Below are 55,786 nucleotides of genomic sequence, written 5' to 3'. Positions count from 1 at the left end.
TTTGGGAAGTAATGGTTACATCTACTTGGCCCAAAGATTGTGGATTTAGAATCAGCCTTGCCTCATGTACGCCATTATGTTGCGTCAATTGCATCTTGGACACGAAAAGTTGTGTGACTTGCTGTGTCAGCTGATTGGCGTTCACATGATGTGTTGGAACCGACTGTTGCTGAAAGGTCTGTACCGATTGTGTCTGCGTATTAGATGAAGCAATAATCGGTGTCTGACCATTTCCATTCAACATGCCCTCTTGCGCATCGCCCTCTTGATTCAAAAGGCCGCCTTGCAGGGTAGGCTGTACAGTTTGAGACTGAATCCCTGCCTCTAGCTTGTAAGCCGAGAGACCTTGATTCAACCGTAGTGGCGAAATCGTCTTAAACGTGTCTTGCTGGGTTGTGTTCATGTTTGCCATCACATCGGATCGCAAGTTCAGGCCACTTCTTTTCGACTCTTCCGTATTTCCTTTTTGATTCTTCAGGGATTCGAGAAGAGCTGCCAGCTTGTCCAGTTCATTTGGAGTTGCTTCCCCTTTTTTCAGGTTAGCTAGAATCTGCTTCAAATCCTCACTCACTTGACCAGCATTTCCTTGCGCTTTCCCCAAAAGTTGTTCAATTGCAGTTGCAAATTTTTCTTGGGCATCAGGCGGTAATTCGTCTTGCGTAGTTTGACCAGAGCCAAGCAGTTGGGCAAATAATGCCATGAGCTCAGCTAATGCTAGCATTTCCTCTTCACTTAAACCCTCTGGCGCAACCATTGTCTCTTCTGCGTTTCCCACTTGATCCAACATCTGCATCAATTGCATGGAAAACATTTGACCTAAACCAGTTCCTCCCGCATTTGCCACAGGTGTCGCTGTAACAGATCCTGCTGATCCTACGGCAGGAGTCAAATTGGCCACATTCATCTCGTTCACCTCCTCTTTTTGAATTGTTGCTTATAGGAACGAAAACAGATGATTGCTCAATCTATTTTCGAAGCAACTCTGTCGTGATGCGAGCCGCCAGATTGTCTTTTTCTTTCTTGTCGTCATTGGCGATCGCTGAGAGAGTTTGTGCCCGTTTATTCGCAGGCAAATCTTTCATTAAAGCAATGGCTTGGGCCTTGTTAGTATTCATGAGTGAACGAATGATGGCAGCAGCATCCGCTGGCGGCAATTGAGTAAATGTATTGTTTAGATCCTCATTCGATTCAGACCCATCACGCGTATTGCTAAGCGCCTTTGTAAGAACATCTACACGTTGTTGTAGAGCAGCAATGTCATCATCTTTGTTCACTACTGAATCTTTTAACAAGATCGAAATATCGGCAGCTTTCTTCGGTTCCATCTTCGCCAAAATGTCAGCTTGTTGGGCAGGTTTCATTTTGGTCATAACCGTCACTGACTCTTCCAGCTTGAGATTTTCAATAATGGCTGCCGCATTTTTGGGTGACATGGTTGTATACACTTTAGCCAAATCTGCAAACTGCTTCTGACGTTCTTCCTCAGTAGCACGTTTATCTTCCATTGCCTTGTTTAAATCATCAATCTGCTTTTCCAGCGCCACAATAGTGGCGTCTTTCTTTGTTGACTCTTCTTGTAAAGCGGTAATCTGCTGCTGGTTTTTTGCATGATCTTGCTGTAGGGTTGCCACTTGTTTGTCCATGTCAGGTTGTTCTTCTGAGTCGGGAGTTGCCGCATATTCGTCCGGGACTAATTTTTCCACGTACGGTATGGAGTTAGCCCAGTGGAGAACAGTCCCTAACACGTTTACTCCGAGCAAGCTCAGGAGCACACCGCCAAGGAGGCTGGCAAACAGTGCAGGAATGACAATCATATAAAAGAACCATTCCCACCTGCCGTATTCCCGTTCTTCTTGGATTTCTTCCATTTGGAACCTCCCTCAGTAGCTTCGGCGAAGATAGAGCTGCGTACCGATCTCATCCAACTCTTTTTGCTCTTTTTGCTTCTGGTCGTCCAGAAATTGGTGGAGCGACTTTTCCCGAAGGCGTTGCCATAGTTGGGACTCTTTCATACGTTCCGTCAATCGTGACTGACAGCGTTCCACATCCTGTTCACAACCGTGCAAGGTATGTTGCTGATTCTGGATGGATCTCGCAACAGATTGCTGATATTGGGTAATGGAAATGAGCTGTGCAGCACTGCATGTCTGCATCTGTACTTCCTGAAGCTTCACCGTCATCTCGTCATGATGTTCGGTTAGTTGAGTAAGCTTCCACTCTTCTTCGTTTTTACGCTGGATCGACTTTCCGAAAGCCCACTCTGCTTGTTCTTTTTCTTTTTCCTTTAAATCAAGAACCTTTTGGAGATGAAACTGAAACACACGCACGTTAGTTCACTCCTCCGAAATGAGCTGTCAACGCTTGGATAGCGCCCTGCAAAGTAGATGGCTCATGCGTTCCTTGTGCCGTAAATCCAGAAATGATATCACGGTAGCGAATAGCCGCATCGATTTCCCGGTTGCTTCCCGGCTTGTACGCCCCAATATTAATGAGGTCCTCCGCTTCACGAAACGTAGCCAAATGCTTTTTCAGCTGACGAGCAGCATCCAAATGGTTACTATCGACGATTTCATTCATGACACGACTTACACTCGCCATCACATCAATGGCAGGAAAGTGACCTTTGTGAGCGATCTTCCGGTCAAGAACGATGTGACCGTCCAAAATCCCCCGCGCCGCATCCGCAATCGGATCGTTCATGTCGTCAGAATCAACCAGTACGGTATAAAAGGCTGTAATACTTCCCTTATCCGCTGTTCCTGCGCGCTCCATGAGCTTTGGCAACATCGCAAAAACCGATGGCGTATAACCACGCGTAGCCGGCGGTTCTCCGATTGCCAAGCCCACCTCACGTTGTGCCATGGCAAAGCGCGTGACGGAATCCATCATGAGCATGACATTCATTCCACGATCGCGGAAATATTCCGCTATGGATGTCGCAATCATTGCTCCCTTGATTCGAATCATGGCAGGTTGATCGGAAGTAGCTACGACAACAACAGACCGCTTTAGTCCTTCTTCCCCAAGATCGCGCTCGATAAACTCCATGACTTCACGGCCGCGTTCTCCAATAAGACCAATGACATTGATGTCTGCCGTAGTATTTCGGGCGATCATTCCCATCAACGTACTTTTTCCTACCCCTGATCCAGCGAAGATGCCGACCCGTTGACCTTTCCCAATGGTAAGCAGACCATCTATCGCTCTCACACCTACACTCAATGGTTCTTGAATGCGCGGTCGAAGGATCGGATTTGGCGGCATGTTGTTCGTAGGATAAGACGTCAGCCCAAATGGCAGTGAACCTTGATAGGGTCGACCCAATCCATCTAGGATCGAACCCAATATTTCTGGTCCAACTTTTACATCTAGTGAACGTCCTGTCGCGACCACATCACAACCTGGACCAATTTCGGTCAATTCGCCTAATGGCATTAACAGCACTTTGTTTTCGCGAAAGCCAACGACTTCTGCAATGATCGGTTCCTTTGTGTTAGCCGGATATAGATGGCATATCTCGCCTAATTTCACTTCTGGCCCTTGCGACTCAATAGTGAGTCCAACAACCTGTGTCACTTTACCATTCACGCGCATCGGATCTAATCCATGCAGCATGTACTTGTACTTCGAGAGATCTAGGATGCTCATGGAGCCTCACTTCCTCGGGCAATCGTAAGCAGCGCCTGCTTAATCTCCTCCATTTGTGTATCAATGCGGGCATCGACACTTCCCAAAGCAGTACGGATGACACATCCACCATCTTGTACGGTATAGTCAGGGTAAATGGAGAGCTCTGCTTGTCCATCTAACAATTCCAGAAAACCAGCACGATGTTCGAGCACATAATCGAAGTACTTATGGTTGACACATACCGTAATCTCGCCATAAACACGTGAGCGTCGGAGTGCCTTTTTCGTTATTTCCAGGACCTGCTCGGGATGCTGTTGCAATTCCTGTCCAATGATTTTTTTAGCGATTTCCATGCTGAGTTCCACTAGAAAAGGCTCCGCCTCAGCTATAATCTGTTTTTTTTCGGCAAACGCCTGTTCCAGAATGGTTTTTGCTTGGCTGAGTGTAGCTGTTTGCTCCTCGTATGCCTCACGTTTACCCGCTTCGAAACCTGCCTCCTGCCCTTCCGTCATAGCCTGTTCTTGTACTTGTTGAAACAACTGCGCAGCTTCCTGACGCTTTTGTTCCCACCATTCTTCCATCTGAGCAAGCGTCTCTTGTCTTAATTGCTCTGCTTGATCCGAAGCTTGCTGCAAGATGCTTTGCGCGGTTTCTTCTGCATCTGAGATGATCGTTTTCGCCTCGATCTCAGCTTGATTAAAAATTTCCTGATTTTCTTGCAACCTTTCAGCAACTTCTTCCGTCTTAAGTGGTACAGGCGTTACCGAGAGGAGAAAAGATTCCTCAGAAGGCCGATAATTGGCGCTTTTGATGATCCTAGACAATGATATCATCTCCTCCACCGCGGGCGATGATGATCTCACCAGCCTCCTCTAAGCGACGGATAATTGCAACGATACGAGATTGTGCCTCTTCGACGTCGCGAAGGCGAACTGGGCCCATAAACTCCATTTCTTCTTTGAAGGTATCCGCCATCCGTTTGGACATGTTCCGGAAAATAACTTCCCGAACCTCTTCGCTGGATACTTTGAGAGAAAGTTGCAGATCGGCATTTTCCACATCGCGGATAACGCGCTGAATCGAACGGTTGTCGAGAGTAGCAATATCCTCGAAGACGAACATACGCTTCTTGATTTCTTCTGCCAGCTCTGGATCTTGAATTTCGAGGGAATCCAGAATCGTGCGTTCGGTTCCACGATCGACACCGTTGAGTACAGCCACGATCGCTTCGATCCCGCCTGCCTGCGTGTAATCTTGGGTAACAGTGGCAGAGAGCTTTTGCTCCAATACCTGTTCAACTTGAGCGATTACTTCCGGTGAAGTGCTGTCCATAGTCGCAATACGTTTCGCAACCTCTGCTTGACGCTCTTGCGGAAGAGCGGACAAGATCATGGCTGCTTGTTGAGCTTCCAGATAAGAAAGCACCAAAGCTATCGTTTGCGGATGCTCATTTTGAATAAAGTTAAGGATTTGACCTGGGTCAGCCTTTCTAGCAAAGTCAAACGGTCGAACTTGAAGGTTTGCCGTCAAGCGATTGATAATATCCATCGCTTTGGTCTCACCCAAAGCTTTTTGCAAAATTTCTTTGGCGTACGTAATCCCGCCTTGTGCAATTACCTCTTTGGCAACTGCTATCTGGTGAAATTCAGATAAAATTTTATCTTTTTCATCCGTATCCACTTTTCGCACATTGGCGATTTCTAATGTCAGTTGCTCGATCTCATCCTCACGTAAATGCTTGAACACCTGGGCAGAAACTTCCGGCCCGAGTGAGATGAGGAGGATAGCTGCCTTTTGTCGTCCTGACAACTCTTTAGCGCCGCGAGCCATACCATTCACTCCTTAATCTTCTGCTAACCAAGTACGAAGCAGAACAACAAACTCATCTGGTTTGCTTCGCGCCAATTTTTCAAGTTGCTTTCTGACCACTACCTGGTCTCCATCTTCTTGGTAAATCAAGTCTGGTATTTCGGCCGCGTTTAACGGTGTCAGCAAGTCTGGCAATTCGTCTTCTTCTTGTTGTTGCTTCGCTTGACTGCGTCTGCGATAAACGAGGAAGGCAACAGCAGCAAGTGCCAAGACTGCAATACCACCAACTGTCCAAAGAACAGCAGGACTTAGTGCACTGGAATCCTCAATCTCAGCTTTTCCTGAGAACTGACGAGGGAGTACAGAAATATGCTTGTCCAACTCAGCATCCGTTAAATCAGAAACCTGATCACTCAAAGTGACACGAACAACATTGCGCAACACTTGTTTGATGCTTTCGAGCGTAGCAGCATCCATCGTTCCACCAGCTGGCGGTTCTACCCCAACGTTGATTGTGATGTCTTCGATCTTGTACGGGCTTGATGTAACATTTCGTGTGATGCGATTTACTTCACGGTTAATCGTATCATTCAACTCTTCATATTGACTGTTACTTCCTTGTGGGGTAGCTCCCGGGTAGTTCGTAACTGCATTGTTATTGGTTCCTGCAATTCCCCCTGGAGGTTGACCTTGTCCAGAGAAGGCTTTTGATAATTTTTGAGAAGAAATGATAAGTCCTTCGTTATTCTCTTTGTCAGGTGCCTCAACTATGTTCTCTACGCGATTTTCTTTGTCAAAGTTCATTTTGATGAACGTATGGACGATGACTTTATCGCGTCCCATGATTGTACCCAACAAGTTGTACAGGTTTTGTTGAATTTTCTTTTCAACATCCGCTTTGATTGTTTCCTGTTGCTTAAAGCTACTCAATGTGCCTTCGCTTTCATTGCCTTCGGAACGTTCTAGTGGATTGGAATACTGGTCTGTAATCGCAATCGCTTCCATTGGCAATTTCGGAACGCTTCGGGAAACAAGCAGATATAGCGAGTTAATTTGCTTTTGATCAAGCGTTGTTCCAGGTTCAACATCGACGATAACGGAAGCCGTCGCTGTATCCGGAGTCTCCGTCACCCAAACGCTTTCCTGCGGCAATGTAATCATCACTTGTGCGGAGCGTACACCTTTTACACGTTCCAGCATTTTGCGCAGCTCTTGTTGCAAAGCCTCTTTCTTCATGACATCAAATTGGCGATCTGTAACTCCAAGGGTACTGGAGAAAATTTCTGCATTAATTCCTGCTTGACTCGGAATACCTTGTGCAGCCAAATCGACAATGACATCTTGTGCCATTTTTTCTGGAACCTCGATACTTGTACCATTCCCCGTGATTCGATATGGAATTTGTGAAGCTTCCAACTCTTGCTTGATAGTCCCGATTTCTTGTTCACTCAATTTTTGGTTGTAGAGTGGTTTGTACACCGGCTGAGAAGCGATGTATATGTATAGACCAAGAGAAATCAAGAGGAAGAGCGAAATACCGAGAATCATCCATTTTTGTTTCTTGGAAAATTGGTTCCATTTTGACGTAATCTGGTCTTTGTATACTGCTAAACGTTCGTTCATGTTTCACCTCTCAAAGGATACCAACAACGATCAAATCGACATGCGCATGATTTCTTGATAAGACTCAATCATCTTGTTCCTGACCTGCATAGTCATCTGTAGCATCACGGAAGCTTTTTGACCTGCAACAGTCAATTGGTGCAAGTCGGTAATTTCTCCCGCTGCAAACTTGTCGGCAAGATTCGACGATTCTACTTGCGCCTGATTCACTTTATTCATGGCATCCGATAGAAACGATGAGAATTCTTGGGAAACTTCAGCTGGGGTTGGCTTGTTCACGCTCGGTGTACGAATTGGCGTTAGTTGGGAGATTGCACTCATTTCCATTCCTTACTGTCACCCGCTTTACTTGATTTCCAATGCTTTTAGCATCATCGATTTGGAAGCGTTCAGTGCTGTCACGTTGGCTTCGTATGATCTTGATGCGGAGATCATGTCCACCATCTCTTTCATCGGGTCGACATTCGGCATCAAGAGATATCCGTCTTGATCTGCATCTGGGTGAGATGGATCAAATACTCGCTTAAACGGAGTATTGTCTTCTTGAATCGCTGTAACCTTTACACCTTGTCCACCCCGACTTCCTGAGACCGTCCCCACGGCTGCTTGCAGGAAGTTATCAAACGTTCCATTTGTTTGAGGTGACAACTCCACCATTTTCCTCCGATATGGCTGCCAAGCGCCATCTACGAAGTTTGCTCGAGTGGTTTCCGCATTCGCAATATTGGAAGAAATCGTATCCAATCGCAAGCGGTTAGCTGTTAAGGCAGAAGCACTTGTGTTAATTCCCTGAAACAAGCTCATCTTTATTTACCTCCACCCTCAATTACACTGCGTAGCTTTTGAAAATGTCCTGCTGTCAATTGCGTTAAACCACTGTACCAAATTTGGTTTTTGGCCAATTCTGTTGTTTCAGTTTCCAAGTCAACATCATTGCCACTGTTCTGAATGAAGTTATTCGGATTGGACACAACCTGTGGTACTGCAACGCCCCCCACATTTCCAAACGGTAGGTGTCGTTGATTGGTCCGATACGCTTCTAACTTGCCATTTCCCGCTCTTGCGTTCAACTCATCTTGCAAAAAGCTCTCGAAGATGACTTGTTGACTTTTGAATTGAGGGGTGTCTATGTTGGCAAGGTTGTTTGCGATCGTTCTATGTCGCAATGTTGCAGCATCGAGTGATCTCTCCAGGACCTGCAGATGGTAACTATCCAGCATTTTTTCCTTCTCCCCCAATATGAGTCAATTACTTTCCCTAAATCCACCTATATTTCCTGTATTTTCGACACCCTAATACGATTCAATCATAGCAAAATCAATTTGGACAAAAAAGCCCCTTTTCATGACGTTTTTCAAAATGATTCAATGGGACTAAATCCCTTATCTTTCCTGTTTTTTTACTGCATTTTACAAGGAAACCATATTCAAACCATTGCAATCGTCGAGGTATGCATTAAAAATCATCATATAATTTATGGTAATAATGTGTCGTTTTTTGCTTTAATTAGGACTAAAGTCCCATGAGAAAAGGTGCAGCAACTTGAGTTGCTACACCTTTTGTTTACTTTCTTGTAACTTTTCGCAAGGTATATTACGAGGTTTTGAGCTTCTCCAGTTCAGGCAACAGCTTTTCATTCAGCACTTTAATGAAGGTACCTTTCATCCCCAAAGAACGGGATTCGATAACGCCCGCACTCTCCAACTTGCGCAGTGCGTTTACAATTACGGAGCGAGTAATCCCTACGCGATCCGCGATTTTGGAGGCTACGAGCAAGCCTTCTTTGCCTTCGAGTTCTTCAAAAATATGTTCAACAGCTTCCAACTCACTATAAGAGAGGGAACCAATCGCCATTTGTACAACCGCTTTGCTGCGTGCTTCTTCTTCGATTGCTTCAGAACGCTCGCGTAAGATTTCCATACCTACTACAGTTGCCCCTACTTCTGCAAGAATCAGGTCGTCATCGACAAATTGATCGTTAATACGACCCAAAATCAGCGTACCCAGACGATCTCCTCCACCCATAATTGGAACAAGCGTCGTCCAACCTGTGCGGAATACTTCTTTCATTTCAACTGGGAAAATGGTGTATGGGCTATCTACATCCAGGTTCGCAGATGTTTCATCTACTTTCAGTAACCCCATGCTGTACTCTTCTGGAAAACGGCGCTCTTCCAGCATTTTACGCATACGGCTGTTATCCATCTCTTGATGAATCGCAAAGCCGAGAAGTTTTCCTTTGCGGCTTACAACATAAGTATTTGCTTCGATAACGTCACTCAAAACTTGGGACATTTCATTGAAGTTCACGGCATGACCCGCGGATTTTTGCAACATGCGGTTAATTCTTCTTGTTTTTGACAGTAGATCCATCTGTATTTCCTCCTAATTATATGTGCTGCCTATCCAATGTTTATAAAATATATTGACTCAAGTCTTTGTTCCCCACGATTTTACCTAATTTCTGTTTGACATAATCGGGGGTAATCTGTACAACTTCTAGGTGGATTTCTGGGGCTTCAAAAGAGAGATCCTCCAGTAGCTTCTCCAATATGGTGTGCAATCGTCTAGCACCAATGTTATCTGTGCTCTGATTGACCTCAGCAGCGAGACGAGCGAGTTCCTGAATGGCTTCCGGTGTAAATTCAATACGCACCCCTTCTGTTTCCAAGAGGGCCACGTACTGCTTAAGCAACGCGTTTTTAGGCTCAGTCAAAATTCGGACAAAATCTTCAACGCGCAAGCTAGTCAGCTCCACCCGAATCGGAAAACGACCTTGCAATTCAGGAATTAAATCGGATGGTTTTGCCATGTGAAAAGCACCAGCTGCGATAAACAGAACATAATCTGTTTTGACAGGACCGTACTTAGTCATGACAGTTGAGCCTTCCACAATCGGTAAAATATCACGCTGGACCCCTTCACGGGATACATCTGGGCCACGCCCATCCTTACCCGCAATCTTGTCAATTTCGTCAATGAAGATAATACCGTGTTGTTCAGCTCGACGAATTGACTCCTGCGTAACTTCGTCCATATCCACCAGTTTTTGCGCTTCCTGCTGAATTAATACCTTTCGCGCATCTTTTATTCGCAATTTTCGTTTCTTCATCCGCTTAGGCATCAGGCTACCGAGCATATCCTGCATTTGCATCCCCATTTGTTCTGTACCCGGAACCTGGAACATGTCAAACATCGAAGGTGATTGATCTTCGACTTCAATCTCAATCATTTGCTCTTCTAACTGGCCATTCGTCAATTGCCACATGACTTGTCTGCGTTGCTGCTGGATCGACACTTCTTCTTGATCAGAGGTATCCTGCTGCTGTTGCTGCTGTCCACCGAAGAACATCTCCAACGGATTTTTGAACGAGTTCGACTGCTTGCGAGATGGAACGAGTACGTCCACAATCGCTTCATTCGCAAGCTTCTCGGCTTTCTCTTTCACCGACTCTACTTTTTCCTGTTTGACCGTACGGATAGAAGCTTCCACCAGATCACGGACCATCGATTCTACATCGCGTCCTACATAACCGACTTCCGTAAACTTGGTTGCTTCTACTTTAATAAAAGGAGCACCTGTCAGTTTTGCAATCCGACGTGCAATTTCCGTTTTTCCAACACCAGTAGGTCCGATCATCAAGATGTTTTTTGGAACAACCTCTTCAATCATTTGCTCTGGCAAACGACTGCGACGATAGCGGTTGCGAAGCGCTACAGCAATAGCTTTCTTGGCTTGTGCCTGCCCGACAATGTATTTATCCAAATGCTCTACGATCTTACGCGGGGTTAATTGCTCAAGATTCAGCACAGTAGGTTCCTCCCTTTCGCTCAATTCAACTCATCCACAACAAGATTGTTGTTTGTGAACACGCAAATTTCAGCAGCGGTACGAAGCGATGCTTCCGCAATTTCACGTGCGCCGAGATCCGGCGCATATGTTTTCAATGCACGACCTGCTGCAAGGGCAAAGCTACCGCCAGAACCAATTGCAAGAATCCCATCATCAGGCTCAATGATTTCGCCATTTCCGGAAATAAGCAACAAATGCTCCTTATTGGCAACAATCATCATGGCTTCCAAACGACGCAAAATTTTATCCATGCGCCACTCTTTCGCCAGCTCTACAGCAGCACGCTGCAGATTGCCGTGATACTCCTCCAGCTTTCCTTCAAACTTCTCAAAAAGCGTAATGGCATCAGCAACAGAGCCAGCGAATCCTGCTAAAACTTCGCCGCGATATAGACGTCTTACTTTTTTGGCACCGTGCTTCATTACCATGCTGTTGCCAAAAGTAACCTGACCATCTCCGGCCATCGCTACAGACCCATTATGCTGTACAGCAAATATGGTTGTTGCGTGAAACTGTTCCATCACTGATTCCTCCCGTTATGTCCGATTGGCGGAACCTGTATTGCCCGGGTTTGCTCGTGGGTGAGCGGTGTCATATACATGCCGAAGTCGCTCTTTGGTCACATGGGTGTACACCTGTGTCGTCGAAACATTGACGTGTCCCAGTAATTCTTGCACGGTACGCAGATCAGCGCCGCCGTTCAACATATGGGTTGCAAACGTATGACGAAAGGTATGTGGTGAAACCCGCAATTGAAGAGCGTACGTATCTACGTATTTGTCTACAATCCGCCGAACACTGCGGTCGGATAACGGTTCTCCCCGATAGTTAACCAGCAAATTGCCGTGTTCTACTTTTCCAGCCAACAGTTTTTCTCTTCCATATTCTAGGTATTGCCGAAGAACGTCGCAGGCATAACTTCCAACCGGCACATATCGTTCTTTCGCTCCTTTTCCATAAACCAAGGCGACTCCCATACTCGGATTCACATCACTCACAGATAGAGTGGTGAGCTCCGTAACACGCATGCCGCTTGCATACAACAGTTCAAAAATCAGCCGATCACGAATTCCCAATGGAGTGGTTGTATCAGGCAGATCGAAAAAAGCTTGAACTTCTTGCGGATATAAAAAGGAAGGAAGTTTCTTCTCCATTTTGGGAGTGGAGACTAGTTGAAATGGATTCTGTTCCAGTTGACCTTCACGCAACAGAAATCGGTACAAGCTACGCAAACTGGATAGCTTGCGGGCAATACTTCGTCGGGAAAGCCCCCTGCCAGCCAACTGCGCGAGAAAGGAGCGACCATGCAAATAAGAAACAGCAGCAAATACGGTGATTTGGTGCTGTTCCATAAAGGAGACAAATTCGCTGATATCTGCCACATACTGCTTCACCGTATGAGGAGAGGCGTTTTTTTCAACTCGCAAATAGCGGGTAAACATCTCAATATCCGCAGAATTTTGTTGCGAAATGTCCATACGGGATGCACCCTCCTCGAAGCACCTATATAGTAACACAGACGAAAAACGGATATCAATGTTAATTGTGTCGTTCTTGTGTAAAATTCTGAATTGTATCTAGCGCCCGCTCAGCGAGCTTTTCATTTTTCAAACGCTTGTCGCGGATTCTTTCTGGCCATTCCGGTACCAATCCGAAGTTTGCGTTCATTGGTTGGAAATGCTTTGGATCTGCCGTTGTAATATAACGAGCCATGCTGCCCATAATTGTTTCTGGCGGAAGCTCGATCAATTCTTCCCCTTTTGCGAGTCGTGCTGCATTTATCCCCGCAAGCAAGCCTGATGCTGCTGACTCTACATATCCTTCTACACCAGTCATTTGACCAGCAAAGAAAAGTGTTTCGCGATCTTTATACTGATACGTAGGCTTCAACAGTTTTGGCGAGTTGATAAAGGTGTTGCGGTGCATGACACCATAACGAACGATTTCGCAGTTTTCCAACCCAGGAATGAGTGAAAAGACTCTTTTTTGATCCGGCCATTTTAGATGGGTCTGGAAGCCTACGATGTTATACAATGTCGCAGCACTATTGTCCTGACGAAGCTGTACAACCGCGTAAGACTTTTTGCCTGTCCGTGGATCAACCAGCCCCACTGGCTTCATGGGACCAAATGTCATGGTTTTGTGCCCACGCTTTGCCAATACTTCAATCGGCATGCAGCCTTCGAAGAAGATTTCCTTTTCAAATTCCTTCAATGGAACTGTTTCCGCAGAGATCAGCGCATCATAAAAGCGATTGAACTCCTCTTCAGTCATCGGGCAGTTCAGGTAGGCTGCTTCACCTTTATCATATCTGGAAGCAACGAATACCTTGTTCATATCAATCGAGTCTTTCTCAATAATGGGTGCAGCTGCATCATAGAAGTACAGGTATTCTTCACCCGTCAGCTCTTTTAACTTTGTAGACAAAGCTGGAGAAGTAAGTGGCCCCGTCGCAATTACGACAATCCCATCAGGAATTTCGGTAATCTCATCCGAAATGACCTCAACTAAAGGATGATTACGAACGGCATCTGTAACATGAGCTGCGAACTCGTGTCTGTCTACGGCAAGCGCTCCTCCTGCTGGAACCGCGCAACGATCTGCCGCATCGATAATGACAGAGTTCAATCGACGCATTTCTTCTTTTAATACACCCACTGCATTCGTCAAAGTGTTAGCACGCAATGAATTACTGCATACCAACTCTGCAAATTTATCGGTATGGTGTGCAGGCGTTTGCGTCTTCGGTCTCATTTCATAGAGCTTTACTTTTACACCCGCCTGCGCGATTTGCCATGCTGCCTCACTACCAGCGAGACCAGCGCCCACTACTGTAATTGTTGGTTGTGACATGCTGTTAATCCTCCAAACTACAAAATCGAATCAGGCTGCTTAGGAGTCTGCCTCTTCTTGATAATCACACTTGGTGCAAATAATGCTAACTCCTTGCTTCTTGCGCTTTTTCTCCACGAGCATGCTGGAGCATTTTGGACAAGGTCTGGCAATCGGTTTGTCCCACGATACAAAATCGCATTCCGGGTATTGATTGCAGCCATAAAAAATACGACTCTTCTTAGATTTACGTTCGATAATCTCTCCGGTTTCACACTGCGGACACTTTACGCCGATTTCTTTTACAATCGGCTTCGTATTACGGCAATCCGGGAATCCGGAACAAGCTAAAAACTTGCCAAATCGACCAAGCTTATATACCATCACACGACCGCAAAGCTCGCATGATTCATCCGACTCTTCGACTTTCAGCTCTACTTCTTTCATCTCTTCTTCTGCAACAACTACGCGCTTTGCAAAGTCGTGATAAAAATCGTCCAGCACCTGCACCCAATTGGTGGTCCCTGCTTCGATATTATCCAAACCCGATTCCATATGCGCAGTGAATTCTACGTTGAGAATCTCCGGGAAAAACTCTTCAACAAGCGTGATCACAATCTCGCCTAATTCAGTCGGAACAAATCGTTTCTCCTCTAACGCCACATAGCCCCGCTTTTGAATGGTCTCTAATGTAGGCGCATAGGTAGATGGACGTCCAATCCCCATCTCTTCCAATGATTTAAGCATGCGCGCTTCAGAGAATCGAGGTGGTGGCTGTGTAAAGTGCTGACTCGGCTCGATTTCTTTTTGTTCGAGGATTTGTCCTTCTTCAATCGGCGGAAGGAAGCTTTCTTCTTCTGCACCATCATCGTTTCCTTCAATATATACCTTCATAAATCCAGGAAACTTCACTTTGGATCCTGTTGCTCTGAAGGTAACTCCACCTGCGTCAATATCTACGCTCATCGTATCAAGAACAGCAGATGACATTTGACTGGCAAGGAAACGCTCCCAGATCAATCGATACAAGCGAAGCTGATCTCTCGACAAGTATTCCTTGATTTCATCCGGTGTACGCATTACACCTGTTGGACGAATCGCTTCGTGAGCATCTTGAGCATTTTCGTTTTTCGCCTGATTGCGTGGCTCAGTTAACACATAGTCTGAACCATATTTCTCAAGTATGTATTCTCTTGCTTCGTTCTGTGCAGTCGCAGATAGGCGAGTAGAGTCTGTACGCATATAGGTAATCAAACCAACTGCGCCTTCTTTATTGCCAACGTCGATCCCCTCATAGAGCTCTTGAGCAATTCGCATGGTCTTAGAAGTGCGGAAGTTTAGCTTACGAGCTGCCTCTTGCTGCAAAGAACTCGTGATAAAAGGAGGTGCAGGATTGCGCTTACGCTCTCGCTTGGTTACCTTTTGTACCACGTATGGTTTGTTCTTCATTCGTTTCAATACCGCTGCTACATCATCTTCCGAATGAAGCTCCACCTTTTCATCGCCATAACCATAGAACTTAGCGTTAATTTCTTTTCCGCCGCTGATCAATGTACTCGCAATCGTCCAATACTCTTCTGGAATAAACTCTTGGATCTCCCGTTCACGATCCATGATAAGCTTTACCGCAACCGATTGAACACGTCCGGCACTCAAGCCTTTTCGAACCTTTTTCCATAGAATTGGACTGATATTGTAGCCCACGAGTCTGTCGAGAATGCGACGTGCCTGTTGAGCATTTACCAAGTCCATGTTTATGTGTCGTGGATGCTTGAACGCTTCTTTGATGGCATCTTTGGTAATCTCATTAAATACCACACGAAGCGGTTGATTCAAATCGAGCCCAAGGTATTGTGCCAAATGCCAAGCAATTGCCTCCCCTTCGCGATCCGGGTCGGCTGCGAGATATACTTTTTTTACTTTTTTAGCGGCATCTTTTAAGCCCTTCAATACATCGCCTTTGCCGCGAATGGTTATGTATTTGGGTTCAAAATTACGCGTAACGTCTACACCCATTTGACTTTTCGGCAAATCACGTACATGCCCGATAGACGCTTTCACGATATATTTACTACCCAGGTATTTTCCAATGGTCTTGGCCTTCGTAGGGGATTCTACGATTACTAGCGTATCAGCCATTTTTTTCCTCCCCTTTTAGTAAGGAATCTTCCCTATTATTAAATACCCTTATCCGGTTTGTCAAACACTTGTACGTCTAGACATTACCAAATATCTGGAAAAAATGCTATCGACGAGCAAAATAACCGCCCGGAAGTGCGACGATGGCCCCTTTTGCTTCCAAACGAATCACCAGCTGATGTAGCATCCTGCGCTGATCTTTTTCTAAACTGCTCATTAACTCATCCAAATGAATGCCATCATATGTTACGGCTTCTACAATCGCTTTTTCTTCATTAGATAAGGGAATAACCTCGGTTGCCTTTCTGTTTTCGGCCTGCTGCTTCCGTACAGCTTCTGGAAGATGATGCTTGATTTCCTCCCAAATATCGTTACTGCACGTTACTAGCTTTGCACCTTGTTTGATCAAGTTATGCGGCCCCGCACTCATCAATGAAAAAATCGGGCCAGGAATTGCAAAAACTTCCTTGCCCTGCTCAAGTGCACAGTCTGCCGTAATCAAGGATCCACTTTTTTCTGCTGCTTCCACCACTAATATACCGATAGAAAGTCCACTTATGATACGATTTCGCTCTGGAAATAATCCAGATATAGGTGGAATATGTGGAGGATATTCACTGAGGAGTAGGCCAAAAGATTCAATTTCGCGATAAAGTTCTCGATGCCGAGAAGGATAAACGTGATTCATTCCACACCCGAGCACACCAATGGTCTTACCGCCTGCTTTCAACGTAGCTTGGTGAGCTTCCGCATCAATTCCATACGCTACCCCTGAGACAATGACAAGACCTGCATGTACCAGCTCTCGGACAAAAAAGCTACAGCTCGCTCTTCCATATGGTGTCGGTTTGCGCGAACCAACGACGCCAATCGACAATTTCTCCAATAATGTGTGATCACCACGATAAAACAGTGTCCATGGAGAATCCGGGATATTGCGGAGCGAAACAGGATAAGCATCGTCAAAAGGACATAAGAAGCGTGTTCTCTCTTCTTCACGCCTTTCCAATAGTGCCATAGCTGAAGCTTCATTGCTTTGCTTGTCAACCTGCCCAGTGATCAAGGAAGTCAATCTGAGCTCATGTGCCAGTTCGTGCCAATTTTCGATGGCCACCTGAAAAGAACCAGTGATTTCAAAGATTTCTCGGATTTTCTTTCTTCCCAAACCCGCTATCATCGTTAACACATACAGCCAGTCTCTCTCGTCGAGCTTCGCCTTTCCCATTCCGAAATCCTCCTTCATCCCGATCGCTATTGTCACAGTTGACGGTTTTGAAAGTTATTCTATCGAAAGAAAGAGGCTGCTTCAAAAATAAAAAAGTGGACAAGCCTAAGCCTGTCCACTTCTGTCTTCTATGCTTACTTGCCCATTACTTTCTCGAGCATACCGCGCTCTTTCAGCAATTCAACAAGTGTTTCACCGATAACTGCAGGTGTTTTCGCTACGCGAATACCACATTCTTCGAGCTTCGCGATTTTCTCAGCAGCTGTACCTTTACCACCGGAGATGATCGCACCAGCGTGGCCCATACGTTTTCCTTCAGGAGCAGTTTGTCCGCCGATGAAGCCTACAACTGGTTTTTTCATGTTAGCAGCGATCCACTCAGCTGCTTCTTCTTCTGCAGTACCACCGATTTCACCCAGCATGATAACTGCTTCGGTACCTGGATCTTCGTTGAACATTTTCAGTACATCGATGAACTCCATACCTTTTACTGGGTCTCCACCGATACCTACAGCTGTGGATTGACCCAGGCCGCGAGTAGAAGTTTGGTGAACTGCTTCATAAGTCAAGGTACCAGAGCGAGATACGATACCTACTTTACCTGGAACGTGGATGTAACCAGGCATGATACCGATTTTGCACTCACCTGGAGTGATTACGCCAGGGCAGTTAGGACCTACGAGAAGGGTTTTCTTACCTTCCATGTAGCGCTTAACTTTTACCATGTCCAGAACTGGGATACCTTCTGTGATGCAGATTACCAGATCCAGTTCAGCGTCAACTGCTTCCATGATCGCATCAGCAGCGAAAGGAGGAGCAACGTAGATAACGGATGCAGTAGCACCAGTTGCTTCAACTGCTTCTTTCACTGTGTTGAAAATTGGAATACCGTCAACTTCGGTTCCACCTTTACCAGGTGTTACACCGCCCACCATTTGTGTACCGTATTCAACGGCTCCGCGAGTGTGGAACAGACCAGTTGCACCCGTAATCCCTTGCGTAATTACTTTTGTATTTTTATTAACGAGAATACTCATCGCGTAATTTTCCCACCTTTTTTAACGTATCTACTCGAGATAACTTACTTTACCAAGGATACGATTTTCTCAGCACCATCAGCCATAGATTCTGCAGCTACGATGTTCAAACCGGACTCATTGAGGATTTTCTTACCCAAATCTACGTTTGTACCTTCGAGACGTACAACGAGAGGTTTGTCCAATTTGATTTGTTTTGCTGCATTTACTACGCCGTTTGCGATAACGTCGCATTTCATGATGCCGCCGAAGATGTTGACGAAAATACCTTTTACTTTTTCGTCACGGAGAATAATTTTAAACGCTTCTGTTACTTTCTCTTCAGTAGCTCCGCCACCAACGTCAAGGAAGTTAGCAGGATCTCCACCGTAGAATTTCACGATGTCCATTGTTGCCATCGCCAGACCTGCACCGTTTACCATGCAACCGATGTTACCATCAAGTGCGATGTAGGACAGATCGAACTTGGAAGCTTCGATTTCTTTCTCATCTTCTTCATCCAGATCGCGCAGAGCTACGATGTCAGGGTGACGATAGAGAGCGTTGCTGTCGAAGTTCAGTTTCGCATCCAGTGCCATTACTTCACCGTCGCCAGTTACAACCAGTGGGTTGATTTCAGCGATAGAAGCATCTTTATCAACAAAAGCTTGGTACAAGCTCATCATGAACTTGGCAGCTTTGTTAATCAATTCTTTTGGAATGTTGATTGCGTAAGCCAGGCGACGAGCTTGGAAGCCATTCAGACCTGTTACTGGATCAACTACTTCTTTGAAGATTTTTTCTGGATTGTTTGCTGCTACTTCCTCGATGTCCATACCGCCCTCTTCGGAAGCCATCATTACAACGCTTCCAGTAGCACGGTCAACAACTACACCAACGTAGTATTCTTTCTTGATGTCGCAGCCTTGCTCGATCAGAAGGCGCTTAACTTCTTTACCTTCTGGTCCTGTTTGATGAGTAACCAGTACTTTGCCAAGAATTTCGCTGGCATATGTACGAACTTCATCAAGATTTTTTGCAACCTTTACACCGCCAGCCTTACCACGGCCACCAGCGTGAATTTGCGCTTTTACTACGTTTACTTGGGTGCCCAGTTCTTTCGCTGCTTCAACAGCTTCTTCCACTGTGAAAGCTACGCGTCCTTCAGGAACTTTTACACCGTACTGCTTAAGTATCTCTTTACCTTGATACTCATGAATGTTCATTCTCCATCCTCCTATGGCAGATAAAGATCGGCAGGCTTTTAGACCGGTTCAAAGACGTCTGTCTTTTTCCGGTCATAACCTCCACTATCAGTGCAACGTAACTATTCTACGACAAAAACTGCAAAAGTGGTAGTAATATGTTCTTTTTTATCGTGACCAGAAGTGCGAAACTTCATGAGGATATTCCTCATTTTCGTAGAGATTGAAACAATTTCCACTCGTTTTCAGCGAGTTCATCGTGATTGTACCAAGTTTGGTCGTACTTAAAGTAACCTGGATATAGTTCAATTCTCAGTTCTGTATCATTCACAAAAAAATGAAGTTCGTATTGTTTTGAGCCCGGATCTTTCGGTGGAACATTTAGTGGATCTCCATTTTTTAGCAATCGGACGGATTGATGAGCAATTCCTTGCTCGATCGTCGTTTGGGTGACATCCAACTCTGTGTCTTGGACGTTCATTTCGCCATTTGCTGTGATGCGAATCTGTGTAGATTTAAATAACTGGTCGATCCTGTCTTCCTTACGATTGCTTGGCGGCATCCATTCCGTTAACCGCGAAAAGAGGCTACCCTCTACGCGAAAGAAAAACGTTTCTCTCCCAAAGGGAACCGCAATCAGCGTCGGCGTCAAAATGGCCACTTCGACAGGTTTGTCAGCAGAATTTATTCTCATCCGATAGTTCGGATAGAGTGGATACTGCTTGCTACGACTGTCCAGCTCTGGTATAGCCGATTCCATTACTTTCCTGATGTATCCTGCTTCTGATTCGTTCAACACGCGAGCTTGACCAAGGTCCTCTGCCGCTAAACGCACACTTTGAATTTTTTGTGAGAGCACGCCTTTGCCAGTTAACTTGTTTACCCACTGATAAAAATAGCTGGCACCCGCTCCACGATACGTGTGTCCTCCAAACTCACTTGCCGACTCCCCCACTGTTACGACAAGTGGAGCCTGCTGTGTTCGGTAGAGGACAAGTGTAAAACGTACATCCTCTTGCTTTAAAGGCTCGGATGATATTTGTAAATCTTGACCCTGTCCGGACAGCTCTTGCAAAAACAAGCGCGAGTCCAATAATACTTCCTGTCCATCCGTTGACATCACCGTTACTTTTTCAACCGTACCAAGCTCTGTCTCGATATGATCTTTCATGTCATCAGATACCTTACCAGACTGTGCACAGCCAGTGACAAACAAGGTACTCACCATCATAACCAGTAGACACGTACGTAAAGACGATATCACGCAGTAACCCCCCTCGTGTATTCCTGTAAGATAACGCTACAGAAGTCCCAATCGACGGCTGATCTCACTGCCAAGCTTTCGTTTCACGTAAATTTCACCAATTTGGTGCGGATCTTTCACGATAACGGAGCGATTGTTCGTACGAATCACCACGTACTTTTCATTGTTTTTGTCCAAACCACAAATCAAATCAGATGAGGCTTCAACAAAGATAGCTACCACTGTTTTCCCATCTATTTTTTTCAACGAAATTTTTGGGAATGGGGTCACAAACGGTGACGTCTTATCTTGGATGTATTGCGTAATGGCAAGAATGTATTTGTCCGGGTCTCCATACTGCTCGATCTCATGATCAATCCCACACACTGTTCCCTCATCGGTAATGCCTAAAAATAAATTCCCGTTGTTTGAATTCGCAAACGCCACAATAGACTTAATAATTCCCGTCTTCGAATAAAGAAAGTCGCGTTTGAATTCAATCATGTCGTTCTCACCAAGTTTTGTTGCTGTTACGGGATCATCGATTCGGCCTAAATAGCGAAAGCGACTGATTGCCCCTAAGCGATAGACGTATTCTTCAAATATATCAGCAGGCAGAGAAAGGTCTTCTATGCTTGCATCTGTGTTTTGCCACAATTTATATATTTGCGGAGCAAAGCACATGTCAAACAATACGTTCCCACCGAGCGAGCGTATGTTCATACCGATGGAAGCAGGCATGATCTTCCCCGGCTGATAAGGGGCATCTGTTTCTACATCCAATACTCCTGAATGAATTAAATAATCGAAATAATGACGCGGTAATTGTGCATGATGCTTTAATAACTGACGTTCTGGCTTGGGTCGTCTGATTTCTTGATAAAAATCAAAACGCACAGATTGTTCTTCCAGTTGGCTTACACTCGCAATCAATGAACAAATATGGCGCATGTTTCCCCTCGTTTTGTGTTAGAGTAGGTGTCATTGTTTGGTCATATTTTAACGCAACGTTTAAAGTATTGACTAGTTTTTTCGTTATTTTTGTGTTTGATAGTGATGTAAGATTGTTTGCAATTTAAATGAAAGTCCCATTTCTCCACTTATTTTCAGCTTACCCGTTACAAAAGCAACAGTGGGATTCAAGCGTCCCTCTATGAGCTTAATAAAATCTTTGTCAGATAACTCCAGCTTGCAGCCTGCTTCCCTGGTCACCCCCAGCTTGTAGTCCGCCTGATTATCGGTAAAAACAATCTCGTAGGTGCCCCCCTCTTCTCCACTTAGGACAAAATGATAAACCGCATGTAATCCAGTGATCCCTTGTGGTTGGTCATTTATTCTATTCGATAAATCCTGAAGAGTTTTTTGTACTTGCATGCTCACTTCTCCTTGCTCGCTATGTATTACGACCGCTTTCGGTAAAAAAAGAAAGCCGGGTGTTTACCGGCTTACTTCACACGGACAGCTGTGCCTGTGGCAATAACCATCATCATACCTTCTCGCAATGTTTCGAAGTCGAGATCAACCCCAATCACTGCATTTGCACCTAATACCCGTGCTTTTTCTTTCATTTCACGCAAGGCCAGTTCACGACCTTCTGCGAGCTTGCTCTCATACGAGCCACTTCTGCCTCCGATGATGTCCGTAATCCCTGCGAGAAAGTCACGGACTACGTTTGCACCCATGATTACCTCTCCACTGACGATATCCAGATACTCTTCCACTTCTTTTCCTTGGATCATGCTGGTAGTAGTTACAATCATGTCATTGCCTCCTCATATCGATCTATTCACACTATATATTACGTACCATAAAATAATTGGTTGCAATGAAAGATCTTAGCCTGTCCAAAAGTGTATGCGCATTGTTGGTAAACTATACTTTTCCTATCCGACCGTGGAAGAAAGTGATTTGGATAATTTGGCAGCTGAAGAGCCTAAACTTGCTTCAGCGATTAATTCCCGCCAGGATCTGGCGAAGAAGTCTGGTGTATTGTACCCGTTCACATGACCAACAGCTGCAGATACGAAGACATCCAGAACGTTGGTTGGACGTGTAATAAGCGTAATGTATTCCTGAATCTGTTCATCGGAAATCGTAGAGATCAAAACAAACTCGTCCCCTGCATAACGACATAAGTAATCACCCTGTTCTTCAGCCAAAGAAGAGAGGACCGAAGAATAGGTGCGAATGACATCATCTCCGAAGGGATGTCCATGCAGCTTATTAATTCGGCCAAAGTCGTTCAAATCGATAAAAAGCAAATGGAAAGGTTTTCGCTCCTTTAAAAAATTTTCCCCAATAAACTGGATGTATGGAGCGCGATACAAACCCGATAATGGGTCTCGATATTCTGCTATTTTCATCTCTACGATTTCTTTTGTGATGAGTCCGATCAGTTGATCCTCTTGTTTGACCAAAGCAAGCCCATTTTGTTCTTGATGAAGCGCGTGATAAGCCTCCCATACATTGTGATTGGCTGACAGATAGAACGGCTGACTACTCATGGCATCGGCAACGATTCGGTTTGGATGAGCTGACAAAACATCTCTCGTCGTAACCATTCCCAGTACCTCTCCGTGATCCATGACAACTAACGAATCAACATGAGATTCGTTCATTCGCTCCGCCGCATAAGAGACACTTTTGTCAGAGGTGATGGTACAAATCATCGTCGTCATGATGTCGGAGATGTTCATAAGAGATCCACCTCTCGTTGAACAGACAATGCTATTTTCAACTCAGATCGCAGAACCATAGAGTCGCTAATCATACGCTCTGCTTCTTCCAGAATGATTTTCATCAGCAATTTTTCATCTATCATTTGCAAAAGGGTATTTCTTAACAAAACCGCCTCAATCTTTGGATGATTCATTTTCAGTAAAGTAAACTGCTCTGGTGAAAGTGCATCCGCCATTCTCCTTACAGCCTCAGGACCAATTGGCGCTTTCCGCCCGATGATCAACAGATCCTGCATCGGAGGGACTTCAAACTCGGATATTTTTAAGGAAAGCGTTGCTTTCCGAGAATATACGTTGTTATCACTAGCCATAAAAATTCCTCCAATTCTGCATTGCCCTCTTATTCGTCCGGCAAACTGCCTGGTTTACCAAACAAGTATCCCTGGCCGATTGCAACGCCCAATAAAGAAGCACAAGCAAAATCCTCTTCTTCCTCAACTCCTTCGAGAATGAGTTGAGGTGCATCTTTACAAAATTCGACAAACAATTTTACAGTCTTTTGCTTTTCTAATGAACTCGAGAGCTCTTGCGAAAAAAAACGATCAATCTTGATGTAATCAGGTGAAATATCTTCGATTTTACTGAATATATTCGCGCCATCTCCTACATCATCCAACGCAATTAAGAACCCCATCTTTTTCAATTCAGCTATGCGTCGTGTAAAAATGGGTTCGCTCCAACATTCTCCTTCCATAATCGATTCGTTGATTTCCAAAACGATTTGGTTCAAAAAGGGACGAAAGGAACGAGCGATCTTTTGAATGAAGCTAGGAAATGTGTCTTCTATGATGGTAGAAGGAAAAATGTTCACAAATAAAAGCTCGTTTTTGTGTTCGATCGACGAATGAAAAAAAGTCGAGAGCGCATAATGCAAGGAATGGGCGTCGAGTTCTGGCAGCTTTTTGTTTTCCTTTGCCAAAGAAAACAATGCCTCTGGATAGGTCCCCGCTTTACTGCGAAGTAATACTTCATACCCTATTCTACTTCTCTCAGGAAGTTGACATATGGGCTGAAATGCGTGATAGTACTCTTTTTTCTTAAATAAATCTGGAATGCTCTCCATCAATTTTCCTTTCCCTTTCCTAGCAAGTATGAACACAAAGAAAAAGCTTCTTCCAAGCGAGAGAAATTCTGCGCAACTTGGAAGTGCTGGGAAATGTACCTACATGCACGCGAGCAAAAGAGATTCCACTCTCTTTAGGATACTTCTAGTCATAACAATATCTAGGTAATAAAGATTACAAATATCATCAGGCATTTCGACAATATATGTCTTTGTCCCTACTTATTCGCCAACATCTTGCATATTCCTTTCCAGATCATACTAATTGTTTCAAATTAATTAGGAACATTGTACGTATAATAGCTATTTTCTATCGTTATATATTCGCAAAATGATAGATGTATCAGGTAATTCCACAACTTGTAAGAGAACTGAATTTCATACAATTAATGAAATTAAATTTTTTACTGCTTGTTTCGTCGTTAGCAGCTAGAAAGCTTTTTTCATATGGTATGGGAAATGGGGATCGACTTCATTCAAAGGGAGGAAGACCAGTGGTCAAGACCTCAACGAATACATTACAAGTGCAGGAAGGCCACTTGTTCACGATTACGCTAGTGGCAAATCCCTCAACCGGCTACCAGTGGGACTTGTCTAATCCGGTGGATGCTCGCTTTTTATCGTTGTATGCGAATCATTTTGTTCCTCCACCATCGCCAGCTCGTATTGGGCAAGAGGGGCATCAGGTGATGTCCTTTCAGGCTTTGCGACGGGGAATGACGTCGATTTCTTTGAAGTATTGTCGGCCTTGGGATAGTGGGGATTGCGGGGAGTTTGTGTTTTATGTTGTTACGATTGTATAGGGGTTATGTTTAAAAAGTGCTTACTGTTACTTAATTGGTAGTGGAGTGGTTAGTCTGTATGTGCTGTGTTCATTTATTAGGCACATGCAGACTAACCGATTTTTCTCGAACATTTGACTATTTGACATTTGGACAAGCGATGTCATCTATGCAGACGTGACCATGCAGAAAAGCAAACTGTGCATCGGAGCAACAAAAGTCGGGGAACAAAGGAGGAGCATGATCAGCATACTGATTCAAACTGCGCATATTGATAATCATCCAGAAAGATATGGTGTAATTTGGATGAGGTGAACAATATGGTATTCATTGCTTTATCTGCATTGTACCTTAATCCTATTCTAGCTATTTTGTTCTTTGTTAACTTTACATTTATTATGAAGAAAATTGTCAACAATAAGGATTATAGGCGAAATGCAGTTTTTGGGTCATTGCTGATCGTATGGATCTTGTTTTCCTATGGATTGCTTATTATGGCAAGGTAGTTGATTCACTGCTGAAAGAATTGATTTTTCCATTCTATCTAGCATTTTGTAATCTCATAAGTTTAAAAAAGTAGCCCTCGGTCCAAGGCTCTGTAGCGAATTGCTTCTGCTACATGTGCAGCATCTACACGGCCGGCCCCATCTAAATCTGCAATTGTCCTCGCCACTTTTACAATTCTATCGTATGCTCTTGCACTCAAATCTAATGTCTCGAAGGCAAGCTGCAGCATCTCCTGTCCTTCCTTATCCAGTTGAGCAAATTGGCGCAACTCTTCTCCATTCATCACACTGTTAAAAGGACATCCTGGACGATAGTGGTATCTTTCGCATTGGACAGCCCTCGCTTGCTCTACTCGTTGCTGTATGTCTTTTGAGGATTCCTCTGCTTTTCTGTTGTGAAGAAGTTGAACTGGTACTCTCGGCACCTCGATGTGCAGATCGATGCGGTCTAGCAAGGGACCTGAGAGCTTTGAGCGGTATTTGTAGATTTGTTGGGGAGAGCATGAGCAGGTTTGCTTCTCTCGAGTACCGAAGAATCCACAAGGGCAAGGTTGAAGATAATACCCTTGGAATATTATTTAAAAAGGAAACACCCTTTTCCCCATTTATAGACATGATAGATGATAGTCCTGGTGGCCGTCTTAGAGCAGCACGTACAGCAAAACAGATGTACTTGGTTGATCTTGCCGCTGCCACAGGATTGTGTACAAGAACAATCGGATTAGCAGAAGCTAATAAATTGAAAGTATCGCCTCCTAGCCTAAGACGACTTTCCAAAGTGCTTTGTGTATCAGTTGCTTTTCTCGGTTGTTTTGAGAAACTGCCGGAATCAACTTTAGGGGAGCGTATTATTAAAGCGCGCTTCTACTATGGGTACACAAAGAGAGAGTTTGCTGCGCTTTTAGGAATAAGTGAACGTACTCTATACGAATGGGAACATGACCGAAAGATTCCACCTCCGACTCCCTTAAATGACCTATCGAAGTATTTGGCTGTATTAATGAAGGAATAGAATAAAGCGGCCCCTTCTGAAATTTAAAGGGCCGCTTTATTTTTGCCAGTAAATCTTTTTACCTTTCTGAACTAGAATGGTACTAAACGAAAAACCGGCTTAGTAAAATCAACACGAGTTCCAGTAAACAATATTCACTGTGCCTATATAATGTTTATGTTGCTCGAATGCGTAAACAATTTAAGAAAAATATATGGTACAATCTTCCTGTCATGCTCTTTAGGAGGGAAGTCTTAAAATGTCTATGAAACTCAAACGAAGCTTATTTTTGGGAACAATTCTCTTGGTTTGCTTGTTCATATGGATAGTAGTATTTCAGACCATTACAGGTTCTGATATATTTTCAAAGTCCAGTACAAACAAACCAAAGTCTGCAGCAGAAAAAGAAGTTACTTCTCTTCCCAAACAAACTAAATCAACATCTGCTATTAATGTGAGTCAGACTGTCTCAACAAATCAGAATCCTACATCTAATCCTATCTCTGAACAAATTGACACTTCACCGAAACCAGAACAAAACTCAATCCCTGCACAGGCTCCATCCGATCCAGTCGATTCAATGAGTCCTATACAAGCTAGACAAGAGATTGGGAAGTTATCTGCTAAATTTGATTCAAAAGACTTTGTACAAGCAGCAAGAAATAAAGATATTTACTTAATGAAGTTGTTTCTTAAAGCAGGTATGGACCCAAATGTGTCTTATTATGATCCAGATCAGAATCTTACAATTCCTCTGGCCTATGCAGTATATAACGAACATATGGAAGGAGTCCGACTTCTCCTTAAACACGGAGCTGATCCTAATGCGATAGAGAGAGATGGTGGATTAACGATGCTCATGATTGCAACCGGTGAATTAGAAATAATAAAAGAATTAATAAATTCTGGAGCACAGCCTGACTTGAATTATGACAAATTTAATTCACCACTTTATCAGGCAGTAAGTTTGGGACGTACAGAGGTTGCTAAACTACTGTTAGCACACGGAGCGGACCCAAACCTCACTACTGTTGATACAGAAGATATAAATGGTGAGAGTACATTGATTCGCTTAACTCCATTAGAAAAAGCAGTTAAGATGAGGAATAAAGAGATGATCCAATTGCTGTCCAAGAATTAATTTTAGATTATTAAAGTCTCTAGGATAGCAGACTACATCTACTACAACAATAACCTGGAAGATGCTCAATGAAATGACATTCATGTTCAATATGTATATTAAGAACTAATCATTTACTACTTCAAAAGATTATGTAGCATTCTTCAAGATTCTATCCTTTGAAGTGATGGAATATACCAAATAACATGTCGAGGCACCTCCTTTAAACCAGGAAGGTGCCTCTTTTTTATAGATTAGCAATCTCTTCGATACATTCTGGTATGTCGTTTTTCGGACTGCCAACCATTGCTGGAACAGGGTAGGCTTTCATCTCTTCGTGATCATATGGTACTAGCAACGATTGTAACAAATCAGCATCGAACTTTTCACGATCAAGCCAGATTGCTTCGTCCTGTTCATTCAAGATAACAGGCATCCGGTCATGAATATCAGCCACAACTTCATTAGGCTTGGTCGTGATAATCGTACAGGAGTGCAGCTTATCTCCTTCTGGACTTGTCCAGGTATCGTATAAGCCAGCGAATGCAAACGGTTCGCCTGTCTTCATCATGATACGCATCGGCCGCTTTTCCTTACCGACCTTCTTCCATTCGTAAAAGCCATCCGCCGGGATGATGCAGCGCTTTCGGGCAAAAAGATTTTTAAATGCGGGTTTCTCCCGTAATGTCTCCGATTTCGCATTGATCATCTTGTATCCAACTTTTTCGTCTTTGGACCAGAATGGAACCAATCCCCATTTTAGCTGACCGATCCGCCGCTTACCTTGATCGGAAATAATAGCAGGGATTAATTGACCCGGTGCGATATTGTATCGTGGCTGCATATCAAAAGGTATAACCTCAATTTGAAACCTTGCATTCCACAGCTCCAAGTTTGTCACCAGCGTAAAACGTCCGCACATACGCTCACCTCTTAGTACAATCATAGCCGAATGACTACTTGGTAAACCAGCTCTAAGCAGTAGAATGAAATCAACAAATACTGGTGATCGCAGCATGCCGCTCTTTGTCCATTTCCGCATTTTGAGGCTGAATGTAAACCTAATCGCGATTCTCGCCAGTGACAATTGATTTTGATACGCCATAGAATACCTCTCAAATGAGAAGGCTTAAATCTTACTTTTCACAAGCAACTCCGTCTTTGTCACGATCTAACTTCTCTCTGTACCCAGGCTCACCTCTGTAAAGAGGAGCTGCGCCTGCTGCTTTTGCCTCACTGCAGTTAGCATAATACACTTCCTGTACTGGCTGAGGAGTTGGTTGGGGATTAGGCTGCTGCTTCGGTGAAGTTTGGGTAGCCACGGTGTTTTTACTGGGCTCCGGTTCGTTCTTTTTTACAACATCCGAATGGTACCCATCCTCTTGGGCGTAGTTCTCAATTGACCATATTCCAACTCCGGCTTTTTGGGCTTTTTCTTGAATTTTACGGTACTGTTCAACATATTTCACGTTTGGTACGTACACATACGCGACGCGTGCCAACCCCTTTTCCAGCAATTGCTCTTGAACCGATTTACCATCTACATAAATGTAGTAGAGAAGTCGTCCATATTTGTCAGGACCATTATTTACATCCTGTTCAAGCTCCACAGTCTTTTCAGTAAGGAGTTGCTTCGTGAAGTCGCTCGCTTCTTTACCAAATGGTTGTACCCCGTATTTAGGGTGCTTCGTTTCAGGAGTATCGACTAGAAGAAAACGTACAGTCTCTTCTTTGTCGTTTATTTTTACTTTGATAGTATCTCCATCCACCACTTCCAGGACCTTTGCTTGAATCCGTTGTGCATTCTGAGTAGTATTTACATCGGTAGCCGAAGCCGAAACTCCCTGCTGATCTGTGGTTGCAGTGTGAGAGGAACTAACGGCCTCTGTTTTCGGTGAATTTACTGCTGCAGATGTTACATTGGCCGATTCAGTCGTATTACTTGGACTTGGTTTATTATTGGTATCTCTACCAGCTATCCCAATGATTAATGCTAATATGGCCCATGCTACTCCTACACGCTTACCAACTTTCCCTAGTCGTTTCCAATCAACAAATACCATTATGTAAGGTAAAAAAATCCAGCCCAATATCTTTATAAGTTTCAAAATAAGTCCCCCTAATATCCAGACGTATTAGATTTTACCGAGCTACTTTAATGTTTCTGCATTTCGGATACCCTTTACAGCCATAGAATTCACCTTTTGCCCCTTTTCGCATGACCATCTGGTTACCGCATTTGTCGCAGATTTGTGTTTTCGATTGGAATTGTGCGATCACCTTTTTAGGGTCTGGTTTTGCTGTAGGATTCATCAGGAGAATCATTTCAATGAGTGCTTCGCGATTGATCAATTTTACCCCGTTAGAGGCAGCCAGCTTATAAGCAGCATCTGTGAAGTCTCTATTAGTTACTACCCACGAACCCGATGCACCATAATGTTTCATTGCCCCAACGACTTGCTGAATTGCTTCGATCCCAACGTTTTTAGAGTAGCGCTTAGCTTGGACAACTGTTTTAGTGCCATTCTTTTGCAATATCAAATCAGCTCCGAAATCTCCTGAAGCACGTGTTACTTCTGCTTTATACCCCTGCGAACGAAAAAGCAGTCCAAGGTATTGTTCGAATTGTAGGCCATCCATTTTGTCTATTTCGCGTATTCCTGATTTCCTTAATCGCTCTTCTCTCTTTGCGCTCTGAGCAATAGAAATCCAAAGAGCAGCACCCATTACAGCAGCAAAAGCAATTCCACCGATGATAAATGAATTTGTATAGTAATATGCCCCACCAAATGCAAATAAAGAAAGCAGTCCGACCAACTGGCTAATCGGGTCATCTCCCTTTTTCCTTCTTCGTGCCAAAAGTACAGTCCCCTTTCAAAAATAGTTCTTTCAGCATATTTAATTCCCTATTTTCTAACAAATGAAACAATTATACACAAATATACAAAATAACAAAAACCCACCCTTCTTTTCGAATAGGCGGGGAGGTTCGCTGCTGTAATCCTTCGGTAGATACTATGCACGCCCATTTGCCTGCTGCTTGGCGTCGTATAGATAATTGTTAAGGCGAACTTGACATTCAGCTTTTAAATGCGACACGTTATAGAGGCATTCTTCTTGTTGGCCACGGACAGTCACAACTACAGAGTATAGAAAACCATCAGTTGTCCTTTGGATATGAATTTTCCCACCCATCCTCCCAAACTGGCTCCGATATTCGTGGTGTTTTCGCTCAGCCCACATCGATACGGTATCGCGCATGGGGCGGTATGACATTTTGAGCTGATCCTGATTAAGACTTTTAGCATCAAGCGCGATCGCCTTAAAAAGCATGCCATACAAGATTGTTTCATGAAGTATATCTCGCCATTGATCTGGTTGTATCATGGTCAACTACACCCGCTCTACCTGCAGCATTTTTTCAATGGGCACCCACCATACACCATCGTCCCGAACAAGCTTGATCTTGTGCTCAATACGGTCGATATCCTTGACCACTCCCCATTCTCGACGGATGCAGTCCTCAAGCCAGCTGACGTTGATCGCAAAGTCTTTTCGAACTGAGTCGTAAATAATGACATTCATTTCAGCCAAGGCATATGAATCAACCAGTGGAAATGAGGTCATGACTTCCTCGTAGTGATGTTCATACAATAAGGTCATTTGAAGTCTCCTCCACCAATCCTGCCTCGATCAGGTCCCGAAGTATGTCAGGAGCGTATCCTGGTCTTGCCCCTGTTCGGATCTTGCTCATTATGACGAGATGACTGTTGGTTAAAACGGGAACAGCTTGGAGTTGACCATCAATCACTGCGTTGATTGTCTCCATCTTAATCATCCTTTCGCGAACGTTTGTTCCTATTTTAAACTGGTAATTAAAAAAAGAAAAGCCCCACTTTTTTTAGTGGAGCAGTAGCTGTTTCAATTTATTTACAGTTGGAATATCCGCTGGTGCCCAGTTTAATTGATCTAGATCTAACACAGAAACCCACGCAATCTTTTCATGTTCAAGGGCTATTGGGTCCCCATTAAATATTGTCGATAAAAAAGTTCTTAGGTGGACAGTAACGGTATCATACTCAAAAACCGTCTCTTCGATCATTTCACCTACTTTTATTTCACATGATAACTCTTCTTTGATTTCTCGATACAACGCCTTTTTTGGATCTTCACCTTGCTCAATCTTTCCCCCTGGAAACTCCCAGAAACCAGCTAGATTCATATTTTGAGACCGTAGCGCGCATAAAATTTGTTTGCTTTCATCCACTATAACAGCCCCTACGACTTCAATGTGTTTCATAACTGATTTCCTCCAAAGCCTTTCTCTTAAGCTTTTCTACATCATTGGCTAGATCTAGGATATGCATCTTCTTATGACAATTGGGACAAAGGGCAACTGTATTACCTGTGCTATCTTCCCCGCCTCTTGCTAGCCATTCAACATGATGTGTTTCAAGATAAGGTTCTCCATGTTTATTATTAAAGGGTGCAGGCTTTTCACATAGTTGACAGATGCCTTCGGCTCGTCTTCTTGCAAATTCAGCAACATATGGATCTCGATCGTATGTAGTTACAGTACCACTTCTTTTTGAAGATGTCTTTCTCGCATTTTTCGCTCTTTTCTTGAGATCATTAAAAGACATACGACGAGCTTTTTTTTCATGAATTTCATTGGCATGTCTGATAGTATCCTCAGAGGGTTGAAATATTTTCTCTGGACCAACCAAAGTCACAGGAAATACCCATACTTTGCGCATATTTCCTTCGTCATCTGGTTGGTTTTCCTGATAAGGATCACCTACTAGCTGAACTCGTCCGCGAAAGGTGTACTCTTTATCTTTAAACACTTCACAAAGGTATACTTCGACCCCGTTAGTATTAGACTCATTTAGGGTTTTGTTCTGCGTATGTGTTAGGCTTTGATCGCCTCGCCTACCCATTCCCGTATAGTGCAGCACGTCATCTATCCATCGATCGTCATAGAGGGATTCAATGTGATTTGAGACGATAATTAATGAGTTCGTTCGTAGTGCTCTTCTCATTCCACCTTGTGGAGCGCATTTAAATATTTCACATAACACCTCATTATTTATTACGTCTCCAGGATTTAGTCTATGCCAATTTGTCAATTTGTTCCCCCCAATGCTATATGTAGGTCTTCTCTGAAATTAGAACATGAATGGCTAGAATTACATAAACCAAAATTACACATTTATGAAAATTGTATCATCTCATAAAAAAAATTAAAGCCCTTCCCCAGATTTCTTCTCCCAAGGAGGGCTATTGATTCAACACTTAGAACGGAGAACATTGCTCATTACCTAATACACCTGTTATGAATATAAAAAAAAGTGAAGTAACCCGAAGGGCAACTTCACTTTTTTTGATTATTATTCAATTTCTCGGAAGTAGTCATAAAATCCAGCCACAATCGCGAATGCTGCACGCTCAACTTCCTCATCGTCATCATACCAGGATTGGTTGATCTTTCCGGTTTCGATTAGTGCTTTTGCTCCAGCAACCTTTGTATCTCTCAATATTGCAAGGTCAGCTTCCCCATACCCTGTGTTAGCCATAAAGGTTCCATACTTTCTTGCAAGATTTTGAGCCAAAATCTTAGATGCTTTTCCTTTCTCGGGATAAAGCACACCAACTCGACTGACCAACCGATCAGTATTTACATGAATACTAAGCAATACATCAATACCCTTACCGGCGTATTTCTTATTGATGTATTTTACTCGCTCATTGACATCTTCGTCCCGACTCTCACCACCAAAATCCTTATCACGAGTACGCGTCATATAAACTGTTGCGCCTTCTTCTTCAAGAAGGTTTTCAAGAACTTTACTAATCTTCAGAGTAACATCTTTTTCTTGTCGATCTTTATGTGTCTTACCTGGATGAGCGCCGCCATGTCCTGGGTCAAGAAGAATCTTTTTACCTTTTAAATCCATTGTGATTCCACCTTTAAATTTGGTAAGGTATTCTGGCCAGAATTTCCTTTCAATATAGAAAGTGAAAATACTGATCAAAAATACAACCCTAGTAGAACAAAATATTAGAATAAAAAAACATCCCATATCACATAATTGCGAATTGGGATGTACATTTTTAATGAAGGTATTGTATTTTCAAAAACTGGGGTAGGCAAACATAAGTATTACATTCACGATTTTTTGTTAATTTGATTATAATACTCAGTTATTTTCTTTTGAAGTGCTTCAACCTTACTGAAGTCTTTAATATTTAATTCAGCCGATCCGCCTTCATCGTTACTTTTATCATAGTAAGTTTGATAAATGACATCAATTAATTCTTTCATCATGCTCTTTATTTCAACTAACTCTTGAATTTGCTCTTTACTAAGCTCCATTTTTGTGTGGCTCTTTTCAAGATGGGCAAAGATATCTTGGAATCTGCTTGTGATTGTTTGTAGATAATCGTTACCCACCATACTATCAGCAACTATCGAATATGCCTTTACTTCTACAAGTTTATCTTCAATATAACTTACACTTTCCCTGTTAAATGTTTCATTGCTAAACTTACTTTCAATTTCCTGGTAAGTAGTTACGAGGAGAAACAAATTATGTCCTGCTAGAGATTTTACCCTTAACTCTATCCTCTCCTTTTCAAGCTGAGCACTATATGCATATCCAGCCAAGAATAAAATAATTAAAGTAATTAATCCTATCGCAATTTTTTTTATCATGGGATGCTCCTTATAGTTTTTATAAAGTATACATCCTTTGTATTATACCAAAATTTGTATAAAATTTGAAAGGACTTTTGGCCTCTCCTTCGCATAGCCAAATTTTCTTATTTTTATAAATCCTAAGGGGTCCAGGATTACCAATAAATCAGTTACTTTTTTTCGGAAGATTATATGATTTAACAGCTTTTATCATTCGAAATATTATCTCTTGATGTATGTCTTCACGTACACATATATCAGTGAATTTCAACGACTTCCGAATCTTTGGCTCAAATCTTTCTATGATCTCTACCATTGCACTCTCATCATTATTTTGTGCTCGCTTTACCAGTGTTAACAGGGTCATTTATTCCGCCTCCCTCTAGCTGTTTTCTGAGCTTCAGTAACGCTCGTTTCTTTGCTTTAGAAACCGCTTGTTGGCTTACGCCTGACAGCCTCGCAACCTCTACCTCTTTGAGATTCCTCAAATATAGAAGTTTAAGTATCTCCTGTTCCTTTTCTGTGAGACTTTGAACAGCATCCAAAATTCGTTTGTCAGCTAATACATCTACCCACTCAGACTTGTCCTCCTGCTCACTTTTTTCAGTGTCGCTAACAAGGCTATCTACCACCCTTTCAATTTCGTCTGTAGGCTGACATGCGTTGCCTATCTTTTGATTACGTACAGCCAACTCGATAGCTGTAAAACGGATGAGTGAGGAAATAAACTTAGTAAATTGGACTTCAGCGTAGAATTCCTGAAATCTACTATTTAATTCATCGCTCCTCTGCGTATCGCCTAGTGAAGCATGCACTCGTTGGTATAGTTGTTGATTGTCTGCTTGAGCTAGAAATGCATCCAGCAACTTCTGATTAGCTACGTCTGTAAGTTTGATCACAAAATGCCTCCTCACCAACAAGATCATACGTTCGTATTTCAAACAAAAAAAATAGACATGCCATTTTCACACTGACACGTCCCGAACCACTCTATCCATTTTACCAAACAACCCGTTTTTCCCACTTAATATTCCTATAGTGTAAACTTCTGTAAGTATATGTAATTTCGGATACTCATGCCTTACAATCCAAAAAGTAAAAAAGCCCCCTACCCTATTAAGGGCGAGGGGATGACAATAGTTGATCAAAGATACTAACGATTTGGAGTTGCAGGTCTTCACTTAATCCAATGGCAGCTCCTATAATGCCAAGGAATCCAGTCAGAATAAACAGCATGCTTTTTTTGTTGTTTTTCAGCCAGTCTTTCATTATGTAACACAACCTCTCAATTTCACGGTTTGGGTTTTTCCATCCCACTCAGCTTGCAGACAAAGCGCGGCAGCCATCTCACGAGCAGGAGCATATGCAGATCCCTCTACTATCTTCTCGTTTAAATCTTTGCCGTTTACACGCACATCTTGGGTAGCCGCGATCCACTCTACTTTTCCACCTGCAGCATTTGCTACTGCTCGGACTGGAAGCATCGAAATACCTTCCTGCAAGAACCCAGTCACTGATAACAGAGAATCATTCAGGCTGATTGCAACCGGGACTTGCTTTGGTTTGTCCACTTTACCCAGCGTCTTTTGTAAGAACTGTGAGTAATTTGTACGGAACGTGCCCATCAGGAATGCAGGGCAGTTCTTCCACGCATAACCGGGGTACTCATAGTGACCAAGCACTTGCTTCATGGTTGGAATCTGTACCTGTAGATGCTGGATCAAGCGATTTGCGGCTTCAATTTGGGAAGGCGTCGGTTTCTGTTTCCGGAAGTCCCCGACAAGGCAAATTCCCAACGCATGACGATTGCTGTTGCCTACGTGGTAGGAGATTACCTCTGGATCGTTACACCAGTAAATCGTGCCGTCTTTCTGCACAACGAAATGATAGGCAATGCCTGGCCAACCGTTTGTGCCGACGTGATAACGTGCGAATGCCTCCGGCGATCCGCTCAACGTTGCGGAATGGTGGAGGGCTGCCGATCTGATGTCAGTCAGCTTGCGGCGGCCATACTTTAGTGTTTTGTGGCGTGGTAAAGAGGCACGAACGTCCTTCACGACTGCGCCTGGTATTGTCATATTCATTTTTATTTTTGCTCCTTTCTTGCGGCTCTCTCAGCCTTGGCTTTTATCTCTGATCCGACTAAGTTAACAATCGATTTCGGTACAGGCCAACCAGCTCGGTGAGCATTTGCTGTAAGGCTGTTCCATGTGTGATAGAGTAGACCGAATGTGACTCCATAAAACAGAAATCCGGGCGTGCCCATAACCCGATCCAACATGTTAGCAACAGCCGGCAATGCTAAAAGAAAAAGCGACCTCGGGATTCGGGACAAACCATATTCAGACGAGTAGGACTGGTCTTTTTTCGCTGCGGAAATGCCTGTGATCCAATCCAGGACAATCATGAAAAAGAGCACAATCAGGATGTCTTGGCGGTTCGTACCGTATAGATAGTGAAAGGCGGGCGCCATGACGGCACCTGCTGTTGTCGCCCAAGCGTTTGCTGGGGTTGCTACATTTTCTAGGCTAAGAAACTTCATCTGCTCGTTTTCCTCCTCACCCCCTCGGGGCAATAAAAATAGCACCCAAACGCTGGGTGCCTTCTTCCCTATTCCACTTTTCTGCTATACCATCATCTTTCTGTCGTAACGTTTGACCGATTATGCTTCTTTGCTACCTTCCGTAACCATTAAAATTGCGTTCCGTTCCTCTCGTGTGAGGATGCCTTTTTGATAGGCCGCTTCTATATCCGAAGCATGCCGAAGCTTCCGGTCAAAAAGGTATTTCCATATATAGTGATTGAAACTCATTCTGGAGCACCCCCTATTTGAATTTGGGATATGGCAAGTGCCAACTGATCGGTCAGTGCTTGTTGTTCAGCAAGCCTCAATTGTGTATCTGTTAGAGCCAGCAATAGTAGTTCTTCTTGAGTAAGAGTTGGTGGCGTGTTGGCATTTTGGTCCAGCTCGGCAATCTCTTCTTTTGTCATGTCTAATTCTACTGTTTCACCAGTATCGCAGTCGAATGTGACCTTTTTCATGCAGACTCCCTCCTATTTAATACCATATAGTACAACTCGCGAATCCGCAGTAAATCCACCACTTGTAGAAAACGTAATGGCCGTTACAGCATCATTCTTATCGAAAGTTCCTCCAGTAAAGGATGAGCTTCCGGCTACAGCCTTTTGACGTTTCGAAATCTGAGACACTTGGACACTCTTTGTTATGTTTGTATTTGCGTAATCAAATACGAGTAATTCTCCTGTCGAGTAAAATCCAGCATCTGCGCTGGCAGCCGGGATTCTCGCAAAGGCAAACGAATTTTGAGCGTTCGACGCATTATACGCCCAATAATCACGGGATGTAACGCCATTAAATTGGATAGTAAAATACGAATCAACTTCGTTGGCCACACTTCGCGCAACGATATAAGCCTTCAGATGACGGTACGTTTGTGGGATGTTCGCAATAGTCGTTTGACCTGACATTTGGACATCAGCGATTTTTACTATGTCGGCCGATCCTTCTATAAGTGCAATTACCTCAGGCGACAGCTTCTCTTTTGTTACAGAGCCGTCTGGGTGGTCTAATGTATCTGCGCAACGATGTTTGTTCAACCCTGTATTAATGCTATCAAAAGCAGAATCTATCGCATCAAAGCTCCTATTAATTTTAGCAGCTCCCGATGACAAGCTATCTGGGAGATTCGGATCCGTCGATATACGTGCATTTGTTACTGACATCTGAATCACCGTCCTTATGAGGTATGCACCATTAGAGCCCGCGACTTCGGCGTCAATGTTGCTACGGTTGTACTTTGTTTAATCCTTATACGTAGTTTTGTAGAAGTAGCTACCGTCCGCTCGAACTTCAATCGGGTAAACTCTTCATCGATTGGTGTTTGTTCGGTTGCTGATCCCATAGTTGCCCACGATTTACCACCATCGATGGAATATTCAACAGTTTGTGATGTACCACTTGGTGTGCTCAGCTCTACATAAACAGTGACTTTCGTAAATGGCGCTGTTACTGAAATTTCACGACTCAAATAGATACCATTCTTTTTATACGCCATCGGAATAAGACTCACACTTGACTGGACCACTGGTGACGACCCGGTTGTCTTAAATAGAGCCCGGACATGTACTTTGTTTGTCGGCTGCGTTAACCAGGTCACATCTAGATCATCTAGTGCATACCAATTTCGCTCATCTATGGAATACTGCCATAACAATGCAGCATTTCGTGGTATAAGTTGGCTTGCAGAAAGGACAAGTTGAGTGACTTGATTGGCAGAAACAGGATTGAATTGGAGTTTTGCGTCACTCGTAAATTTGGCTCCGTAAAGCTTAAACTTCAAATCGGAGTCCTGGTGTGCTGTCCATGCCGACCCGTTGGAGCTCGAAAACAGGACACCAACGTCGTAAGGCTGGCGTGAAACGACTTTCTTAGACATCAGGTCCTTCTCACTCATTCGGGCTACATACGCTCTATACTGGCTTGAAGGAGTTAGAAGTACGATTGCATACTCAGTGTTGGCTTGGATCAGCACGGGTTCCGGGAACTTTACCCTTGTTGCTTTGCTGCCGTCGTTTGAAATATTCACTTGGGACTGGTTGATTGCCACAGAAGATAAGATTGTCATGGACGGATAGCCGTTTGCTACTGTACGGAGCTGTACCGTTAAGTCCGCTACCGGGTCTTTTGTTCCGAAGTAAAGCTCAACTGAAGTGACAAACCGTTCTTCCGTGAGCATAAAAGTTTGGGCAAGTGGGTCAGTTAGCCTCCATGATGGAATCTGCCAGAACGTCTGCTCCACCACCTGCTTCCGACCAATCGCTGTATAGGAGGCTTTCGCTTCATTTTGTTTCGTGGCCATCATTACACCTCATTCCAGAAATAGACCTCGCGGGTTCCTGTGCGGACACCAGCTGGAATTGTAAACTTGCAGGTAAAGCGTCCTTGGGCGTTTGCCTTGATTGTGTTTGGTTGTGTACCTGAAGACGATCCGTTCAAAGGCGTAAGATCAACGGGCAGTCCGTCAAATGTAGCTTTGATATTATCGCTGTTCGGTTCAAAACCTTCACCGACTACTGTTACCTCCCGTTGCCGTATGAATGGAACTTGTTCATCCAATATGACCTTTGTTTCCGTCCGGGTTGTCCCCGTTGACCTCCAATCCGACCACCATCCCCAAACCGATTGTGTAACTGTAGACGTCTCCACCCAGGTATCATGAGAAGGGGTCAAACGAATTGTGGCCAGATTCCCGAATACTTGGTATGGATTCACATTCATGGTCTCGGTTGCAAAAGGCTGATCGATCAGCACCTCTTCGGTGTAAGGCAACGTAATCAAACGCTCATGAAACCGAACAGTAGAAGCAGCTTGATTCACTTGCATTTCAATAAAACTATTCTCAACTGGCAATTGCACCGTCTTCTCACGAGGGTTAATCATTGCATTAAAGTCAGGATGGGTAACGTCGGAGCGTTCAAAATTGGTGAAGTTGTCTGTGAAAACGCCTTTTTTCACTAGTGACGGATCAGAGTTTTGCGCCTGCCGGTCGAGGTCTGCCACTGCTTGGTTGTACTCTGCTCGTTCCAAACGATCCAGGAGAGAACGCAGCTCGAGCATCGTCAAACGTTTTGGCTTGCGATTGGTTACGACCACAGCATCACTGTTCGGTGGGAGATACAATTCTCCCAATTCCAATACATCCGGTGGAGATGACGGCGGGTAAGGATTCATGTCTGATTGACCGTGGATGATATGAACTTCACCTTGATAAGTGAGATAATAGACATCTTTCCGTCCTAGATAAAACTCATAGGTCGTCTGGAAAGTTGAATTCGGCACTGGTTTATCACCACTTAGCCACCTTACTCCGTTGTTTTCCAATATCAGGTCTGTGCCAATTACCATTAGTTTTGTATAGCGGTACGTGACTGTATACGACACACCCCCGGCAGGTTCTGCGCCCGCCAATGACCAATCTACCGCATCTCCTGAGAGTTGGAAGTCTGTACCTTTGATATAAGTTGTGCCACCAGCCTGAATTGAAACAATATCGACAACAGGCGTCTTTGGTAAAAGGTCTGAGGTTCCTGCTACATTTCCACGGGTAATTGTCTCTGTCTTCTCAACTGTCGCTGTTACTGTCTGTAAAGCTTTCACAGGCTTTGAATTTAGCGGGTAGAAGAATACATTAGACAGATATGTCTTCGTTTCGTTAACCACTACACGGCTATCTAATGCCTTGGGTATGGAAATCCGTAAGGGAACCAACTTATCAATTTGGTACCCAAGAACATAGGCTCTGCCAGCGTCGATTACGAGTGTTACGTTTGCAGCATCCCTCGGCTCGATATAACCATCCATGCCTGAGACAAGAAATGAACCATTAGTATCATACGAACGTCTTGCGAGAATGGGCGTGAAACCTTCTAATTCGGGTGGGAGCTTGGATGTTATCAACTCGCCGTTTACCAGCCGATACATATGAGTCGCTTCAGGATCATCAACGACCCATATGGCATTCAATACTGTTCGTTGGGCGCCAGGCATGCCAAAATTAGAAAACCCAACCGCTGGATCATACAGGGTTGGGTCGTCTTCGTATGTGATTGTTTGTGGATTGACCCGCAACCCGATACTTTCCTCTCCCGTTCCCCTTATCGTCAGTGTTGTTTCCAGTACATCGTGGATGATTCCCCCTAGATATACCCGTGCTACTGATACGATGACGAGCGTTTTCTCCTTATTAATCAATAACTGCCCGCCCTCTAAGATGTGACCTGATCCGAAAATTACGTCCCCTATTTGCTTATCCCGATAGAGTGACATCGCCTGCATTTCGTTTAGCTCAGCAGTTTGAACCCGGCGACCGCCGACAAAATCAACAGACTTCCATCTCTTCGATGGATCAAATCGATTGTATACTTCCTTTGCCATCGTTACCCTCCTTACAGCTCCAAGATATACTCAATGCTTTCGCGATGGGTGACTTCCCTTTGCAGAGGCGACTGATTTGTCACAGCTAACAGGAAACCCATATCCTTTACTTCATCCGGTTTGACTACCTGTTTATTAATTGGTAATCCATCTGCCAATGTCGTACCCGCATATACACCAGTTTGTCGGTACGTGCAAATGGGAAACTCATCGTATCTTAGCCAAGCTTGTACATATACCCATCTGCAATCTGCTACCCGCGCTTCGTCCTCATCAATGATACGCCACTTATGACCTTGCTGTTCGATCGTTCCATTTGTATCATCTGGCGTTACAAACCTTACTTGGTCAGCTCGCTTCAACGCCACAATCTCTGTAATCGTCTGCCCATAAGAAACATCTGGAACCTTTTCAGGGTTTTCGGTATTCCACGGAGACGTTTTCCCAACGGCAATAAAAACATTCCTGTCCTTGGCCAGATGAAATGTCTGATACGTTTTCATCCCTTTTACATCGCTTGTTTTTGAAGGCAATTCCTACACCCCCTATATTGTTTTTGTAACCTTTGATCGCTGAACATAAAATACTTCGTCAGCAAATGTTAAATCATCCGAAAAAAATACGTTTGGAGACCACCAACTCTTGCGTTCATGTTTTATGTTTTGCAATGAATGCTGTGTTACCGAAAGAGTTGTATCCTTTTCCTTTCCGCTCAGTTCATCGTCCCAATGGTCAACCGTAAGAATGGCTCCATACCTGTCCACACTAACACCTGCTGATCCTCGTTCATACTCGATCTTGTAAGATAAAGCAATTGAAAACAAGTATCGAAAGCCAGCAAGTCCCATTAACCTGACGATACCCTGTGCGATTCCAATCGTTTCCGGCGTTGTATAGATGACGGAGGTTAATGGCGCGTATTCCCAGCCGTCAGCCATGCATCCAGATTCGGAAGCAATTAGCCCGTCTTCTGGCATCAGTCGATATGATTCTTGCAGCCCAAAACCTTGTGCAAGAATAGATTCAACCGTCAACCTGCCATTAGCTGCTCTCAGCTTTGCAAGTAGGTCCTCATCATCGGCAGCGTCTAGTTCACGCCTCCAAAGGTCTAATGATTCCTTGTGCATGAGATGAAGAAAAAACGCTTTCCACATGTCGCTATCTACTGGCAAATAACCGGAAGCCGCACTCATAATCGCACGCATATGCCGGCTTTTTTTATAGTCACTAGATAGCTCCGCCATCAGTGCATTAACCTGATCTTCGTTCATGTGATCGTCACCACCGGATCGATTTGTGCATCTGGCCTTAGTGTAATACTGGATGTCGGCAAAAGGATTTCAGCATCTGTTGCCCCAGCTCCGACCAGCGCCGCAAAGATCTGTGCAAGAAATAAGGTACCTCCAACCCCAATTGAACTGGTATAAGCAAGTATTGCTTGACGTGCTTTTTCTTTGTCTAATCCCCTAACAGCAACCTCAATTTTCACTATTTGTTTACTAACAAGTCGAACAATTACATCCAGACCTGGCGGCTTGCGGCGGTCAATTATCTCTTGAACCTTCTCGAGTAAATCAGGGATTGTGCCACCAACAACTACGTCTACGGTGCCGATCCCTCTTATCAAGTTTAGTGCTGACGCATAGTTTACCCCTGGTATTGATCTAGCCCAGCGCTCATAGTCGGGTAACGCTCCACCGCGCTCAGGATTCCGTTTATGGCGTAATATACGATTGCGCAAATCCTCTGTTGGCTCGTCTTTATCCAGAGGCAATCCATAATCGATTGCCATCAGTTCAAGATATTTTCTCGTCGCAGTTACAGCAAAAGCTTGTTCAATGATCATGCCGCGTTCTTTATGATGTCTGAATAAGGCTAGTGCAATTGGCGCAAGTGCATCGTAAATAATTGAACCTTCACTTCTGTCCAGATCTTCTGGGACGGTAAGAAGCATTTCATATAAAATTTGCTGGAAGGTTGAGCTTTCCAGAAAGCTAAGATCAGTTTCAGACATTGATACTCATCTCCAAAACCCCTTCCTCAGTAATCATCAAAAAGGATATTTTCATGGTGTTACTTACCCACTCAAAAGAGAAACTCTCGCAACGTTCTATCCCATGCAAATATTCTAATGCCTCGCGGACTAATCGCTTAGCCTCTGCCTGCTTCCACGCTCTCGTTCCATCACTCCTAATCACTTCTTTCAGTTCATTCCCATAATCTGAGGAATAAATAGAAAACATATAGCGATCAGTTCGTAATGCTTTTGTGGCTTTTTGGAGTAGTGCCTCTTCTCCATCAATCATGATTGACTTGCCGTCAGGTCGCACGGGAAACTGTCCTGTTTCGAAATCATACTTATAGGTTCTAAGTACATTTTTAATGGGGCGTAGTTCTTGTGCTGGACTATCATCTGTCACTGGGAAAACCGGAAAAATACTCATGGGCGTTTCACCCTATCTAGGATGTAATAGGCAGAGTCCACAGATAACACGTGTACTTTATCGTTCAATTTCAAAACGTCCTCAAATTGCAGTAACAAATAGTTATGTTTGAACGAAGTAAACGGCGCAGCCAAGTCATCCGTGTCTAAAAAATCTTCCTTTTTCATGTCACCCAGATCACGCTCTGCTTTTTCTTGATGCGTAATCGTGACAATTCGTGTATGTCTAGTCAGATGTTCTAAGACAGTAATAAACTCCTTCCCAATTGGTTCTGTCATACCATCTATCAAGATTTTCAAATCTGGTGGGGGCTTAATGACAGTTGCCAACTCTATCCGTACATCCTTTGGGGGTGGATTTGCCCCGCCAGCTCCTTGTGTTTGATTTGCACCTGAAAGAACTTGAGCAAGCTTTTGAAAGCCATTCACTTTCCATTCACCTCCATCTGCAAATCGAGTTTCATTTCATGGTAACCAGGTCGTATCGTATGGCTGTCGCCGAAAACAGTAAACACCCCTTGCAGTTTCGTGATTTCCTCGTAGACTTCTATTTTTGTCCCGGCAATGACATCATCAATTCCCAAGGATGTGACCAAAGCCTGCTCCTTGACCCGGTTTAGATTCTGTAATTCTTGCTTAGCCACCATGATTTTGTTTCCCCGGTCTTCATCTTGAATTTCTATAACCTTAACAAGATGTCCATACCGTTTAGCGTTGATAGAATCAACTTCATCATGCAGGACAGAAATATATTCACTGTCGCTCCCGACCACTCTTACAACTGTTCTCATGTCTGCAATTGATCGTTTACGTTCAGCGTTTAATAGATTGCTTCCCTGCTGGACTTTCCACTGAATCGTTTGCCCTCGCTGTGTTCCGACATAAATCTTTCCTTGGTCAACCCAGCACCAATACCGAACACCAGTAGAGCGAAATACTTGATTGAGGACGTCTACAACTGCATCCCATACACTCTTTCCACGAATGACTTGTTTTTCCACGGCAGGCATTGCTCCGATACCCCCAACGGGAATGCCATGTTGCGCGAAAATGCGCTTTAGAAGCTGATCGGCAGCTTCACCTGTTGAAACCATAGCTACATCGTTATTTAGTAAATAAAAGCCGAAATCATATGCTACTGCATTGATATCTCCTTTTGCTGTCCTCCCTAAGTCAACAATCATCCCTGTGAAAAGTGAGCGAGGAGTGCCAGACATAAAGGAAATCAACTGTATCAGGTCCCCTTCATCTACATTCACATCAGGCCAAAAGCGGTCCCGTCCATTATTGGTTTTAACAGCCAGAGTACGCTTTGCTTCCTGACGACTCCCAGACCATGTTGCTTCTGAGAAGGGAAGGCGAAGCGCTTGCTTACCCGGCTTTTGGAATCGAACCTCGTAATGAAATTTTGGCAGCATCAGTCTCCCACCTTTCCGCCCAAGATTTCATCGTGAATTATACTTGTCAACCAAGGATTCTTTTTCTTCTTTTTTCTTGGTGGCTGACACCTTCGCTTTTCTTGTATCCGGCCGCTTCCCTTTACCTGTTGTTTGGAAAGGAATACTCACCTCAGTACTCTCAATGTTCACGAAACGATACTCTTTCAGTGCCAACTTGAAATCTATGTCAAACCCGTCCCATTCGTAGCTAAAATCACGTATGGTCACTGGAACATTGATAATATCTCGTTCACTTTCTGTTACTGTAAAGCGAATCGGGTAACCCGAATTTTTCCACCGTTTCAAAGTCTCCACAAATTCTTCTGGAGACGGAAAACCATCGTATTCACACAACCCCGGATCATATGTCTCAGGCCAAAACGTAGAAAAAGAATACTCTTCCAAGGTTGACTCCCCGATGATAGTAGATTCCCCAATAGCAACCAGTTCAATATCGATGTAACTATGCCCGATCTTTACTGCTATTTTCGGCGGGATGACAGGAAGACGAAGCTTTTCAACGTTATTGTTCCAGGTTAACCAGAACTCAAGATGTTTGTATTTCACTTATTTCTATATCTCTCCTCTCAACATAAAAAGCACACCCGTTTGAGTGTGCTTCTACTTTATAAATCTAGTAGCCTATTTAAGTGGAAACGTCCAATTTTGATTGACAATTGCTGTAATGGAAAAAATCCAGTAATATAAGTTATATAACTGGATTACACTAAAAATGACCGCAGGTGTTCCAGCACCTACGGCCTATACAACAGACGTTCCCTACATGGGGGCGGCTCAAGGATTAACTAGAGATAGACCTCTCCGGATTTGGACCCAAGGGAGGTCTATTTCTTTTTTGGGAAAGACAGGATCGCTACCACGAGCATTGCGAATGAAATCATCAACGTCAATGCTTGGAACACTGTCACAGGCGTCACCTCCCCCGTTTCCGACATGGGAGATGAGCCGACCACCCTTGAGGAGCCGATTCTGTTGTATATGGAAGATTATAACACGTGAAAGCTTCAGTATGAGAATACATTTCCTCTTATTCAAGTACGATAGAACCTGTACCTGCTAATACGTGTCCTATTTTTTGTGCAAGCAAATCTGCCATCTTCTCACATAGCCTCTCTAATTCTTCCTCAGAATTCTCCAGCGTTGATTGCACAGTCATTTGAAAAGTGGGACGGAAGTCAATATAAAAAGAAGTTGGCTGCTTATTTGAGCTTGTATACTGTGCCTGAGCTCCGCTTGTTATTGAAGGTGTATAACTTGGAACTTGACTAAAAGTGCTATCTAACGCTGCAGCTAATGATTCACCCGAAGCTTCCACACCGATTGCCATAGTTTCAGGAATAGCCATCCCACTAGCTGTTAAGCGAGAAAAGGGACCTACCTCAGCATCCGAATGCGGCAGGAATTGATCAGCCCACTCAAAAACGCTTGAAAGAGCCTCAGCTACCTTGTCCTTTGCAGACAAAATACCGTCTACGATTGTGGTAATAATCTTTTGTCCACTCTCAAAAAGCCCGCTAATCCATCCGCCAAACCAACCGTCTATCGTAGTAAAAGCATTAAAGAATGTTTCTTTGATGGTATCCCATGCCCCTGACCAATCGCCAGTTAAAAACTGAATAAAGGCAGTGAAAAGCCCTTTCCAAAAATCAATCACCACTCCAAAGTAAGCAGAGAGTCCTTCCCAGGTTGCAATACCCGCTGATTTTACCCATTCCCACCCTGCTACCAAATAGGCGCTGACCATGTCCCAGTTTTCATAGAGCCACCAGCCAACAGCAATCAATGCAATGACTGCCGCGATTATCAGGAGAATGGGCCATAATGCAGTAATTGACGAGATACCAAAGACACTCATTGCAGCACTTGCTGCTTGTAATCCAACTGTAATTGGTGTCCAAAGTCCGGCCAGCAGTACGATTGGGCCAATTATCATGGCAAGAGCTGCAACCACCATCAAAAATGAAACAGCTACCTTCGTGATAAAAGGATGCTCTTGTGTAAAAGTCCCTATCCCTTTTGCAATCTTTGTAAGCAAGCTAACGATTGGTTTTGCGACATCTAATACGGAGTCTCCTATCGGATAAAGTGCCAACTTCATTTCATTTGCCATCGCTTGCCAGTCATTCGAAACTTGGCCAGCTATTTCTGTTGTTTTTCCTGCGAAATCTTCGAGTGGCCCAGCGTTAAACATAGATTTGATTGCATCCCGTCCCGCATCTTCAAACTGTGTTCCAAAAACGTTACCTAAGACTTCGTCTTGCAACTTCTGATCCTTAATAGAAGCTATCCCAGCAGTAATAGCAAAAATTGCTTGCTCAGCCTCTTTGCCACCTGCCTTGATTTGGTCGAGCATTTTGAATAGCTTTTTCTCACCGAAAATTTCCTCAAGAGACCCAAGTGCGTTTTCATCCAGAGCCTTGTTCAATCGAATACCGAACGACTCTTTGAATGCATCACCTAGCTTATCAAAATTCAGAGCACCAGCCTCAGCTCCAGCTACAAACATGCCCATCATTTGCTCTGCACTTAACCCTGCTTCTTTAAATTGCGGCGAATATTCCCAAATGGTATCAAGCAGATCTTCAGCCTTGTCCCCTACCCGTTGATATGCTGCTGTAATCATATCCAACCCTTTAATCGGATCGGTTGCCCATTGTTCTTCCATCATATCCAGAGCTCTAGCAGTGCTTACTTGATCGAGACTACCAAAAGACGCCTTTTCAAGAGAGAGAGCTCCTTCAGCCACTTTCTCAATCTGTTCGTCCGTCCCTTCTAGTAACTGACGCAACCGTCCATAAGCCTCTGCTGCTTCCATTGGCGTCTCTACTAAACCAGTCGCGAAAAGTCCTTTTGCTGACTCGGATATGCTTATCATTTCGTCGTCAGTAGCACCTACATTCGCCTGAAGAATACCAAGAGCTTGATCCATGTCTTGTGCGGCAATAGCAGCGGCCGACAATCCCGCTGTAATGACTGCGCCGCCCGCTGTTGCCAGTCCGCCAATTTCCTCCAAATGTCCTGCCGCAGCTTCGACATGATCCAAAGACTCAGATGCCTGGTCCCCAGCTCTAGCAGCGTCACGTAAGGCGCGCTCTAATCGTGAAATGTCCTGGGTGTCAATATCATCTTCAGCTCGTTGGATACGCTCCAATTCCCGCCTGAGTCGTTCTGCCTCACGTTCAGCCTCACTGATCGCATCGTCCAAATCTTCGATTGGTCCAGGGTCAAAATCGTCAAGCAGATCATCCAAGATATCTTCTACATCTTCAGCAGCATCTTCAATATCATCTAAGCCATTCAGAAGTGCTCGTATACTTCGGAGGAGATTGGCTAGCTGTCGAGTCATTTTATCTTGAAATTCTAAAGTGGTCGTCACTGCCATCCGCTATCTCCCCCTTCTCTTGCCGCGCCGTTTTGCTTGTTCCATTTTTCTCGCTTGTTCTGCCTTTTTCTCTATCTCCAAAGCTGTTGAAACAAGTACAAACTGTTTCTCTCGTTCCGGCAAGTTCAGGATTACAGATGGCATCATGCCTTTTTCCTGCCAAATATAAGAATAGAGAGCCAGATCAGGGCTCTCTTTTATGAGTTTTTTACTGCTTCCTCCGCCTCCTCATCTTCAGCGAAATCACTGATTTCAGCGATCGCCTCGAACAACGAGTCGATTTCGTTTGGACGGAAAATGCAAGGGACGACATCGATGGCGGCTATTTTTCCGAACTTCGCGAGCACCTGTTGCGAGTCGATGCGGAAGTTGGTACGTTCCGTGTCAATTCCGGCAACGATGATTTCAGCCTTATAGCGCAAGTCATCAAAATCGACTTTACGTTCGGCCTTGCTCTTTTTTCCAGTAACTGATACTTTGATGGCATTCTTGCGAGCTTTGTAATACACATCGCCGGGTACAGAGCGAATCGGCAGCTTCACTTTATTGCGTTTCCAATCCCATTCCCCTTTTTCTTCGGCTTGAGTATTCATCGTCAAAAATTCTTCCATGGTCAAAAATTCACTCATTACACTGCCTCCTCTTTGGCGGTCGCCCCGCATATATTAGATGAATTCGTAATCGTCAACTGTTCCTTCGAGGGATGTATCTTCATCAAGTTCACCGTGGCTCCATTTTGCTAATGACAGTGAGTCAGGACAAAAACCAGTCACTGCAACTCGATACTTACCAGCAACTTTGTCGTCGAGTTCCCCAATGAAATTCACTTTCTTTTCGGGGTTTGCCGCGATTTCCATGATGAGTTGCTGGATATCCGATGTACGTTCAAACGTAGCTGTCATGCTAACGGATGATGCAAGCACACGATGTCTTTTACGGAGCTTCCCAGCCCTCTTACTTTCTCCCTTCTCAAATTCCTCTGAGAGCTCGAAGCCAATGCACTCGGGAAGTTCCCTTCCATTTTGGTCGTAAAAATGCCCATGGGTACCGGAATACGTTTCTTTCATGCTGTATCACCTCACTTCGCTTTGTTGTAGATATAAATTTTTTCGAGCGCATCTTGATGGCGGAAGCCAACAATGAAATGACCAGCATTACGCGCAGGCGTGTAAATCGGGTCCTCCCCGTGATATTCCGGGTCTTCGATAAACTCATAATCATTAGCGATCACTTCCAGCGTGGCAAGGGGTCTGAAAACCTCTTGCTTCATCATCTGGCAAAAGGCAGCGCGGCGGGCAGGACTGTTGCTGTTTGGCTGCTGACGAATCCACTCCTTTCCTGCTTCCTCTTCTGCATGGAGAATCGTGTGAAAGGTGTCAGCCACCCGAATCTTGCCGTAGTCTTTTGACTTATCAGGCCCCGGAATAGTCAAGGTATTTACAGGCTCCTGGATGATAACCTGCATATTGTCCATGTTCAGCATGAGTACACCCGCTTGCACCATTTCGAGTAAGTCCGTATCCGGGTCCCACTCATTCGTTAAGGATTCGAATGGCGTAATGTACAATGCCATCGTGTAATTAAGCGGCAGCGAAGCCATCAGGGATGCAATGTAAATTGCCACTTTTGAACTCGCATAGGTGTTGCCTTTCCAACGTGCTCCACTCCCTACATTGACAATAGCCATGTGGTTCACATCGGTAGATGCTTTCATGATGGTTTGCTTGTTTTTATCCCTTGTTTCATCGCCGCCGAAAACAAACTTGATGTAATTACCCACCACGTTTTGCTGTTTAGTCCAGTCTTCTGCTGCCGCATTTAGGGCAGGATCAGCAATCCCAAGAGTAAATACACTATACTTGCCTTTTTGAGTAGCCAGCGCGCTTTGATAAGCGGTGTATTTTGTCGCCTCTACGCTTGTTCCGCTGTTACCTCCAGTCAGGCTTACACCTGCCGTTGCTTCGGGAAGCGTATCAGCTATCTTTTTCAAGACCACGAACTCACTGTCTTTGAAAGCCAACACCAATTCATCCACCGTTTTCGCTGCCCGACTGTCCACCAGCTCCGCTCCCCGATAGATCATCAACTCTGTTTTGGTAGCATCCAACAAGTTTGGCTGCACTACGACTTTCAAATTGTTGCCTGCCTCGCCTTTGTACTTGGCTTCCACAAGTAGTACGTCAGTTGCATCACTCTTCAAAGTAACACTTGCAACGGCCGCATTATCCCCTGCCACGCGGTACAGCAATACCTCCGTTGGATAAGGGTTAGCTGCCCAAATCAAATTAAACGCTTCTGTGACTCCGAAGATTTTCTCAGCGGAGGCCTTGGTTCGGACTGTTACAAATTCCCCGATTGGGCCCCATTCCGCGACGATTGGTAATGCAAGCTTTCCGCGATTGCCGATTGTTGTTTGCTCTTTGATGAATGACTTCAAAAAGGAGTAGACACCGGATAAGACTTTGTTTTCCCCTAGTTGATATTGTCCGGCCATTTACTTCACCGTCCTTTCCTTGAATTTCTTCACGAATTCCTCTGCCTGATCAACTGTCATCTCGTCTGGGGCATCAAAAAAGGTAGCAATTGCTTCGGTTCGGTTTAACCCGAACTTTTGCTCTGCTACCTTCAAGATTTGCTCTTTTTTATAAGTTGGTTTTTCTTGCTCCTGTTTGCGAGACATGAGGTTTGCCTCCTTTCCTCAATGATTCATCGTAACGTCTATGAATCACTTCTAACAGGTCGTAAACCACTGGGGTATAAGGGATATAAACGGTGTATTTCAGCTCAAATGATCGATCTAGGTTATCGGGCTTGCTCATGGTCAAACGACACTCTCGCAGGTATCCCACTTGCTTCTTGTCCGGGCTGTAGAGTGGAAGAATCCAGCTCCGATCCGCAAGGTCTTGCCTGACAGCCAAAGATAACCTCGTAAGTTGATCTATATCCTTTGCCATCAGAACAAAATTCATCGTTCCTTTCTCTCGGTAGGCATCAGCACGCCGTGGCTCCGGAATACGAAATGGCTCTTCTACAAACCACATGGGCCGTTTAAAGTCCTTGGGTACAGACAGCTTCTCTGTTTGGATACCTGTCAGAGAAAATAGCCAGTGTCGTACAGACAGCACATCATCACCCATCAGGAAACAGCCTCCTTGCTAAATCATCTAGCTCTTCTTTTATCAACTCGTCCATGATTGACTCGACCTCTGCTACCGATCTTGCAAGATAGTGAACACCGGGAACGCGCTTCCCTTTCAATACCATGCCGTCTGGATGATCAGGGACATAGATAAATTTTTCTCGATCCCAGTATCCCGGCACAAATTGCCCTTCCCTCTGAGTAAACCCTTCTTCCACGTAGCGCGCATATGACAGGTTGGTGCCTACCGTGATTTCAGCTCGAAGCCCACTTAGGACCAAATCAAATACATTTTCTGTGTGACCAATAACAAGAGAGGCACGAAGAATCCCGTCCCGTACTGGAACCCTATCTTGAGCTCCCCGCAACACCTGCATACCAGCCATACGGGCAACCCGATCCATAGAAACTTGTACTTCACGTTTGTGATGCTTTTTCAAACGTTTGTACATACGCTCCAGGTCTTTCTTATCTACCTTTGCCATCAGATTTCCGGTTCCTCTCCTGTGGCAGGATCGATCATTGTAATCACTACTTCGTAATGATGCAAGCTTTCAGCGCCATAGACCGGATATGATAATCCCGTTTTATACAGGTTGCCAGCATATTCAGGCTGTTCTATTTGGATTCGCATACCCGCTTTTAAATTTGCGTACAAGGTGTGCATGAGAAAGTCCTGAGGCGTAGCCTGTCGCCCCGTAAGCTGCTGAATGCGACCGGGGGAGCCGGACACCCTGCAAGGCACTTTCTGAACAACAGGAAGCCATTCTGAGCGGTCTTTTCCCCCAGTGAAAGGGTCAGGTTCCCCCCCGACATCCAGAAGGGTAAAAGAGTGGCACAGAAGCCGCTTATATTCGGTTAGATCATCCACAGCTTCTGCCCCCTGTTCTTCCGATATTTGTTGAGGATACCCTCGACTTTAGGGTCATTGCTCACATAGGAAAACGTCTCCTGATAATCCCCTTGCTTGGTACTGCTCAATCGTCGATCTTGGGCCATGTCTTTGACTACCATTGCGACGGCCAATTTCATTTCGAGAGGAACAGGATCAGGTACCGTCACCTGTCCTTCTACAAAAATATTTGCCCTTAATACTACTGCGTCAAGGCGTGGCCCATCCCAAGCAGCGAATTCCGGATAAAACTCAACCAGCTCATTACTTGTCAGAATTGCCATCGATATTCACCGGCGTCTCATCATCTGCAACAGGGTCATCTTCCAGCTTGTATCCCAATGGTTCGTACACTACTTCAAATGCTTTCCGCGTCACTTTAATTTTTTTCTTCTCCTTGCCACCAGTGATTGTCAGCATATCATTTGGTTTTTTCATGAACGATTGCTCCTTTCAATAATTAAGGTGTAGGTACAAATCCGGTAGGACGCAGGACAGCAAATGCCCCTTCTTTGATTACAAGGAACGCAACTTGGAACGTAGCTTTCAATGCAACCATGTCTTGCTCAGCAAGAGAAAGAGGCTTCCCATCTGCTCCAGTAATGGAGTGAAGAGTCGCCTCACGTAAAATTTCATACTCGATATTTTTCAGAATGCCTGTCTTGGCCTTTTTGAAGTCACCAGCAATCAGGTCAGCTTTTGTTTTGTCCCAAGCACCGTTTCTGCAGTACTCAATCGGCAGCGAATACAGTGAATCCTCAGCTACTCCTTCACGTACAGAAGAAAGGTAAAGAGGATCACCTTGGCTATTTTTCAATCCGCGCAAGGATGTCTTCAATCCGGTATGCCCAGCAAACGCTCGTGGCTCTTGGTCATCAGCTTCAATCAGTGCCATGACATTGTTTACATCATCGGCCAGATTTTGACCCGCGACAGAACCGCGAGTAAAGCTGTTCCCTACATTGATAGCTGCCCCCAAGATGTTAGAGGTAAACGGTGACTCTGTCCCCATGATCGTAGCTGCATCCAATTTAGTATGGAATGCTTCAACAATATACGGCTTCAGTTCTTCAAACACATCGATTCGTGAGCGATCCAGCGCTTCCTTTGTCATTGGAATGATGACAGCCAGCTTCTTAGCGGTCAATGTAACCTGTGTCCAGGAAGCTGTCGAGGTTTTGATACGTTCTCCCTCCCCTACCCAGTAAGCTCCAGGCTTATCCAGAAATACTGGAATCTTTTTTGTTGCTGTTGTCATTGGTTCCAGTTCGGAAAGTTTCAAAATAGCCGAACCGCGGACTACATCCTTGATGATCTCTTGAGATGTCTCTTCCGGAATCAATCCGCTAAGGCTGCTGCTGAACGTTACTCCCTCATTGAATCTTTGCAAATTGAAATGAAATGATGCTTGCTTTACCAGTACCATGCTATTCATGAATGATTGCCCCCTTTTAGATGCGCTGCAATTTACGCAGGTCTGAGATGTTTGGAATAGTAGACTTTTGATTGGTTAGTGGCTTAGCTGCTGGAGTATTTCCCCGCGTTGTTTCATCTGCCTTCAACCACGGTTTAGAAGTGATCAATTCAGTAACATGCTTATCGATGTTTTTAACCTTGCCTGCATCTGTCACTTCCACCTTAGACAGATCAGCCAGACGAATCGCATCCGACAATTTATCTGGGTCTATCCCCTGCCTTATTGCCTCCAAAGTGAATGCATTTTCAATCCGGAGAGATTGGATTGTACCATTGGCGTTCTTCAGGTCAGATTCCCGCTCTAACAGCTTTTGTTCAGCAGTTTTTTCAGCCTCTTGCTTTTGCTTATGGGAATCAACGATCCCCTTTAAGTCATCTGCTTTTTCGATGCCCAGCCCTTTTAGGAAGTCTCTGACTGCACCTTGAAGCGCAGAATCGTATTCCTCTTGTGAGGTAAAGGCTACCGCAGGCTTACTTTCCCCGCCCTTATCGCCACCACCATTTTGCTGTGCGCCTCCGTCAGTTGCTCCAGCAGCTCCGCCGGAACTGTCTCCATTATTACCACCTTGCCCACCTTCCCCTCCGCCATCATTGAACCGTTGCAAACGGAATAACCACTGTGACTTTTTCACTTCGTACCTTCTCCTTCCCGATTTTGAATTTCTAAAGACACATAATCCGGGTATTGCTGTGCTATTGCTTGAATCCCCAGCAACGCGGTTTGCATGATGGTAGAAACCCCACCACATACAATGTCCTTTCCATGCTCTGCATAATTGGCATGACCCACCGCATGTATTTTCATTTCACCGTTGTCCAGATACGCTTGAATCTTGATCACATCGATCTCGCCTCCTTTCAGGCAATAAAAAAAACAACACGGTTTATCGTGCTGTTACGCTGCCAATCCTTTTTTGTCAGCCCACTCTTTAAAAGTGCGCGCAGAGGTATATCCTCTCTCCTGATCAATACGATAAGCACGCTGTCGTTCCAATTTCTCCAAGACCTTAGATTTGAGTACAGGCCGCCAATACGATCGGCAATTTGGATGATTAGGTATGCGTTCACCCTCACGCCCTGGATTGTCGGCTGTGTCATAATCAAGCGGATATCTTTTGCCGTCCAGCTTGCGGCACTCAGAAGAAGTCCGCTTGTCCAACGTGGCACAAAATTCCTTTTCGCTCACAATATCTGAATTGGCTTGGTAGGCCATGGTTTGCCCTTGGGCAGCAGCCCGGTTTAGTTCTGTACGAGCAAGGCGTTGGGCGCTTGACCAACTCTCTGATGTCCTTTTCGTAATCTCCTTAGCTGTTCGGGTCACACCCCATCCCTGAGTTGCACCCTGAGTAATTACATCTTCCATGGCTGCCGCCAACAGGTCAGTACGCATTCGAATCCGTTTGGAAAAATGCCTGCCTTTCCATGGTCGCTCCAATGCAGCAAGTATCATCCCGATATTGATCTGTGGGAGCCGGACCTCTACTTGTGAATCCTGTTCAAGAAAATAGAGATGATGGAACAGGCTGAGCTTGTACTCTTCCGCCCATGTGATTCTTAGCTGCTGCTC

At 44.4% G+C, this 55,786-nt stretch carries 73 protein-coding genes (2 of these 73 cut by a window edge); 3 read left to right on the top strand and 70 right to left on the bottom strand.

Annotated features, from left to right (window positions below; translation table 11 throughout):
* From POF51_RS08260 to POF51_RS08135, 26 genes are all read right to left on the bottom strand, one after another.
* Positions 1-904, bottom strand: the 5' portion of a protein-coding gene (locus POF51_RS08260; RefSeq protein ID WP_174230200.1) for a flagellar hook-length control protein FliK. The gene continues 320 nt to the left of window position 1, outside the view; only the first 904 of its 1,224 coding nucleotides appear in the window; its start codon is at positions 902-904; the stop codon falls past the left edge of the window.
* A 61-nt stretch (positions 905-965) separates the two neighbouring features.
* Positions 966-1,868: a MotE family protein gene (locus POF51_RS08255; RefSeq protein ID WP_069849276.1), complete on the bottom strand. Its 903-nt coding sequence runs from the start codon at positions 1,866-1,868 to the stop codon at positions 966-968.
* 12 nt (positions 1,869-1,880) lie between these two features.
* Positions 1,881-2,327, bottom strand: a complete 447-nt coding sequence (gene fliJ, locus POF51_RS08250) for a flagellar export protein FliJ (RefSeq protein ID WP_017249328.1) — start codon at positions 2,325-2,327, stop codon at positions 1,881-1,883.
* A 1-nt stretch (position 2,328) separates the two neighbouring features.
* Positions 2,329-3,648 (bottom strand): flagellar protein export ATPase FliI, encoded by a 1,320-nt coding sequence (fliI, locus tag POF51_RS08245; RefSeq protein WP_017249329.1) that lies wholly within the window; start codon positions 3,646-3,648, stop codon positions 2,329-2,331.
* Positions 3,645-4,463: a flagellar assembly protein FliH gene (fliH, locus tag POF51_RS08240; protein WP_069849278.1), complete on the bottom strand. Its 819-nt coding sequence runs from the start codon at positions 4,461-4,463 to the stop codon at positions 3,645-3,647. Before fliH ends, fliI begins: the two co-directional genes overlap by 4 nt.
* Positions 4,447-5,460: a flagellar motor switch protein FliG gene (gene fliG, locus POF51_RS08235; protein ID WP_007719331.1), complete on the bottom strand. Its 1,014-nt coding sequence runs from the start codon at positions 5,458-5,460 to the stop codon at positions 4,447-4,449. The genes fliH and fliG overlap by 17 nt, the downstream gene beginning before the upstream one ends.
* Positions 5,461-5,472: 12 nt before the next feature.
* Positions 5,473-7,062: a flagellar basal-body MS-ring/collar protein FliF gene (gene fliF, locus POF51_RS08230; protein ID WP_017249331.1), complete on the bottom strand. Its 1,590-nt coding sequence runs from the start codon at positions 7,060-7,062 to the stop codon at positions 5,473-5,475.
* Positions 7,063-7,092: 30 nt separating this feature from the next.
* A complete protein-coding gene (fliE, locus tag POF51_RS08225; protein WP_017249332.1) occupies positions 7,093-7,389 on the bottom strand; it encodes a flagellar hook-basal body complex protein FliE in 297 nt (98 codons plus the stop codon).
* Between the two features lie 18 nt (positions 7,390-7,407).
* Positions 7,408-7,866, bottom strand: coding sequence for a flagellar basal body rod protein FlgC (flgC, locus tag POF51_RS08220; RefSeq protein WP_069849280.1), 459 nt, complete (start codon positions 7,864-7,866; stop codon positions 7,408-7,410).
* 2 nt (positions 7,867-7,868) lie between these two features.
* Positions 7,869-8,282: a flagellar basal body rod protein FlgB gene (flgB, locus tag POF51_RS08215; protein ID WP_017249334.1), complete on the bottom strand. Its 414-nt coding sequence runs from the start codon at positions 8,280-8,282 to the stop codon at positions 7,869-7,871.
* A gap of 373 nt (positions 8,283-8,655) precedes the next feature.
* Positions 8,656-9,435 (bottom strand): GTP-sensing pleiotropic transcriptional regulator CodY, encoded by a 780-nt coding sequence (gene codY / locus POF51_RS08210; protein ID WP_016743316.1) that lies wholly within the window; start codon positions 9,433-9,435, stop codon positions 8,656-8,658.
* Between the two features lie 40 nt (positions 9,436-9,475).
* Positions 9,476-10,873, bottom strand: coding sequence for an ATP-dependent protease ATPase subunit HslU (gene hslU, locus POF51_RS08205; RefSeq protein ID WP_026043143.1), 1,398 nt, complete (start codon positions 10,871-10,873; stop codon positions 9,476-9,478).
* A gap of 20 nt (positions 10,874-10,893) precedes the next feature.
* Entirely contained in the window at positions 10,894-11,436 is a 543-nt protein-coding gene (gene hslV / locus POF51_RS08200) for an ATP-dependent protease subunit HslV (RefSeq protein ID WP_017249336.1), read from the bottom strand.
* 15 nt (positions 11,437-11,451) lie between these two features.
* Entirely contained in the window at positions 11,452-12,393 is a 942-nt protein-coding gene (gene xerC / locus POF51_RS08195) for a tyrosine recombinase XerC (RefSeq protein WP_017249337.1), read from the bottom strand.
* A gap of 61 nt (positions 12,394-12,454) precedes the next feature.
* The gene (gene trmFO, locus POF51_RS08190; protein ID WP_056488428.1) at positions 12,455-13,768 is read right to left on the bottom strand and encodes an FADH(2)-oxidizing methylenetetrahydrofolate--tRNA-(uracil(54)-C(5))-methyltransferase TrmFO; all 1,314 of its coding nucleotides are present in this window, start codon (positions 13,766-13,768) and stop codon (positions 12,455-12,457) included.
* 39 nt (positions 13,769-13,807) lie between these two features.
* Positions 13,808-15,886 carry a type I DNA topoisomerase gene (gene topA, locus POF51_RS08185; protein WP_069849282.1) on the bottom strand — a complete coding sequence of 693 codons (2,079 nt, stop codon included), beginning with the start codon at positions 15,884-15,886 and terminating at the stop codon, positions 13,808-13,810.
* Positions 15,887-15,992: 106 nt separating this feature from the next.
* On the bottom strand, positions 15,993-17,111 hold the full coding sequence (gene dprA / locus POF51_RS08180) for a DNA-processing protein DprA (RefSeq protein ID WP_271754931.1): 1,119 nt from the start codon (positions 17,109-17,111) through the stop codon (positions 15,993-15,995).
* A gap of 134 nt (positions 17,112-17,245) precedes the next feature.
* A complete protein-coding gene (gene sucD, locus POF51_RS08175) occupies positions 17,246-18,148 on the bottom strand; it encodes a succinate--CoA ligase subunit alpha (RefSeq protein WP_007719376.1) in 903 nt (300 codons plus the stop codon).
* 44 nt (positions 18,149-18,192) lie between these two features.
* The gene (gene sucC, locus POF51_RS08170; protein ID WP_007719385.1) at positions 18,193-19,353 is read right to left on the bottom strand and encodes an ADP-forming succinate--CoA ligase subunit beta; all 1,161 of its coding nucleotides are present in this window, start codon (positions 19,351-19,353) and stop codon (positions 18,193-18,195) included.
* Positions 19,354-19,540: 187 nt separating this feature from the next.
* Positions 19,541-20,596 (bottom strand): hypothetical protein, encoded by a 1,056-nt coding sequence (locus POF51_RS08165; RefSeq protein ID WP_069849286.1) that lies wholly within the window; start codon positions 20,594-20,596, stop codon positions 19,541-19,543.
* 36 nt (positions 20,597-20,632) lie between these two features.
* Positions 20,633-21,526 (bottom strand): AlbA family DNA-binding domain-containing protein, encoded by an 894-nt coding sequence (locus POF51_RS08160; protein ID WP_069849289.1) that lies wholly within the window; start codon positions 21,524-21,526, stop codon positions 20,633-20,635.
* A gap of 84 nt (positions 21,527-21,610) precedes the next feature.
* On the bottom strand, positions 21,611-21,949 hold the full coding sequence (locus tag POF51_RS08155; RefSeq protein WP_069849291.1) for an SCP2 sterol-binding domain-containing protein: 339 nt from the start codon (positions 21,947-21,949) through the stop codon (positions 21,611-21,613).
* Between the two features lie 71 nt (positions 21,950-22,020).
* On the bottom strand, positions 22,021-22,335 hold the full coding sequence (locus POF51_RS08150) for a YbjQ family protein (RefSeq protein WP_017249344.1): 315 nt from the start codon (positions 22,333-22,335) through the stop codon (positions 22,021-22,023).
* A gap of 123 nt (positions 22,336-22,458) precedes the next feature.
* A complete protein-coding gene (locus tag POF51_RS08145; RefSeq protein WP_069849293.1) occupies positions 22,459-23,271 on the bottom strand; it encodes a CBS domain-containing protein in 813 nt (270 codons plus the stop codon).
* Positions 23,268-23,624: a hypothetical protein gene (locus POF51_RS08140; protein WP_017249346.1), complete on the bottom strand. Its 357-nt coding sequence runs from the start codon at positions 23,622-23,624 to the stop codon at positions 23,268-23,270. Before POF51_RS08140 ends, POF51_RS08145 begins: the two co-directional genes overlap by 4 nt.
* A 29-nt stretch (positions 23,625-23,653) precedes the next feature.
* Positions 23,654-24,376: an EAL domain-containing protein gene (locus POF51_RS08135; RefSeq protein WP_017249347.1), complete on the bottom strand. Its 723-nt coding sequence runs from the start codon at positions 24,374-24,376 to the stop codon at positions 23,654-23,656.
* A gap of 494 nt (positions 24,377-24,870) precedes the next feature.
* On the opposite strand from POF51_RS08135, the gene POF51_RS08130 reads away from it, so the two are divergent.
* A complete protein-coding gene (locus POF51_RS08130; RefSeq protein ID WP_069849295.1) occupies positions 24,871-25,179 on the top strand; it encodes a protease inhibitor I42 family protein in 309 nt (102 codons plus the stop codon).
* 547 nt (positions 25,180-25,726) lie between these two features.
* On the opposite strand, the gene POF51_RS08125 is transcribed toward POF51_RS08130, so the two are convergent.
* Positions 25,727-26,239, bottom strand: coding sequence for an ATP-binding protein (locus POF51_RS08125; RefSeq protein WP_271755094.1), 513 nt, complete (start codon positions 26,237-26,239; stop codon positions 25,727-25,729).
* Between POF51_RS08125 and POF51_RS08120 the strand changes: the two genes are divergently transcribed.
* Positions 26,167-26,676 carry a helix-turn-helix domain-containing protein gene (locus POF51_RS08120; protein WP_271754921.1) on the top strand — a complete coding sequence of 170 codons (510 nt, stop codon included), beginning with the start codon at positions 26,167-26,169 and terminating at the stop codon, positions 26,674-26,676. The genes POF51_RS08125 and POF51_RS08120 overlap by 73 nt on opposite strands.
* Before the next feature lie 238 nt (positions 26,677-26,914).
* Positions 26,915-27,796 (top strand): ankyrin repeat domain-containing protein, encoded by an 882-nt coding sequence (locus tag POF51_RS08115; protein ID WP_271754919.1) that lies wholly within the window; start codon positions 26,915-26,917, stop codon positions 27,794-27,796.
* Positions 27,797-28,022: 226 nt separating this feature from the next.
* On the opposite strand, the gene POF51_RS08110 is transcribed toward POF51_RS08115, so the two are convergent.
* The 43 genes from POF51_RS08110 to POF51_RS07905 form a co-directional block, all read right to left on the bottom strand.
* Positions 28,023-28,697, bottom strand: coding sequence for an SOS response-associated peptidase (locus POF51_RS08110; RefSeq protein WP_271755092.1), 675 nt, complete (start codon positions 28,695-28,697; stop codon positions 28,023-28,025).
* Positions 28,698-28,911: 214 nt separating this feature from the next.
* A complete protein-coding gene (locus tag POF51_RS08105) occupies positions 28,912-29,883 on the bottom strand; it encodes a thermonuclease family protein (RefSeq protein WP_271754917.1) in 972 nt (323 codons plus the stop codon).
* Positions 29,884-29,917: 34 nt separating this feature from the next.
* Complete coding sequence (locus POF51_RS08100; RefSeq protein WP_271754915.1) at positions 29,918-30,634, bottom strand: restriction endonuclease; 717 nt, start codon at positions 30,632-30,634, stop codon at positions 29,918-29,920.
* A 156-nt stretch (positions 30,635-30,790) separates the two neighbouring features.
* Positions 30,791-31,162: a hypothetical protein gene (locus POF51_RS08095; protein WP_271754913.1), complete on the bottom strand. Its 372-nt coding sequence runs from the start codon at positions 31,160-31,162 to the stop codon at positions 30,791-30,793.
* Between the two features lie 6 nt (positions 31,163-31,168).
* Positions 31,169-31,438, bottom strand: coding sequence for a hypothetical protein (locus POF51_RS08090; RefSeq protein ID WP_271754911.1), 270 nt, complete (start codon positions 31,436-31,438; stop codon positions 31,169-31,171).
* Positions 31,422-31,604, bottom strand: a complete 183-nt coding sequence (locus tag POF51_RS08085) for a hypothetical protein (protein WP_271754909.1) — start codon at positions 31,602-31,604, stop codon at positions 31,422-31,424. The genes POF51_RS08090 and POF51_RS08085 overlap by 17 nt, the downstream gene beginning before the upstream one ends.
* A 72-nt stretch (positions 31,605-31,676) precedes the next feature.
* Positions 31,677-32,075 carry a (deoxy)nucleoside triphosphate pyrophosphohydrolase gene (locus tag POF51_RS08080; protein WP_271754907.1) on the bottom strand — a complete coding sequence of 133 codons (399 nt, stop codon included), beginning with the start codon at positions 32,073-32,075 and terminating at the stop codon, positions 31,677-31,679.
* Complete coding sequence (locus POF51_RS08075) at positions 32,062-32,904, bottom strand: HNH endonuclease (RefSeq protein WP_271754904.1); 843 nt, start codon at positions 32,902-32,904, stop codon at positions 32,062-32,064. Before POF51_RS08075 ends, POF51_RS08080 begins: the two co-directional genes overlap by 14 nt.
* A gap of 261 nt (positions 32,905-33,165) precedes the next feature.
* Positions 33,166-33,732: an N-acetylmuramoyl-L-alanine amidase family protein gene (locus POF51_RS08070; RefSeq protein WP_271754902.1), complete on the bottom strand. Its 567-nt coding sequence runs from the start codon at positions 33,730-33,732 to the stop codon at positions 33,166-33,168.
* A gap of 212 nt (positions 33,733-33,944) precedes the next feature.
* Positions 33,945-34,490: a hypothetical protein gene (locus POF51_RS08065; RefSeq protein ID WP_271754900.1), complete on the bottom strand. Its 546-nt coding sequence runs from the start codon at positions 34,488-34,490 to the stop codon at positions 33,945-33,947.
* A gap of 148 nt (positions 34,491-34,638) precedes the next feature.
* Positions 34,639-34,788: a helix-turn-helix domain-containing protein gene (locus tag POF51_RS08060; RefSeq protein ID WP_271755090.1), complete on the bottom strand. Its 150-nt coding sequence runs from the start codon at positions 34,786-34,788 to the stop codon at positions 34,639-34,641.
* A gap of 13 nt (positions 34,789-34,801) precedes the next feature.
* Positions 34,802-35,371, bottom strand: coding sequence for a sigma-70 family RNA polymerase sigma factor (locus POF51_RS08055; protein WP_271754898.1), 570 nt, complete (start codon positions 35,369-35,371; stop codon positions 34,802-34,804).
* Between the two features lie 217 nt (positions 35,372-35,588).
* Entirely contained in the window at positions 35,589-35,741 is a 153-nt protein-coding gene (locus POF51_RS08050; protein WP_271754896.1) for a hypothetical protein, read from the bottom strand.
* The gene (locus tag POF51_RS08045) at positions 35,741-36,556 is read right to left on the bottom strand and encodes an N-acetylmuramoyl-L-alanine amidase (RefSeq protein ID WP_271754894.1); all 816 of its coding nucleotides are present in this window, start codon (positions 36,554-36,556) and stop codon (positions 35,741-35,743) included. The genes POF51_RS08050 and POF51_RS08045 overlap by 1 nt, the downstream gene beginning before the upstream one ends.
* A 2-nt stretch (positions 36,557-36,558) precedes the next feature.
* Positions 36,559-37,014, bottom strand: coding sequence for a phage holin family protein (locus tag POF51_RS08040; protein WP_271754892.1), 456 nt, complete (start codon positions 37,012-37,014; stop codon positions 36,559-36,561).
* Positions 37,015-37,134: 120 nt separating this feature from the next.
* A complete protein-coding gene (locus POF51_RS08035; RefSeq protein WP_271754890.1) occupies positions 37,135-37,284 on the bottom strand; it encodes a hypothetical protein in 150 nt (49 codons plus the stop codon).
* Positions 37,281-37,514 (bottom strand): hypothetical protein, encoded by a 234-nt coding sequence (locus POF51_RS08030; RefSeq protein WP_271754887.1) that lies wholly within the window; start codon positions 37,512-37,514, stop codon positions 37,281-37,283. Before POF51_RS08030 ends, POF51_RS08035 begins: the two co-directional genes overlap by 4 nt.
* Before the next feature lie 12 nt (positions 37,515-37,526).
* Positions 37,527-38,216 (bottom strand): hypothetical protein, encoded by a 690-nt coding sequence (locus POF51_RS08025; RefSeq protein ID WP_271754886.1) that lies wholly within the window; start codon positions 38,214-38,216, stop codon positions 37,527-37,529.
* A 14-nt stretch (positions 38,217-38,230) separates the two neighbouring features.
* Positions 38,231-39,352, bottom strand: coding sequence for a hypothetical protein (locus POF51_RS08020; protein ID WP_271754884.1), 1,122 nt, complete (start codon positions 39,350-39,352; stop codon positions 38,231-38,233).
* 2 nt (positions 39,353-39,354) lie between these two features.
* Positions 39,355-41,427: a DUF4815 domain-containing protein gene (locus POF51_RS08015; protein WP_271754883.1), complete on the bottom strand. Its 2,073-nt coding sequence runs from the start codon at positions 41,425-41,427 to the stop codon at positions 39,355-39,357.
* An 11-nt stretch (positions 41,428-41,438) separates the two neighbouring features.
* On the bottom strand, positions 41,439-41,960 hold the full coding sequence (locus POF51_RS08010; RefSeq protein ID WP_155801099.1) for a hypothetical protein: 522 nt from the start codon (positions 41,958-41,960) through the stop codon (positions 41,439-41,441).
* Between the two features lie 12 nt (positions 41,961-41,972).
* Complete coding sequence (locus tag POF51_RS08005; protein WP_271754879.1) at positions 41,973-42,698, bottom strand: hypothetical protein; 726 nt, start codon at positions 42,696-42,698, stop codon at positions 41,973-41,975.
* Complete coding sequence (locus tag POF51_RS08000) at positions 42,695-43,441, bottom strand: baseplate J/gp47 family protein (protein WP_271754877.1); 747 nt, start codon at positions 43,439-43,441, stop codon at positions 42,695-42,697. Before POF51_RS08000 ends, POF51_RS08005 begins: the two co-directional genes overlap by 4 nt.
* Positions 43,434-43,871 (bottom strand): DUF2634 domain-containing protein, encoded by a 438-nt coding sequence (locus tag POF51_RS07995; RefSeq protein WP_271754875.1) that lies wholly within the window; start codon positions 43,869-43,871, stop codon positions 43,434-43,436. The genes POF51_RS08000 and POF51_RS07995 overlap by 8 nt, the downstream gene beginning before the upstream one ends.
* Positions 43,868-44,299: a DUF2577 domain-containing protein gene (locus POF51_RS07990; protein WP_015891799.1), complete on the bottom strand. Its 432-nt coding sequence runs from the start codon at positions 44,297-44,299 to the stop codon at positions 43,868-43,870. Before POF51_RS07990 ends, POF51_RS07995 begins: the two co-directional genes overlap by 4 nt.
* Positions 44,296-45,288, bottom strand: coding sequence for an XkdQ/YqbQ family protein (locus POF51_RS07985; RefSeq protein ID WP_271754872.1), 993 nt, complete (start codon positions 45,286-45,288; stop codon positions 44,296-44,298). Before POF51_RS07985 ends, POF51_RS07990 begins: the two co-directional genes overlap by 4 nt.
* A gap of 27 nt (positions 45,289-45,315) precedes the next feature.
* Complete coding sequence (locus POF51_RS07980) at positions 45,316-45,876, bottom strand: hypothetical protein (RefSeq protein ID WP_271754870.1); 561 nt, start codon at positions 45,874-45,876, stop codon at positions 45,316-45,318.
* 278 nt (positions 45,877-46,154) lie between these two features.
* Positions 46,155-46,265: a putative holin-like toxin gene (locus tag POF51_RS32175; RefSeq protein WP_412678992.1), complete on the bottom strand. Its 111-nt coding sequence runs from the start codon at positions 46,263-46,265 to the stop codon at positions 46,155-46,157.
* Between the two features lie 92 nt (positions 46,266-46,357).
* The gene (locus tag POF51_RS07975; protein ID WP_271754868.1) at positions 46,358-48,712 is read right to left on the bottom strand and encodes a phage tail tape measure protein; all 2,355 of its coding nucleotides are present in this window, start codon (positions 48,710-48,712) and stop codon (positions 46,358-46,360) included.
* A 3-nt stretch (positions 48,713-48,715) separates the two neighbouring features.
* Entirely contained in the window at positions 48,716-48,859 is a 144-nt protein-coding gene (locus POF51_RS07970; RefSeq protein WP_271754866.1) for a hypothetical protein, read from the bottom strand.
* Between the two features lie 50 nt (positions 48,860-48,909).
* Positions 48,910-49,341, bottom strand: coding sequence for a phage tail assembly chaperone (locus tag POF51_RS07965; protein ID WP_271754864.1), 432 nt, complete (start codon positions 49,339-49,341; stop codon positions 48,910-48,912).
* A gap of 36 nt (positions 49,342-49,377) precedes the next feature.
* The gene (locus POF51_RS07960) at positions 49,378-49,779 is read right to left on the bottom strand and encodes a phage tail tube protein (RefSeq protein ID WP_199928316.1); all 402 of its coding nucleotides are present in this window, start codon (positions 49,777-49,779) and stop codon (positions 49,378-49,380) included.
* An 11-nt stretch (positions 49,780-49,790) separates the two neighbouring features.
* Positions 49,791-51,206 (bottom strand): phage tail sheath N-terminal beta-sandwich domain-containing protein, encoded by a 1,416-nt coding sequence (locus POF51_RS07955; protein WP_271754861.1) that lies wholly within the window; start codon positions 51,204-51,206, stop codon positions 49,791-49,793.
* Positions 51,207-51,392: a hypothetical protein gene (locus POF51_RS07950; RefSeq protein WP_015891807.1), complete on the bottom strand. Its 186-nt coding sequence runs from the start codon at positions 51,390-51,392 to the stop codon at positions 51,207-51,209.
* Positions 51,355-51,849 carry a hypothetical protein gene (locus POF51_RS07945; protein WP_271754858.1) on the bottom strand — a complete coding sequence of 165 codons (495 nt, stop codon included), beginning with the start codon at positions 51,847-51,849 and terminating at the stop codon, positions 51,355-51,357. The genes POF51_RS07950 and POF51_RS07945 overlap by 38 nt, the downstream gene beginning before the upstream one ends.
* Positions 51,842-52,336: an HK97 gp10 family phage protein gene (locus POF51_RS07940; RefSeq protein WP_271754857.1), complete on the bottom strand. Its 495-nt coding sequence runs from the start codon at positions 52,334-52,336 to the stop codon at positions 51,842-51,844. The genes POF51_RS07945 and POF51_RS07940 overlap by 8 nt, the downstream gene beginning before the upstream one ends.
* A complete protein-coding gene (locus POF51_RS07935; protein ID WP_271754855.1) occupies positions 52,336-52,722 on the bottom strand; it encodes a hypothetical protein in 387 nt (128 codons plus the stop codon). The genes POF51_RS07940 and POF51_RS07935 overlap by 1 nt, the downstream gene beginning before the upstream one ends.
* The gene (locus POF51_RS07930; RefSeq protein ID WP_271754853.1) at positions 52,710-53,027 is read right to left on the bottom strand and encodes a DNA-packaging protein; all 318 of its coding nucleotides are present in this window, start codon (positions 53,025-53,027) and stop codon (positions 52,710-52,712) included. Before POF51_RS07930 ends, POF51_RS07935 begins: the two co-directional genes overlap by 13 nt.
* On the bottom strand, positions 53,008-53,181 hold the full coding sequence (locus POF51_RS07925; RefSeq protein WP_199928309.1) for a hypothetical protein: 174 nt from the start codon (positions 53,179-53,181) through the stop codon (positions 53,008-53,010). The genes POF51_RS07930 and POF51_RS07925 overlap by 20 nt, the downstream gene beginning before the upstream one ends.
* A 22-nt stretch (positions 53,182-53,203) precedes the next feature.
* Positions 53,204-54,178 carry a phage major capsid protein gene (locus POF51_RS07920; protein ID WP_271754850.1) on the bottom strand — a complete coding sequence of 325 codons (975 nt, stop codon included), beginning with the start codon at positions 54,176-54,178 and terminating at the stop codon, positions 53,204-53,206.
* A gap of 16 nt (positions 54,179-54,194) precedes the next feature.
* Positions 54,195-54,851, bottom strand: coding sequence for a hypothetical protein (locus POF51_RS07915; RefSeq protein ID WP_271754848.1), 657 nt, complete (start codon positions 54,849-54,851; stop codon positions 54,195-54,197).
* A complete protein-coding gene (locus POF51_RS07910; RefSeq protein ID WP_271754846.1) occupies positions 54,848-55,060 on the bottom strand; it encodes a ribosomal-processing cysteine protease Prp in 213 nt (70 codons plus the stop codon). The genes POF51_RS07915 and POF51_RS07910 overlap by 4 nt, the downstream gene beginning before the upstream one ends.
* Positions 55,061-55,114: 54 nt before the next feature.
* On the bottom strand, positions 55,115-55,786 hold the 3' portion of the coding sequence (locus POF51_RS07905) for a minor capsid protein (RefSeq protein WP_271754844.1). 237 nt of this gene lie beyond the right edge of the window; the window shows 672 of its 909 coding nt (coding positions 238-909); its start codon lies beyond the right edge, outside the window; it ends in the stop codon at positions 55,115-55,117.

This window comes from Brevibacillus sp. AG, assembly GCF_028369215.1.
GTDB lineage: Bacteria > Bacillota > Bacilli > Brevibacillales > Brevibacillaceae > Brevibacillus > Brevibacillus porteri.
The sequence above is the reverse complement of the archived record's forward strand: the minus strand, read 5'-3'. Positions and strand labels throughout refer to the sequence as shown.

Coding starts and splice junctions, on each gene's coding strand:
- POF51_RS08255 (WP_069849276.1), bottom strand. CDS start 1,868: ATGGAAGAAATCCAAGAAGAACGGGAATACGGCAGGTGGGAATGGTTC.
- fliI (WP_017249329.1), bottom strand. CDS start 3,648: ATGAGCATCCTAGATCTCTCGAAGTACAAGTACATGCTGCATGGATTA.
- fliH (WP_069849278.1), bottom strand. CDS start 4,463: ATGATATCATTGTCTAGGATCATCAAAAGCGCCAATTATCGGCCTTCT.
- fliG (WP_007719331.1), bottom strand. CDS start 5,460: ATGGCTCGCGGCGCTAAAGAGTTGTCAGGACGACAAAAGGCAGCTATC.
- fliF (WP_017249331.1), bottom strand. CDS start 7,062: ATGAACGAACGTTTAGCAGTATACAAAGACCAGATTACGTCAAAATGG.
- fliE (WP_017249332.1), bottom strand. CDS start 7,389: ATGGAAATGAGTGCAATCTCCCAACTAACGCCAATTCGTACACCGAGC.
- flgC (WP_069849280.1), bottom strand. CDS start 7,866: ATGAGCTTGTTTCAGGGAATTAACACAAGTGCTTCTGCCTTAACAGCT.
- flgB (WP_017249334.1), bottom strand. CDS start 8,282: ATGCTGGATAGTTACCATCTGCAGGTCCTGGAGAGATCACTCGATGCT.
- codY (WP_016743316.1), bottom strand. CDS start 9,435: ATGGATCTACTGTCAAAAACAAGAAGAATTAACCGCATGTTGCAAAAA.
- hslV (WP_017249336.1), bottom strand. CDS start 11,436: ATGGAACAGTTTCACGCAACAACCATATTTGCTGTACAGCATAATGGG.
- xerC (WP_017249337.1), bottom strand. CDS start 12,393: ATGGACATTTCGCAACAAAATTCTGCGGATATTGAGATGTTTACCCGC.
- trmFO (WP_056488428.1), bottom strand. CDS start 13,768: ATGTCACAACCAACAATTACAGTAGTGGGCGCTGGTCTCGCTGGTAGT.
- topA (WP_069849282.1), bottom strand. CDS start 15,886: ATGGCTGATACGCTAGTAATCGTAGAATCCCCTACGAAGGCCAAGACC.
- dprA (WP_271754931.1), bottom strand. CDS start 17,111: ATGGGAAAGGCGAAGCTCGACGAGAGAGACTGGCTGTATGTGTTAACG.
- sucD (WP_007719376.1), bottom strand. CDS start 18,148: ATGAGTATTCTCGTTAATAAAAATACAAAAGTAATTACGCAAGGGATT.
- sucC (WP_007719385.1), bottom strand. CDS start 19,353: ATGAACATTCATGAGTATCAAGGTAAAGAGATACTTAAGCAGTACGGT.
- POF51_RS08160 (WP_069849289.1), bottom strand. CDS start 21,526: ATGCGCCATATTTGTTCATTGATTGCGAGTGTAAGCCAACTGGAAGAA.
- POF51_RS08155 (WP_069849291.1), bottom strand. CDS start 21,949: ATGCAAGTACAAAAAACTCTTCAGGATTTATCGAATAGAATAAATGAC.
- POF51_RS08150 (WP_017249344.1), bottom strand. CDS start 22,335: ATGATTGTAACTACTACCAGCATGATCCAAGGAAAAGAAGTGGAAGAG.
- POF51_RS08145 (WP_069849293.1), bottom strand. CDS start 23,271: ATGAACATCTCCGACATCATGACGACGATGATTTGTACCATCACCTCT.
- POF51_RS08140 (WP_017249346.1), bottom strand. CDS start 23,624: ATGGCTAGTGATAACAACGTATATTCTCGGAAAGCAACGCTTTCCTTA.
- POF51_RS08135 (WP_017249347.1), bottom strand. CDS start 24,376: ATGGAGAGCATTCCAGATTTATTTAAGAAAAAAGAGTACTATCACGCA.
- POF51_RS08120 (WP_271754921.1), top strand. CDS start 26,167: ATGAGCAGGTTTGCTTCTCTCGAGTACCGAAGAATCCACAAGGGCAAG.
- POF51_RS08115 (WP_271754919.1), top strand. CDS start 26,915: ATGTCTATGAAACTCAAACGAAGCTTATTTTTGGGAACAATTCTCTTG.
- POF51_RS08110 (WP_271755092.1), bottom strand. CDS start 28,697: ATGTGCGGACGTTTTACGCTGGTGACAAACTTGGAGCTGTGGAATGCA.
- POF51_RS08095 (WP_271754913.1), bottom strand. CDS start 31,162: ATGATACAACCAGATCAATGGCGAGATATACTTCATGAAACAATCTTG.
- POF51_RS08090 (WP_271754911.1), bottom strand. CDS start 31,438: ATGACCTTATTGTATGAACATCACTACGAGGAAGTCATGACCTCATTT.
- POF51_RS08085 (WP_271754909.1), bottom strand. CDS start 31,604: ATGGAGACAATCAACGCAGTGATTGATGGTCAACTCCAAGCTGTTCCC.
- POF51_RS08080 (WP_271754907.1), bottom strand. CDS start 32,075: ATGAAACACATTGAAGTCGTAGGGGCTGTTATAGTGGATGAAAGCAAA.
- POF51_RS08070 (WP_271754902.1), bottom strand. CDS start 33,732: ATGGATTTAAAAGGTAAAAAGATTCTTCTTGACCCAGGACATGGCGGC.
- POF51_RS08065 (WP_271754900.1), bottom strand. CDS start 34,490: ATGATAAAAAAAATTGCGATAGGATTAATTACTTTAATTATTTTATTC.
- POF51_RS08060 (WP_271755090.1), bottom strand. CDS start 34,788: ATGGTAGAGATCATAGAAAGATTTGAGCCAAAGATTCGGAAGTCGTTG.
- POF51_RS08050 (WP_271754896.1), bottom strand. CDS start 35,741: ATGAAAGACTGGCTGAAAAACAACAAAAAAAGCATGCTGTTTATTCTG.
- POF51_RS08045 (WP_271754894.1), bottom strand. CDS start 36,556: ATGAATATGACAATACCAGGCGCAGTCGTGAAGGACGTTCGTGCCTCT.
- POF51_RS08040 (WP_271754892.1), bottom strand. CDS start 37,014: ATGAAGTTTCTTAGCCTAGAAAATGTAGCAACCCCAGCAAACGCTTGG.
- POF51_RS08035 (WP_271754890.1), bottom strand. CDS start 37,284: ATGAGTTTCAATCACTATATATGGAAATACCTTTTTGACCGGAAGCTT.
- POF51_RS08030 (WP_271754887.1), bottom strand. CDS start 37,514: ATGAAAAAGGTCACATTCGACTGCGATACTGGTGAAACAGTAGAATTA.
- POF51_RS08025 (WP_271754886.1), bottom strand. CDS start 38,216: ATGTCAGTAACAAATGCACGTATATCGACGGATCCGAATCTCCCAGAT.
- POF51_RS08020 (WP_271754884.1), bottom strand. CDS start 39,352: ATGGCCACGAAACAAAATGAAGCGAAAGCCTCCTATACAGCGATTGGT.
- POF51_RS08015 (WP_271754883.1), bottom strand. CDS start 41,427: ATGGCAAAGGAAGTATACAATCGATTTGATCCATCGAAGAGATGGAAG.
- POF51_RS08005 (WP_271754879.1), bottom strand. CDS start 42,698: ATGAACGAAGATCAGGTTAATGCACTGATGGCGGAGCTATCTAGTGAC.
- POF51_RS08000 (WP_271754877.1), bottom strand. CDS start 43,441: ATGTCTGAAACTGATCTTAGCTTTCTGGAAAGCTCAACCTTCCAGCAA.
- POF51_RS07995 (WP_271754875.1), bottom strand. CDS start 43,871: ATGAGTATTTTTCCGGTTTTCCCAGTGACAGATGATAGTCCAGCACAA.
- POF51_RS07985 (WP_271754872.1), bottom strand. CDS start 45,288: ATGCTGCCAAAATTTCATTACGAGGTTCGATTCCAAAAGCCGGGTAAG.
- POF51_RS32175 (WP_412678992.1), bottom strand. CDS start 46,265: ATGTCGGAAACGGGGGAGGTGACGCCTGTGACAGTGTTCCAAGCATTG.
- POF51_RS07975 (WP_271754868.1), bottom strand. CDS start 48,712: ATGGCAGTGACGACCACTTTAGAATTTCAAGATAAAATGACTCGACAG.
- POF51_RS07970 (WP_271754866.1), bottom strand. CDS start 48,859: ATGATGCCATCTGTAATCCTGAACTTGCCGGAACGAGAGAAACAGTTT.
- POF51_RS07965 (WP_271754864.1), bottom strand. CDS start 49,341: ATGAGTGAATTTTTGACCATGGAAGAATTTTTGACGATGAATACTCAA.
- POF51_RS07960 (WP_199928316.1), bottom strand. CDS start 49,779: ATGAAAGAAACGTATTCCGGTACCCATGGGCATTTTTACGACCAAAAT.
- POF51_RS07955 (WP_271754861.1), bottom strand. CDS start 51,206: ATGGCCGGACAATATCAACTAGGGGAAAACAAAGTCTTATCCGGTGTC.
- POF51_RS07950 (WP_015891807.1), bottom strand. CDS start 51,392: ATGTCTCGCAAACAGGAGCAAGAAAAACCAACTTATAAAAAAGAGCAA.
- POF51_RS07945 (WP_271754858.1), bottom strand. CDS start 51,849: ATGGGTGATGATGTGCTGTCTGTACGACACTGGCTATTTTCTCTGACA.
- POF51_RS07940 (WP_271754857.1), bottom strand. CDS start 52,336: ATGGCAAAGGTAGATAAGAAAGACCTGGAGCGTATGTACAAACGTTTG.
- POF51_RS07930 (WP_271754853.1), bottom strand. CDS start 53,027: ATGGCAATTCTGACAAGTAATGAGCTGGTTGAGTTTTATCCGGAATTC.
- POF51_RS07925 (WP_199928309.1), bottom strand. CDS start 53,181: ATGAAAAAACCAAATGATATGCTGACAATCACTGGTGGCAAGGAGAAG.
- POF51_RS07920 (WP_271754850.1), bottom strand. CDS start 54,178: ATGAATAGCATGGTACTGGTAAAGCAAGCATCATTTCATTTCAATTTG.